37 protein-coding genes and 1 riboswitch are annotated in these 41,114 nt (G+C 71.6%); of the genes, 24 read left to right on the top strand and 13 right to left on the bottom strand.

Annotated elements, in window-relative coordinates; genetic code table 11:
• The 4 genes from AE652_RS02680 to AE652_RS02665 form a co-directional block, all read left to right on the top strand.
• On the top strand, positions 1-3,421 hold a 3,421-nt coding region (locus AE652_RS02680), incomplete at its 5' end, for a multifunctional oxoglutarate decarboxylase/oxoglutarate dehydrogenase thiamine pyrophosphate-binding subunit/dihydrolipoyllysine-residue succinyltransferase subunit (RefSeq protein WP_049649446.1).
• Positions 3,422-3,573: 152 nt separating this feature from the next.
• Entirely contained in the window at positions 3,574-3,753 is a 180-nt protein-coding gene (locus AE652_RS02675) for a DUF6104 family protein (protein ID WP_049649445.1), read from the top strand.
• 263 nt (positions 3,754-4,016) lie between these two features.
• On the top strand, positions 4,017-4,925 hold the full coding sequence (locus tag AE652_RS02670; protein WP_049649444.1) for a DUF4097 family beta strand repeat-containing protein: 909 nt from the start codon (positions 4,017-4,019) through the stop codon (positions 4,923-4,925).
• Position 4,926: 1 nt separating this feature from the next.
• Positions 4,927-5,961, top strand: a complete 1,035-nt coding sequence (locus AE652_RS02665; RefSeq protein WP_049649443.1) for a PadR family transcriptional regulator — start codon at positions 4,927-4,929, stop codon at positions 5,959-5,961.
• Between the two features lie 109 nt (positions 5,962-6,070).
• Here AE652_RS02665 and AE652_RS02660 read toward each other — a convergent pair whose 3' ends face one another.
• On the bottom strand, positions 6,071-7,033 hold the full coding sequence (locus AE652_RS02660; protein ID WP_049649442.1) for a quinone oxidoreductase: 963 nt from the start codon (positions 7,031-7,033) through the stop codon (positions 6,071-6,073).
• Positions 7,034-7,182: 149 nt separating this feature from the next.
• Positions 7,183-8,379 (bottom strand): NADP-dependent malic enzyme, encoded by a 1,197-nt coding sequence (locus tag AE652_RS02655; RefSeq protein ID WP_049649441.1) that lies wholly within the window; start codon positions 8,377-8,379, stop codon positions 7,183-7,185.
• Between the two features lie 583 nt (positions 8,380-8,962).
• Between AE652_RS02655 and AE652_RS02650 the strand changes: the two genes are divergently transcribed.
• The 5 genes from AE652_RS02650 to AE652_RS02630 all read left to right on the top strand — a co-directional run bounded on the left by AE652_RS02650 (position 8,963) and on the right by AE652_RS02630 (position 13,736).
• Positions 8,963-9,886, top strand: a complete 924-nt coding sequence (locus AE652_RS02650) for an ABC transporter substrate-binding protein (RefSeq protein WP_049649440.1) — start codon at positions 8,963-8,965, stop codon at positions 9,884-9,886.
• 419 nt (positions 9,887-10,305) lie between these two features.
• Positions 10,306-11,232 (top strand): ABC transporter substrate-binding protein, encoded by a 927-nt coding sequence (locus AE652_RS02645; protein WP_063780035.1) that lies wholly within the window; start codon positions 10,306-10,308, stop codon positions 11,230-11,232.
• A gap of 37 nt (positions 11,233-11,269) precedes the next feature.
• Complete coding sequence (locus tag AE652_RS02640) at positions 11,270-12,244, top strand: amino acid ABC transporter permease (RefSeq protein WP_049649438.1); 975 nt, start codon at positions 11,270-11,272, stop codon at positions 12,242-12,244.
• The gene (locus tag AE652_RS02635) at positions 12,241-13,041 is read left to right on the top strand and encodes an amino acid ABC transporter ATP-binding protein (RefSeq protein WP_049649437.1); all 801 of its coding nucleotides are present in this window, start codon (positions 12,241-12,243) and stop codon (positions 13,039-13,041) included. The genes AE652_RS02640 and AE652_RS02635 overlap by 4 nt, the downstream gene beginning before the upstream one ends.
• Positions 13,042-13,154: 113 nt before the next feature.
• Positions 13,155-13,736: a CGNR zinc finger domain-containing protein gene (locus AE652_RS02630; RefSeq protein WP_049649436.1), complete on the top strand. Its 582-nt coding sequence runs from the start codon at positions 13,155-13,157 to the stop codon at positions 13,734-13,736.
• Positions 13,737-13,743: 7 nt separating this feature from the next.
• Here AE652_RS02630 and sodX read toward each other — a convergent pair whose 3' ends face one another.
• Positions 13,744-14,106, bottom strand: a complete 363-nt coding sequence (gene sodX / locus AE652_RS02625) for a nickel-type superoxide dismutase maturation protease (protein WP_082345175.1) — start codon at positions 14,104-14,106, stop codon at positions 13,744-13,746.
• Between the two features lie 276 nt (positions 14,107-14,382).
• Between sodX and sodN the strand changes: the two genes are divergently transcribed.
• The 8 genes from sodN (at position 14,383) to AE652_RS02585 (ending at position 20,813) form a co-directional block, all read left to right on the top strand.
• Entirely contained in the window at positions 14,383-14,778 is a 396-nt protein-coding gene (gene sodN, locus AE652_RS02620) for a superoxide dismutase, Ni (RefSeq protein WP_049649434.1), read from the top strand.
• A gap of 81 nt (positions 14,779-14,859) precedes the next feature.
• A riboswitch (cobalamin riboswitch) is annotated at positions 14,860-14,985 on the top strand.
• A gap of 122 nt (positions 14,986-15,107) precedes the next feature.
• Positions 15,108-16,187, top strand: coding sequence for an iron ABC transporter permease (locus AE652_RS02615; RefSeq protein WP_049649433.1), 1,080 nt, complete (start codon positions 15,108-15,110; stop codon positions 16,185-16,187).
• Entirely contained in the window at positions 16,184-16,987 is an 804-nt protein-coding gene (locus AE652_RS02610) for an ABC transporter ATP-binding protein (RefSeq protein ID WP_234348192.1), read from the top strand. Before AE652_RS02615 ends, AE652_RS02610 begins: the two co-directional genes overlap by 4 nt.
• Before the next feature lie 15 nt (positions 16,988-17,002).
• Positions 17,003-17,995, top strand: coding sequence for an ABC transporter substrate-binding protein (locus tag AE652_RS02605; protein WP_049649432.1), 993 nt, complete (start codon positions 17,003-17,005; stop codon positions 17,993-17,995).
• Between the two features lie 90 nt (positions 17,996-18,085).
• On the top strand, positions 18,086-18,469 hold the full coding sequence (locus AE652_RS02600; protein WP_049649431.1) for a nuclear transport factor 2 family protein: 384 nt from the start codon (positions 18,086-18,088) through the stop codon (positions 18,467-18,469).
• A 10-nt stretch (positions 18,470-18,479) separates the two neighbouring features.
• The gene (locus tag AE652_RS02595) at positions 18,480-18,956 is read left to right on the top strand and encodes a GNAT family N-acetyltransferase (protein ID WP_049649430.1); all 477 of its coding nucleotides are present in this window, start codon (positions 18,480-18,482) and stop codon (positions 18,954-18,956) included.
• Between the two features lie 188 nt (positions 18,957-19,144).
• Positions 19,145-19,555, top strand: coding sequence for an anti-sigma regulatory factor (locus tag AE652_RS02590; RefSeq protein WP_049649429.1), 411 nt, complete (start codon positions 19,145-19,147; stop codon positions 19,553-19,555).
• 190 nt (positions 19,556-19,745) lie between these two features.
• Positions 19,746-20,813, top strand: coding sequence for an RNA polymerase sigma factor SigF (locus AE652_RS02585; RefSeq protein ID WP_074001418.1), 1,068 nt, complete (start codon positions 19,746-19,748; stop codon positions 20,811-20,813).
• A gap of 68 nt (positions 20,814-20,881) precedes the next feature.
• Here the strand turns inward: AE652_RS02585 and AE652_RS02580 are convergent, their stop codons facing one another.
• A complete protein-coding gene (locus tag AE652_RS02580; RefSeq protein ID WP_049649428.1) occupies positions 20,882-21,310 on the bottom strand; it encodes a hypothetical protein in 429 nt (142 codons plus the stop codon).
• Positions 21,311-21,360: 50 nt separating this feature from the next.
• On the opposite strand from AE652_RS02580, the gene AE652_RS02575 reads away from it, so the two are divergent.
• Together AE652_RS02575 and AE652_RS02570 are read left to right on the top strand one after the other, a co-directional pair.
• Positions 21,361-22,332: a diacylglycerol kinase family protein gene (locus AE652_RS02575; RefSeq protein ID WP_049649427.1), complete on the top strand. Its 972-nt coding sequence runs from the start codon at positions 21,361-21,363 to the stop codon at positions 22,330-22,332.
• A 369-nt stretch (positions 22,333-22,701) separates the two neighbouring features.
• The gene (locus AE652_RS02570) at positions 22,702-22,953 is read left to right on the top strand and encodes a WhiB family transcriptional regulator (protein WP_014138019.1); all 252 of its coding nucleotides are present in this window, start codon (positions 22,702-22,704) and stop codon (positions 22,951-22,953) included.
• 462 nt (positions 22,954-23,415) lie between these two features.
• On the opposite strand, the gene AE652_RS02565 is transcribed toward AE652_RS02570, so the two are convergent.
• From AE652_RS02565 to AE652_RS02535, 7 genes are all read right to left on the bottom strand, one after another.
• Positions 23,416-24,936, bottom strand: a complete 1,521-nt coding sequence (locus AE652_RS02565) for a sensor histidine kinase (RefSeq protein WP_181970676.1) — start codon at positions 24,934-24,936, stop codon at positions 23,416-23,418.
• Positions 24,937-25,336: 400 nt separating this feature from the next.
• A complete protein-coding gene (locus AE652_RS02560; RefSeq protein ID WP_049649426.1) occupies positions 25,337-26,395 on the bottom strand; it encodes an SIS domain-containing protein in 1,059 nt (352 codons plus the stop codon).
• A 238-nt stretch (positions 26,396-26,633) separates the two neighbouring features.
• Positions 26,634-27,932, bottom strand: coding sequence for an extracellular solute-binding protein (locus AE652_RS02555; protein WP_049649425.1), 1,299 nt, complete (start codon positions 27,930-27,932; stop codon positions 26,634-26,636).
• 437 nt (positions 27,933-28,369) lie between these two features.
• Positions 28,370-29,923: a glycoside hydrolase family 3 protein gene (locus tag AE652_RS02550; protein WP_049649424.1), complete on the bottom strand. Its 1,554-nt coding sequence runs from the start codon at positions 29,921-29,923 to the stop codon at positions 28,370-28,372.
• Positions 29,924-29,929: 6 nt separating this feature from the next.
• On the bottom strand, positions 29,930-30,757 hold the full coding sequence (locus AE652_RS02545; RefSeq protein ID WP_049649423.1) for a carbohydrate ABC transporter permease: 828 nt from the start codon (positions 30,755-30,757) through the stop codon (positions 29,930-29,932).
• Positions 30,754-31,782, bottom strand: a complete 1,029-nt coding sequence (locus AE652_RS02540) for a carbohydrate ABC transporter permease (RefSeq protein WP_049649422.1) — start codon at positions 31,780-31,782, stop codon at positions 30,754-30,756. Before AE652_RS02540 ends, AE652_RS02545 begins: the two co-directional genes overlap by 4 nt.
• Before the next feature lie 138 nt (positions 31,783-31,920).
• Positions 31,921-33,210 carry an extracellular solute-binding protein gene (locus AE652_RS02535; protein ID WP_049649421.1) on the bottom strand — a complete coding sequence of 430 codons (1,290 nt, stop codon included), beginning with the start codon at positions 33,208-33,210 and terminating at the stop codon, positions 31,921-31,923.
• Between the two features lie 340 nt (positions 33,211-33,550).
• On the opposite strand from AE652_RS02535, the gene AE652_RS02530 reads away from it, so the two are divergent.
• The 4 genes from AE652_RS02530 to AE652_RS02515 all read left to right on the top strand — a co-directional run bounded on the left by AE652_RS02530 (position 33,551) and on the right by AE652_RS02515 (position 37,596).
• Positions 33,551-34,342 (top strand): GntR family transcriptional regulator, encoded by a 792-nt coding sequence (locus AE652_RS02530; RefSeq protein WP_049649420.1) that lies wholly within the window; start codon positions 33,551-33,553, stop codon positions 34,340-34,342.
• 350 nt (positions 34,343-34,692) lie between these two features.
• Positions 34,693-34,956 carry a DUF3311 domain-containing protein gene (locus tag AE652_RS02525; RefSeq protein WP_049649419.1) on the top strand — a complete coding sequence of 88 codons (264 nt, stop codon included), beginning with the start codon at positions 34,693-34,695 and terminating at the stop codon, positions 34,954-34,956.
• The gene (mctP, locus tag AE652_RS02520) at positions 34,953-36,563 is read left to right on the top strand and encodes a monocarboxylate uptake permease MctP (RefSeq protein ID WP_049649418.1); all 1,611 of its coding nucleotides are present in this window, start codon (positions 34,953-34,955) and stop codon (positions 36,561-36,563) included. Before AE652_RS02525 ends, mctP begins: the two co-directional genes overlap by 4 nt.
• Positions 36,564-36,717: 154 nt before the next feature.
• Entirely contained in the window at positions 36,718-37,596 is an 879-nt protein-coding gene (locus AE652_RS02515) for a histidine phosphatase family protein (RefSeq protein ID WP_107086342.1), read from the top strand.
• 43 nt (positions 37,597-37,639) lie between these two features.
• Here the strand turns inward: AE652_RS02515 and AE652_RS02510 are convergent, their stop codons facing one another.
• Positions 37,640-38,626 (bottom strand): helix-turn-helix domain-containing protein, encoded by a 987-nt coding sequence (locus tag AE652_RS02510; protein ID WP_049649417.1) that lies wholly within the window; start codon positions 38,624-38,626, stop codon positions 37,640-37,642.
• Positions 38,627-39,036: 410 nt separating this feature from the next.
• Here AE652_RS02510 and AE652_RS02505 point away from each other — a divergent pair, with 410 nt between their 5' ends.
• Positions 39,037-39,531, top strand: coding sequence for a GNAT family N-acetyltransferase (locus AE652_RS02505; RefSeq protein ID WP_049649416.1), 495 nt, complete (start codon positions 39,037-39,039; stop codon positions 39,529-39,531).
• 19 nt (positions 39,532-39,550) lie between these two features.
• On the opposite strand, the gene AE652_RS02500 is transcribed toward AE652_RS02505, so the two are convergent.
• Positions 39,551-41,114 (bottom strand): glycosyltransferase family 39 protein (locus tag AE652_RS02500; protein WP_049649415.1); only part of this gene is annotated, 1,564 nt, incomplete at its 5' end.

The raw sequence follows: 41,114 nt of genomic DNA, 5'->3' as shown, positions 1-41,114 counted from the left end.
CGCGCCCCCGGCCCCCAAGGCCGCCGCCCCGGCGCCGGCCGAGCCCGCTGCCGCCGCCGGCCCCGAGCTGATCCAGCTCCGCGGCCCGGCCAAGGCCGTCGCCACCAACATGGACGCCTCGCTGGAGGTGCCGACCGCGACCTCGGTCCGCGCCGTGCCGGCGAAGCTGTTGATCGACAACCGCATCGTCATCAACAACCACCTGCAGCGCGCCCGCGGCGGCAAGGTCTCCTTCACCCACCTGATCGGCTACGCCCTGGTCCAGGCCATCAAGGCCGCCCCGGGCATGAACTACAGCTACAAGGTGGAGAACGGCAAGGCCTTCCTGGTCAAGCCGGAGCACGTCAACCTCGGCCTGGCCATCGACCTGGTCAAGCCGAACGGCGACCGCCAGCTGGTCGTCGCGGCCATCAAGAAGGCCGAGACGCTCGACTTCTTCGGCTTCTGGCAGGCCTACGAGGACATCGTCCGCCGGGCCCGCGCCAACAAGCTGACCATGGACGACTTCACCGGCGTCACGGTCTCGCTGACCAACCCCGGCGGCATCGGCACCGTGCACTCCGTGCCGCGCCTGATGCAGAACCAGGGCACCATCGTCGGCGTCGGCGCCATGGAGTACCCGGCCGAGTTCCAGGGCTCCGCCCCGGAGACCCTGTCCCGGCTGGGCGTCTCCAAGATCATGACGCTGACCTCGACCTACGACCACCGCGTCATCCAGGGCGCGGCGTCCGGCGAGTTCCTGCGCGAGATCCACCGCCTGCTGCTCGGCGAAAAGGGCTTCTACGACGAGATCTTCGAGTCGCTGCGGATCCCGTACGAGCCGGTCCGCTGGGCCACCGACGTCGCCACCACCCACGACGACGAGGTCAACAAGACCGCGCGCGTCATGGAGCTGATCCACTCCTACCGGGTCCGCGGCCACCTCATGGCCGACACCGACCCGCTGGAGTACAAGCAGCGCAAGCACCCCGACCTGGACGTCACCACCCACGGCCTCACCCTGTGGGACCTGGAGCGCGAGTTCGCGGTCGGCGGCTTCGGCGGCCAGAAGATGATGAAGCTCCGCGACATCCTCGGCCTGCTGCGCAACACGTACTGCCGCACCGTCGGCATCGAGTACATGCACATCCAGGACCCGAAGCAGCGCAAGTGGCTGCAGGAGCGCCTGGAGAAGCCGTACGCGAAGCCCGAGCGCGAGGAGCAGCTGCGGATCCTCCGCCGCCTGAACTCGGCCGAGGCCTTCGAGACCTTCCTGCAGACCAAGTACGTCGGCCAGAAGCGCTTCTCGCTGGAGGGCGGTGAGTCGCTGATCGCGCTGCTGGACGCGACCATCGACTCCGCCGCCGAGCACCGCCTCGACGAGGCCGTCATCGGCATGGCCCACCGCGGCCGCCTGAACGTGCTGGCCAACATCGTCGGCAAGCCGTACGGCAAGATCTTCGGCGAGTTCGAGGGCAACCTCGACCCGAAGTCGATGCACGGCTCCGGCGACGTCAAGTACCACCTGGGCTCCGAGGGCACCTTCACCGGCCTGGACGGCGAGACCATCAAGGTCTCGCTCGCCGCGAACCCCTCCCACCTGGAGACGGTCGACCCGGTCGTCGAGGGCATCGCCCGCGCCAAGCAGGACATCCTGGACCAGGGCGGCACCACCTTCCCGGTGCTGCCGATCCAGGTCCACGGCGACGCGGCCTTCGCCGGCCAGGGCGTCGTCGCGGAGACCCTGAACATGTCGCAGCTGCGCGGCTACCGCACCGGCGGCACCGTGCACGTCGTGGTGAACAACCAGGTCGGCTTCACCGCCGCCCCGGCGTCCTCGCGCTCCTCGATGTACTGCACCGACGTGGCCCGCATGATCGAGGCCCCGATCTTCCACGTGAACGGCGACGACCCGGAGGCCGTGGTCCGCGTCGCGCGGCTCGCCTTCGAGTTCCGCCAGGCGTTCCACAAGGACGTGGTGATCGACCTCATCTGCTACCGCCGCCGTGGTCACAACGAGGCCGACAACCCGTCGTTCACCCAGCCGCTGATGTACGACCTGATCGACAAGAAGCGCTCGGTGCGCAAGCTGTACACCGAGGGCCTGATCGGTCGCGGCGACATCACCATGGAAGAGGCGGAGCAGGCGCTCCAGGACTTCCAGGGCCAGCTGGAGAAGGTCTTCGCCGAGGTCCGCGACGCGGCCCAGGCGCCGGCCGACGCCACCGCCGGCAAGCCGCAGGCCGACTTCCCGGTCAGCATCCAGACCGGCATCTCCCAGGAGATGGTCAAGCGGATCGCCGCCTCGCAGGTCAACCACCCGGACTGGCTGACCGTCCACCCGCGCCTGCTGCCGCAGCTGCAGCGCCGCGCCGCCTCGGTCGAGGACAACACCATCGACTGGGCGATGGGCGAGACCCTCGCCATCGGCTCGCTGCTGATGGAGGGCCACCCGGTCCGCCTGGCCGGCCAGGACAGCCGCCGCGGCACCTTCGGCCAGCGGCACGCCGTCCTGATCGACCGCAAGACCGGCGAGGACTACACCCCGCTGCAGTACCTCACCGAGGACCAGGCCCGCTACACCGTCTACGACAGCCTGCTGTCGGAGTACGCGGCCATGGGCTTCGAGTACGGCTACTCGCTGACCCGCCCGAACGCGCTGGTCATGTGGGAGGCGCAGTTCGGCGACTTCGTCAACGGCGCGCAGACCATGGTGGACGAGTACATCGCCTCCGCCGAGCAGAAGTGGGGCCAGCACTCCGGCGTCACCCTGCTGCTGCCGCACGGCTACGAGGGCCAGGGACCGGACCACTCGTCCGCCCGTCCGGAGCGTTTCCTGCAGATGTGCGCGCAGGACAACATGACGGTCGCGATGCCGACCCTGCCGTCGAACTACTTCCACCTGCTGCGCTGGCAGGCGCACAACCCGCACCACAAGCCGCTGGTCGTCTTCACCCCGAAGTCGATGCTGCGTCTGAAGGCCGCGGCGAGTGCGGCGGAGGAGTTCCTGTCCGGCTCGTTCCGCCCGGTCATCGGCGACTCCACCGTCGACCCGGCGCAGGTCCGCAAGGTGGTCATCACCGCCGGCAAGTTCTACTACGACCTGGCGGCGGCCCGCGCCGAGCGCGGCGTCACCGACACCGCGATCGTCCGGGTCGAGCGGCTCTACCCGCTGCCGGTGGCCGAGCTCCAGGAGGAGCTGGCCCGCTACGGCGACAACGTCCAGTTCGTCTGGGCGCAGGAGGAGCCGGCCAACCAGGGTGCCTGGCCGTTCATCGCGATGAACCTGGTCGACCACCTCCAGGTCGTCATCGGCCGCACCGGCGGCGACGCCCGTCTGCGCCGCGTCGCCCGTACCGCCGCCTCGTCCCCGGCGGTCGGCTCGGCCAAGCGGCACGCCGCCGAGCAGCAGGCGCTGGTCGAGGAGGTCTTCGCGCTCTGACGAGCCGAAGCCCGACGCTCTCCACGCCCGCGGCCCCGTCCTCCCCACCGGGAGGGCGGGGCCGCGGGCGTTCGCCGGGCCACCACCGGTACGACGGCCGACCGGCCCGGACTATCCTGACCAGGTCAATCCCCACCGGACCGGAGCGAACCGTGTACTTCACCGACCGAGGCATCGAGGAGCTGGAGAACCGGCGCGGCGAGGAGGAGGTCACCCTGGGGTGGCTGGCCGAGCAGCTGCGCACCTTCGTCGACCTCAACCCGGACTTCGAGGTCCCGGTCGAGCGGCTGGCCACCTGGCTGGCGCGGCTCGACGACGAGGACGACGAGTGACCCGGTGACGGCCGTCGCGAGGCCCGGGAGGCAACCGCCTCCCGGGCCTCACGCGTGTCCGGGTGCGGAAGGGTGCTGAAGGGTGCGGAGGGATGCGGAGGGATGCGGAACCCCGGGGGCCTCGTAGGGGAGGACTCGGGGACGGGTCGGGGACGGATCGGGGTCGGGTTCGGGGGTCGGGGCGCTTGACTCTGCCAGCACGCGATATATCGTCTTTAGAAGAGAACGCGATACATCGCGATCGACAACGGGAGGCGACGGACATGAGCCAGTGGACGGTCGAGGGCACCGAGAGGATCACCTTCGACGAGCCGGTGCGCGCGCTGCACGTGCGGACCATCGAGGGCACGGTGAACGTGGTGGCGGCCGAGGGCCCGACCCGCCTGGAGGTCACCGAGCTGGCCGGCGAGCCCCTGCACGTGACCCTGGTGGACGGCGTCCTGACGGTCACCTACAAGGACATCCACAGCTGGGGCGAGTTCGGCGACCGGCTCAAGTCGGTCGGCTCGGTGAAGGACCTCTTCGGCTCCTTCAAGCGCAAGCGGATCGCCGCCGTGACGGTGACCGTCCCGACCGAGGTCGAGGTCAAGGTCGGCACCGTGTCGGCCGACACCACCGTCAGCGGCGTCAGCGGGCACGTCTCGGTGCAGAGCGCCAACGGCGACACCACCCTCGCCGGGGTCACCGGCCAGATCGAGGCCGGCACCGTCACCGGCGACGTGGACGCCCACGCGGTCGGCGGCCGGCTCAAGGTCAACACCGTCTCCGGGCAGCTCACCGTGATCGCCGGCACCGCCGACCGGGTCCAGGCCAACACCGTCACCGGCGCCGTCACCCTGGACCTCGACGTGGCCGGCGAGACCGACGTCAAGGTCAACACCGTCAGCGGCGCCGTCGTGATCCGGATCCCCTCGCTGGCCGACGCCACCGTCGAGGCCGGCTCCACCAGCGGCGACGTCTCCAGCACCTTCGAGGAGCTCCAGATGAGCAGCACCTGGGGCGCCAAGAAGATCTCCGGCCGCCTCGGCGAGGGCCGCGGCAGCCTCCACGTCACCACCGTCTCCGGCGCGGTCACCGTGCTGCGCCGCCCCGAGGCGGAGGAGGACGGCCCGGTCGTGGTCAAGGAGCTCCCGGCCGGCCCGGGCACCCCGAACCTCACCAAGGAGGCCTGAGATGACCCCTGTGTTCGGCCACGGCCGGCTCCGCCTCTACCTGCTGAAGCTGCTGGACGAGGCCCCGCGGCACGGCTACGAGGTGATCCGGCTCCTGGAGGAGCGGTTCCAGGGCCTGTACGCCCCCTCGGCCGGGACGGTCTACCCGCGGCTGGCCAAGCTGGAGCAGGAGGGCCTGGTCGCCCACAGCACCGAGGGCGGCCGCAAGGTGTACCGGCTGACCGACGCCGGGCGCGCCGAACTCGAAGCCCGGCAGGTCGAGTTGGACGAGCTGGAGGTGGAGATCCGGGACTCCGTGGCGCAGCTCGCCGGGGCGATCCGCGAGGACGTCCGGGACAGCGCCAAGGACCTGCGCGAGGAGCTGTGGAACGCCGCCCGGCAGGCGCCCGGGCCGGAGCGCACCGAGCCCGGCGACCCGTGGGCCGGGCCCTGGGGCGACAACGAGTCCTGGCAGCGCGCCAAGGAGGAGTTCGCCCAGTTCAAGCAGCAGGCCAAGGAGCAGGCCAAGCGCGCCCGGGAGCAGGAGAAGGCCGCCAAGGCCAAGGCGAAGGCCGCCGAGGCGGAGGCCCGACGGCTGCGCGAGCAGGCCAAGGCCTCGCGCACCGCGGCCCAGCAGGAGGCGCTGCGGATCAAGCGCCGGGTCGAGCAGCAGGTGCGCGAGCACGCCGCGAAGGGCGACTGGCCGACCGGGCTGGCCGAGGGCCTGTCCGAGCTGACCAAGGGCCTGGCCGGCCTGGCCGACGCGGCCCGCTGGGGCCACGGCGCGGAGGAGCCGCCCGCCGAGCCCGCCGAGCGGGTCACCGTGACCAGGATCGACCTGGACAAGGACGGCTCCGACACCCCGGCCGACCTGCCGCCGTGGGCCGCCACCGACCCGGCCGGGGACCCGGCCCGCGAGCTGGAGCGGCTGCTCGACCGCTTCCGCGACCAGGTCCGCGACGCGGCCCGGGACGGCGGGGTGAACGCGGACACGCTGGCCGAGGCCCGTACGGTGCTGGGCGCCGCGGGCGAGCGGCTGAAGCGGCTGCTCGGCTGAGCCCGGAACGGCCCCTGCGGCCCGGTGCCCCCGTCACGGGAGGCACCGGGCCGCCGCACGCCCGCGGGCAGGCGTCAGGGGGTGGGGCTCCGTCAGGAGCGGGGTGCCGTCAGGGAGTGAGGACGATCTTCCCGAAGACGTCGCCCTCGGCGAGCCGGGCGAAGCCGTCCCGGGCCTCGGCCAGCGGCAGCACCGAGTCGATCACCGGCCGGACGCCGGTGTTGGCGCAGAACGCGAGCAGCCCGGCCAGCTCCTCCTTGGTGCCCATGGTCGAGCCGACCACCCTGAGCTCCAGGAAGAAGATCCGGTTCAGCTCGACGGAGCTCGGGTTGGTGCCGGAGGTGGCCCCCGAGATGACGATGGTGCCGCCCGGGCGCAGCGACTTCACCGAGTGCGACCAGGTCGCGGCGCCGACCGTCTCCAGCACCGCGTCCACCCGCTCGGGCAGCCGGGCGCCGCTCTCGAAGGCCGCGTCGGCGCCGAGCTCCACCGCCCGGGCGCGCTTGGCCTCGTCCCGACCGGTGACCCAGACCCGCAGGCCGGCCGCCTTGCCGAGGACGATCAGCGCGGTCGCCACGCCGCCGCCCGCCCCCTGCACCAGGACGGTGTCCCCGGGCTTGACCCCGGCGTTGGTGAACAGCATCCGGTAGGCCGTCAGCCAGGCGGTGGGCAGGCAGGCGGCCTGCTCGAAGCTCAGCCCGGCGGGCTTGGGCAGCAGGTTCCAGGTGGGCACCGCGACCCGCTGGGCGAAGGTGCCCTGGTAGCGCTCGGTCAGGATGGACCGCGGCTCGTCCGGGCCGACCCCGTGGCCGCTCTGGCCGATCACCGAGTGCAGGACCACCTCGTTGCCGTGCTCGTCGACGCCGGCGGCGTCGCAGCCGAGGATCATCGGCAGCCGCTCGGCGGGCAGGCCGACCCCGCGCAGCGACCACAGGTCGTGGTGGTTGAGGCTGGCGGCCCGGACGGTGACCACGCTCCACCCGGGGCGGGCCTGCGGCTCGGGGAGGTCGCCCAGCTCCAGCCCGCTCAGCGGGTCGGCGGCGTCGGTACGTGCGGCGTAGGCAGCGAACATGCCCCGGACGATAGCCGCGACGGCCGGGGCCGGGAACCACGCGGAGGTGTGACGCGTGTCCCGGCTGCTGCTCCCCCGCTCGCCTCCGGGCGCTCGGGGGGGCGCGGGGGAGCGGCCGCCGTGGCGGGCGCGCTCCCCCGATCACCTCGTCAGATCCGGGCGACGCCCTCCGCCCGGGCGGCCTCGGCGACGGCCTTGGTGACCGCCGGCGCGACCCGCTCGTCGAACGGCGAGGGGATGACCTTCTGCGGCGTCAGCTCGTCGGCCACGACGCCGGCCAGCGCCTTGGCGGCGGCCAGCTTCATGCCCTCGGTGATCCGGGAGGCGCGGACCTGGAGGGCGCCCGCGAAGATGCCCGGGAAGGCCAGCACGTTGTTGATCTGGTTCGGGAAGTCGCTGCGGCCGGTGGCCACCACGGCGGCGTACTTGTGGGCGACCTCCGGGTGGATCTCCGGGTTGGGGTTGGCCATCGCGAAGACGAACGCGCCCTCGGCCATGGTCGCCACGACCTCCTCCGGCACGGTGCCGCCGGAGACGCCGATGAACACGTCGGCGCCGGCCATCGCGTCGGCCAGCGAGCCCTTGAGGCCGGTGCGGTTGGTCCGCCCGGCGATCTCGGCCTTGACGTCGGTGAGGTCGCCGCGGCCCTCGTACACCACGCCCTTGCGGTCGCAGACGGCCACGTCGCCGATGCCGGCCGCGACCAGCATCTTGGCGATGGCGATGCCGGCCGCGCCGGCGCCGGAGATGACGGCCCGCAGCGAGCCGATCTCACGGCCCGTCACCTTGGCGGCGTTCCACAGGGCCGCGGTGGTGACGATCGCGGTGCCGTGCTGGTCGTCGTGGAAGACCGGGATGTCCAGGGCCTCCTGGAGCCGGCGCTCGATCTCGAAGCAGCGGGGCGCGGAGATGTCCTCCAGGTTGACGCCGCCGAAGGAGGGCGCCAGCCGGACCACGGTCTCGACGATCTCGTCGACCCCGGTGCAGTCGAGCGCGATCGGCACCGCGTCCACGCCGCCGAACTGCTTGAACAGGATGGCCTTGCCCTCCATCACGGGCAGCGAGGCCTGCGGGCCGATGTCGCCGAGGCCCAGCACCGCGGTGCCGTCGGTGACCACCGCGACGGTGTTGGACTTCCAGGTGTAGTCGTTGACCAGCTCCGGCTGCTCGGCGATGGCCGTGCAGACCCGGGCGACACCGGGGGTGTAGGCGAGGGACAGGTCGTCCGCGTCGCGCACCGGGACGGTCGCCCGGATCTCCATCTTCCCGCCGCGGTGGAGCGCGAAGACCGCGTCGACCGGATCCTCGGTGTCCTGGGTGCTGCTGTGAATGATCTCCGCTGCCACGATGACCTCTTCGTCATTGATCTGGCGAGGACGCGCGGCCGACGGGCAGGGCGACCCGTCCGGAAACCGGAAACCGGGTACGCCGAAGCGGACCCGGGGTCGGGGTCGGGGCGCTGCCGTCGGGCGGCGCCCTCGGATGAGGGTTGTATGGGGTCTGTGTTGTCCGCGTTGTGCTTCCGGGCCGAGCGTAGGTCGGAGGAAGGCATCGCACCTATGCCTTTTCGTCCTCGTCACGTACGGTTCATCGCCGCGCTGTCGCGTCACAGGGGCCCGGCGTCGGAAGCGCCGGGCTCCGGCGGCGGCAACGGCATGAGCGCACGCGCACCCGCAGGAGTGAACACAGGCCGAAGGGGATTCGGTGCCCCGGATACGGAGCCGCGTGAGGACTTCCGTTCCCGGGCACCCCGAGCCTGTCGGGGCTCGTCGGCCTGGTTCGAGCGTTCGGGGGTCACCCGGTACCGAATTCTGACACACCCGCCGCCGGGCCCGGCAGGGCGGGATGGCAGGATCGCTTGTCCGCCATTTCGCGTACACCCGTGCGACACCGTGGCGGCCCCACCTCCCTCCCTCAGGAGCCGCCCTCATGCCGCACGTCCGCCACGCCCTCCGTCCGGTCCCGGCCGGCGCCGCCCTGGCCGCCGCCGGAGCCCTCCTGCTGACCGGCTGCGGCGGCGGGCAGGCCGCCCCGGGCGACCCGGTCAAGGACCTCCGCGGCAAGCTGCCGAAGGCCCAGCGGTCGGCCGGCGCGCTGCGGGTCGGCATGGACGTCAACTACGCCCCGGTGGAGTTCCGCGGCCCGGACGGCAAGCCGACCGGCCTCGACCCGGACCTCGCCGCCGCCCTGGGCCGGATCCTCGACGTGCGGGTCGAGTTCGTCGACACCCCCTTCGACAAGCTGGTGCCGAACCTCCAGGCCAAGCAGTACGACGTGGCGATGTCCGCGCTCAGCGACACCCGCCGGCGCCGGGACGCGGTGGACGAGACCGGCAAGCCGACCGGCCCGGGCGTGGACTTCGTGGACTACTTCATCGCGGGCACCTCGATCGTCGTCCCGAAGGGCAACCCCAAGGGGATCAGGGGCCTGGACGACCTGTGCGGCAAGACCGTCGCGTTCCAGCAGGGCACCACCCAGGACGAGATCGTCACCCGCCAGGTCGGCGTCTGCGCCCGGGCCGGCCGCCCGCTGACCCCGCACAAGCTGGACACCGACACCAAGGCGCTGGCCGAGGTCGCCTCCGGCGCCGCCGCGGCCGGCCTGAACGACTACCCGGTGGCCGCCTACGCGGCGAAGACCACCGACGGCGGCGCCCGCTTCGAGGTGACCGGCGGGCAGTCCACCTCCAACCCGTACGGGATCGCGGTGCGCAAGGACGACGGGCCGCTGCGGGACGTGCTGGCCGGGGCGATCGACCAGCTGATCCGCAGCGGCGAGTACGACAAGATCCTGGCCAAGTGGAACGTCGGCGCCGGCGCGGCGCAGAACGCGGTGGTCAACGGGGGCATCTGAGGCGGGGGCGGCGGGCCTCCGGGGACGGCACGGACCGATCTGCATACTTATGCGCAGAGTGACAGGGGCGCGGAATAAGTCCGAATAGCGGACAGCGCGACCCCTCGTTATCCGATTTTGATCTGGATGAGGGCCACCTGACTGTCATCAGATGGCAGGATTCCCCCCATCTCGGATCGAGCCGGCCACTGGTCGAGGCCGTCCGGTCAACGTCCACCTCGGCGGAGGGTGGCGGAAGCAGTACCTCGTACAACCCCGGACGGCTCCCCCGCGCCCGGGCAACTGCACGACCCGGCCTGCACGTACGACGACGTACGGCGACACGCACCCGTACCGAGCCGCGCGGCTCGCCGTTCCGGTGCGCCGCTCCCGCGGCGCGCTCCGCCCGACCTCTCTCCCCCAGGATGGAGATCCCCCTCATGACCACCCGTACCCAGCGCAGCCGGCTCTTCGCAGCCGGTGTGGTCGCCGCCTCGGTCTCCCTGGTGCTGACCGGTTGCAGCAGCAGCAAGAGCGAGAGCAGCGGCGCCCCCAACGCCTCCGCGACCGTCAACGAGGTCAAGGCCGACCCCAAACTGGCCGGGCTCGTCCCGGACGACGTCAAGGCCGCCGGCAAGCTCCTGGTCGGCGCCGACGCCTCGTACGCGCCGGACGAGTTCAAGGACGACAGCGGCAAGGTCATCGGCATGGACGTCGACCTGGCCAACGCCATCGCGGCCAAGCTCGGGCTGAAGGCCGAGGTCCAGGACTCCGGCTTCACCGCGATCATCCCCGGCATCCAGTCGAACAAGTTCCAGCTCGGCATGTCGTCCTTCACGGACAACAAGGAGCGCGAGCAGATCGTCGACATGGTCACCTACTTCAACTCCGGCAGCGCCGTCGCGGTGAAGAAGGGCAACCCGGAGAAGATCGACCCGAAGGACCTCTGCGGCAAGAAGGTCGCCGTCCAGACCGGCACCACCCAGGCCGACGAGATCAAGGACACCCGCGACCCGGACTGCGCCAAGGCCGGCAAGCCGGGCGTCCAGAACGGCGGCGACAAGTTCGACCTCCAGACGGACGTCACCAACGCCGTGGTCTCCGGGCGCGACCAGGCGATGATGGCCGACTCCCAGGTCGTCGACTACGCGATCAAGCAGTCCGGCGGCCAGCTGGAGAAGGTCGGCGAGACCTACGGCGTGGCCCCCTACGGCGTCGCGCTGGCCAAGGGCTCCAAGCTCACCCCGGCCGTCCAGGGGGCCGTCCAGTCGCTGATCGACGACGGCACCTACAAGCAGATCCTCGCCAAGTGGGGGGTCGAGTCCGGCGCCATCACCACCTCGACCGTCAACGGCGCCGTCAGCTGACCCTCGTCCGCTCCATCTTCTCCCCCGAGGCCACACCGTGAACTCTTTGGACAAGGGGACGGCGGAGCAGGGCCGGCCCGAGACCATCAAGGCCGTCCCCGTCCGCCACCCCGGACGCTGGGCCGGCGCCGTCGTCATCGCCGTACTCGCGGCGATGCTGGTGAGCGCCCTCTTCACCAACCCCGCTTTCAAGTGGGACATCGTCGGTCAGTACCTGTTCCACGACAGCATCATGCACGGCCTGCTGGTGACGCTGGAACTTACCGTGCTCGCCATGCTCATGGGTGTGGTCGGCGGCATCGTCCTCGCGGTGATGCGCCTGTCCCCGAACCCGCTGCTGGCCGGCGTCGCGTGGGTCTACATCTGGATCTTCCGCGGCACCCCGGTGCTGGTGCAGCTGGTGTTCTGGAACTTCCTCGGCCTGATCTGGGCCAAGCTGTCGATCGGCGTCCCGTGGGGGCCGGAGTTCTGGTCCGAGCAGACCAACGTGCTGATCCCGACCTTCGTCGCCGCGCTGCTGGGCCTCGGCCTCAACGAGGCCGCCTACATGGCGGAGATCGTCCGCGGCGGCATCCAGTCGGTGGACGAGGGCCAGACCGAGGCCGCGCACGCGCTCGGCATGAGCCGGTTCCAGACCATGCGCCGGATCGTCCTGCCGCAGGCCATGCGGGTGATCATCCCGCCGACCGGCAACGAGACCATCTCGATGCTGAAGACCACCTCGCTGGTCTCCGTGATCTCCCTGGAGGAGATCTTCCGGGCCGGCCAGGTCATCTACTCCCGGAACTACCAGAACATCCCGCTGCTGATCGTGGTCAGCCTCTGGTACCTGTTCTTCACCTCGGTGCTGACCATCGGCCAGTACTACATCGAGCGCCACTACGCCCGAGGTTCCAACCGCACCCTCCCGCCCACCCCGCTGCAGCGGCTGCGGAGGCTGTTCGCCGGGAAGCCCGCCCCCAGGACGACCGCCGACGTCGTCCCGGGGCTCGAGGGAGGTGGTCACGTATGACCGATCCGACCAAGTCCCCCGCCGGCGGCGCGTCCGGCGAGCCGATGGTCCGCGCCGAGAACGTGCACAAGTCGTACGGCCTGGTCGAGGTGCTCAAGGGCATCGACCTGGAGGTCAGGCAGGGCGAGGTGTTCTGCCTGATCGGCCCGTCCGGCTCCGGCAAGTCGACCTTCCTGCGGTGCATCAACCACCTGGAGAAGATCAACGGCGGCCGCCTCTGGGTGGACGGCGAGCTGGTCGGCTACCGGCAGAAGGGCGACCGGCTGCACGAGCTCAGGGACCGCGAGGTCGCCCTCAAGCGGCGCGACATCGGCATGGTCTTCCAGCGCTTCAACCTGTTCCCGCACATGACCGCCGTCGAGAACGTCATGGAGGCGCCGGTCCAGGTCAAGGGCGAGAGCCGGGCCGACGCCCGCGAGCGCGGGATGGCCCTGCTGGAGCGGGTCGGCCTCGCCGACAAGGCGAAGAACTACCCCTCGCAGCTCTCCGGCGGCCAGCAGCAGCGCGTGGCGATCGCCCGCGCGCTGGCCATGAAGCCCAAGCTGATGCTCTTCGACGAGCCGACCTCCGCGCTCGACCCGGAGCTGGTCGGCGACGTCCTCGACGTCATGCGCGGCCTCGCCGAGGAGGGCATGACCATGGTGGTCGTCACCCACGAGATGGGCTTCGCCCGCGAGGTCGGCGACGCGCTGGTGTTCATGGACGGCGGGGTGGTGGTCGAGTCCGGCAACCCCCGCGAGGTGCTCACCGACCCGCAGCACGAGCGCACCAGGGCCTTCCTCTCCAAGGTGCTCTGAGCCCGTACGCCCGGCGCCCGGCAGGTCACTCCTGCCGGGCGCCGTCGTTTTGCCCGCCCGGGTAATAGGCTGGAGGCAGTCAGCCCGTTACCGACCCCCCTGGAAGGACCCCTGTGGAGCTCGCCGCCTACGCCGATCTCGCCGTCCGGCTGGTGAACACCGAGGAGCCCGAGCGCGGCACCGACTCGCTGACCTCCGTGGAGGCGGTGCGCGGTCTCTTCTCCGACTCCTCGCGGGCCCGCTCGCTCGCCGACGAGTCCGACGTGCCCCGGCTGCGGGCGGTGCGGACCCGGCTGCGCGGGGTCTTCGAGGCCGCCGCCGGCGGGGACGAGATCCGCGGCGTCGACCTGCTGAACAGCCTGCTGATGGAGTACCCGGTCAGCCCGCTGATCTCCGGGCACGACTACCTGGACGACGCCGGGCGGCCGCGCTGGCACCTGCACCTGGCCGACAACTCCCCCACCGCCACCGCCCACTTCAGCGCGGTCGCCTGCATGGGCCTGGCCGTCCACCTCACCGAGCTGGGCGCCGACCGGCTCGGCATCTGCCAGGCCGCGCCCTGCCGCAACGCCTACCTGGACACCTCGACCAACCGCTCCCGCCGCTACTGCTCGGACCGCTGCGCGACCCGCGCCAACGTGGCCGCCTACCGGGCCCGCAAGCGCCTGGAGGCGGAGGCGGCGGCCCGGGCGTAGCGGCCCGCTAGACCTCCTCGACCCAGGCGCCGAGCCGGCGGGCCAGGCCCGGCACCCGGGCCAGCCGCGGGGTGAGCAGCAGCCGCTCCAGCCGGCGCCCCGGCGCCAGCCAGACCGGGCTCGGGCGCAGCCGCAGCAGCACCCGGCCGAGCACCAGCTCGTCCGGGACGGCGCCGTAGCTGCGGCTGTCGCTGTCCACCGGGCGGTTGTCGGAGAGCAGCCACCAGCCCGTGGCCCGGCGCTCGGCGGCCCGCTTCACCACCAGCAGGTCCTGCTGGAAGGGGTGCCGGAAGACCACCACCGCGCCGGGCCGGATCGGCGCGCCGTAGCGGACCAGCAGCCGGTCGCCCTCGCGCAGGGTCGGGACCATCGACGGCCCCGCCACGTCGACCAGCCCGAACGGCAGCGCGCCGCCCGGGCCGCGCTCCCCCGCCCCGGCGCCCTCCGCTCGCGTGCTCCGCGCCACGACTCCTCCTCCCGCCCCCGCTCGCGCCCCCAGTCTGCCGTACGGACCGCCGTCCGTCCGATGTCCGGATTGCGCCGGTTCCCGGTCCGTCTTTCGCCCTAGGCCCACCGCCCGATCGCGAAACCGGGAGGGCGGAAGGGTAATCTCGGGCGCGGGAAGACGATCTAAGGAAGGACTCCCATGTTCTCTCGTCTGTTTGCACCGCGCGCCACCGTCCACGCCCACTGCGACCTGCCCTGCGGCGTCTACGACCCCGCGCAGGCCAAGCTGGAGGCCGAGTCGGTCAAGGCCACCCAGGAGAAGTACCAGGCCAACGAGGACCCGCACTTCCGCGCCCGCGCCGTCATCATCAAGGAGCAGCGCGCCGAGGCCGTCAAGCACCACATCTCGGTGCTGTGGAGCGACTACTTCAAGGCCCCGCACTTCGAGAAGTACCCGCAGCTGCACCAGCTGATCAACGACACCCTGAAGGCCGCCTCGGCCGCCAAGGCGTCCACGGACCCGGCCACCGGCCAGGCCCTGCTCGACCTGATCGCCCAGGTCGACAAAATCTTCTGGGAGACCAAGCAGGCCTGAGCCTGACGCGTCGCCACCCGACCGCCCCCGTCCGCACCGCCGGACGGGGGCGGTCGTGCGTTCACGTCCGACCCGGCCCGGTAAGGGTTGCCTGCCCTGAGTGGCTGTTATGCTGCCAGGGCGTCCGAGGGGGAAGTCCGGTGCGAATCCGGCGCTGACCCGCAACGGTGAGCACGGCCCGTACCCGCCCGTACGGCCGCGCCAGCCCGATCGCCCTCGGCCGCCGACCTCCCGACAACTCGCCGCGGACTGCGAGGGGAACGGCGCCCCGGCACGCCCCCGGCCCGCGCCCGCCCCGGCGCGCTCCCGGCCCGAGGCAAGGCGCACCCGTGAACCGCGCACCCGTCAACCGTGCAGTCGGCCCGCCCGCTCGCCGAATACCCGTCGTCCCGCTCGCCGCCGGACTCGCCGCCGCCCTGCTGCTCTCCCTGGTCTGCGGGGTCGCCCTCGGCTCCTCCGGGCTCGGCCTGCCCCGGGTGCTGCGGCTCCTGGGCGCCGGGCTGACGGGCGGCCGGCTGGAGGCGGACGAGGCGGCCGCGTACGCGATCGTCTGGGAGATCCGGCTGCCGCGCACCGTGCTGGCCGCCGTGGTCGGCGCCGGGCTGGCCGCCTGCGGGGTCGCCGTCCAGGCCCTGGTGCGCAACGCGCTGGCGGACCCCTTCGTGCTCGGCATCTCCTCCGGCGCGGCCGTCGGCGCCAACGCCGTGATGCTGTTCGGCGCCTTCGCCTCGCTCGGGGTGTGGGCGATCTCCGCCTCCGCCTTCGGCTCCGCGCTGGCCGCCATGACCCTGGTCTACGTCGCGGCCCGCACCGCGTACGGGCTCACCCCGCTGCGGCTGGTGCTCACCGGCACCGCGCTGTCCTACGGCTTCTCCGCCGCCACCACCCTGATGGTCTTCGCCGCCGACCGCGGCGAGGCCGCCCGGGACGTCATGATGTGGCTGCTCGGCAGCCTCGGCGGCGCCACCTGGGGCAAGGTGCCGATCGCCGCCGTCACCGTGCTGGCCGGGCTCGCCTACCTGGCCTGCACCGCCGGGCGGCTGGACGCGCTCGCGATGGGCGACGAGACCTCCGCCTCGCTCGGCGTGGACCCGGACCGGCTGCGCCGCGAGCTGTTCGTGGTGACCGCCGCCGTCACCGGCACCGTGGTCGCGGTCAGCGGGGCGATCGGCTTCGTCGGGCTGCTGATGCCGCACCTGGCGCGGATGCTGGTCGGCGCCGGGCACCGCCGGGTGCTGGTGGTCGCGCCGCTCGCCGGGGCGCTGCTGCTGGTCTGGGTGGACATCGCCTCGCGCACCCTGCTGGCGCCCGCCGAACTGCCCGTCGGGGTGTTCACCGCGGTGCTCGGCGTGCCCGCCTTCCTGGTGATGATGCGCCGCCGCGGCCAGGCCTTCGGAGGTGCCCGGTGACCGCGACGACCGACCCGACCCCGGTGCACGCCCAGGACCTCGCCGTCGACGGCGTCTCGGTGGAGCTGGCCGGCACCCGGCTGGTCCACGAGGTGAGCCTGGCGGCCGCCGCCGGGCAGGTGGTCGGGCTGATCGGCCCCAACGGCAGCGGCAAGTCGACCCTGCTGCGCTGCGTCTACCGGGTGCTGAAGCCGGCCGGCGGCGTGGTCCGGCTGGCCGGCGACGACCTGCACGCCCTCACCGCCCGCGAGAGCGCCCGCCGGGTGGCCGCGCTGACCCAGGAGCACTCCGCCGAGTTCGACTTCACCGTCGCCGAGGTGGTCGCCATGGGCCGGCTGCCGCACCGCCGCGGCTTCGGCGCCCAAGTCGACGGGGACGAGCGGCGCTGCGCCGAGGCGCTGCGCAAGGTCCGGGCCGGGCACCTCGCCGAGCGGGGCTTCCTGAGCCTGTCCGGGGGCGAGAAGCAGCGGGTGCTGTTCGCCCGCGCGCTGGTCCAGGAGCCGCGCCTGCTGGTGCTCGACGAACCCACCAACCACCTCGACATCGCGCACCAGTTGGAGGTGCTGGCGCTCGCCCGCGAGGCCGGTCCGACGGTGCTCACCGCGCTGCACGACCTCAACCTGGCGGCGGGCCACTGCGACCTGCTGTACGTCCTGCGGGACGGCCGGATCGTCGCCTCCGGGCCGCCCGACGAGGTGCTCCGACCCGCCCTGCTGGCCGAGGTGTTCGGCGTCCGGGGCACCCCGGTGCGCCACCCGGAGACCGGCGCCCTCCAGCTGCTGTTCGACCGCCTCCCCTGACCCCAAGGAACTCCCGTGCGCACCAAGGCCGTTGCCGCCACCGCCCTGCTCGCCCTCGGACTCGTCGGCTGCGGCGCCGAGATCGCCCCGAAGGAGGCCGCCACCGCCTCCGCCCACTACCCCGTGACGGTGGACAACTGCGGGGAGAAGCTCACCTTCGCGCAGAAGCCCGCCCGGGTGGTGACCAACGACGTCAACATCACCGAACTGATGCTCTCGCTCGGCCTCGCCGACCGGATGGCCGGCTACGTGATGCCCGACGACAAGGGGAAGATCGACCAGGTCGCCTGGAAGGACGGCTACCAGCAGACCACCTGGCTCTCCAAGAAGATCCTCACCAAGGAGATCGCGCTGGACGCCAAGGCCGACCTGGTCTTCGCCGGCTGGCACTACGGCTTCGACGAGGGCAGCGGCGTCACCCCGCAGGCCTTCAAGGCGCTCGGCGTCGACTCGTACGTGCTCAGCGAGTCCTGCCGCAGCGGCAAGGGCACCGAGCGCGGCGTGATGGACCCGCTGGAGGCGCTCTACACCGACCTGGCCAACCTCGGCGAGATCTTCGACGTCAAGGACCGCTCCGACAAGCTGATCGCGGACTTCAAGGCGCGGATCGCCGCCGTCCCGCCGGCCGAGCGCCGCCCGTCCGTCTTCCTGTACGACAGCGGGCAGGACAAGCCGTACACCGCCGGGAAGTTCGCCGCCGCCAACGAGATCATCGCCAAGGCGGGCGGGACCAACATCATGGGCGACCTCGCCGACAGCTGGGTCACGGCCGGCTGGGAGAGCGTGGTGCAGCGCGACCCCGAGGTGATCGTGATCAACGACTACGCGACGCCGAAGGCCGAGGAGAAGCGGAAGTTCCTGATGTCCTTCCCGCCGCTGGCCGACGTCGCCGCGGTCAGGAACGGCCGGATCTTCGTCATGGACTACGTCGACCTGGTGGAGAGCCCGCGCAACCCGGCCGCGATCAGCGCGCTGGCCGCCTACCTGCGCACCGTGCCGGCCCCCTGACCGGCCCGGATCCCGCTCCTCCGGGTCCGGGCGGCCGCGGGCGTACGCTCAAGGTACGAGCCGACGGAACCCGACCGGAGGAGCGAGATCATGACCACCACGACGGCCCCCGCCGCCTTCGACACCCGCGCACTGCGCGAGGGCATCGAACGCCGCGACGCCGAGGCCCTCCTGGCGCTCTACGCGGAGGACGCCGAACTGCGCATGGTCGACCGCAAGACCCAGCCCAGCCACCCCCTGGTGATGCACGGGCGGGAGGAGATCGGCGCCATGCTGGACGACGTCTACGGCCGCGAGATGACCCACACACTGGAACAGGTGGTCGTCCAGGGCGACCACGTCGCCTTCCTGGAGTCCTGCCGGTACCCGGACGGCGTCCGGGTGCTGATGTCCTCGATGGCCGGTCTGCGGGACGGCCGGATCATCGACCAGACCTCCCTCCAGGCCTGGGACGAGACCGGTCCCGAGCAGTAGGCTCACGGACATGATCCGCACCGCCGTCGCCACCGACGTCCCCGTCGTCCACGCCATGATCCGCGAACTCGCGGAGTACGAGAAGGCCCTGCACGAGGCGAAGGCCACCGAGGAGCAGCTGCACGAGGCCCTGTTCGGCGAGAACCCGGCCCTGTTCGGGCTGATCGCCGAGGACGACGCCACCGGTGAACCGGTCGGCTTCGCGGTCTGGTTCCGCAACTTCTCGACCTGGCGCGGCACCCACGGGATCTACCTGGAGGACCTGTACGTCCGCCCGGAGGCGCGCGGCGGCGGCCACGGCAAGGCGCTGCTGCTGGAACTCGCCCGGATCGCCGTCGAGCGCGGCTACTCCCGGGTCGAGTGGTCGGTCCTGGACTGGAACCAGCCCTCGATCGACTTCTACAAGTCGATCGGCGCGGTGCCGATGGACGAGTGGACGGTGTACCGGCTCTCCGACGGGGCGCTGGCCGCCGCCGGGCAGCGCTGAACGGCTCCCGGGAGTCCGGGGAAAGGGTCTGCCACCCTGCGTCGCAATGCCTTACCATGAGTAACTCCCGAACCGGGGTGCGGAAGGCAGAGCGATGGCGGATCCGCGGCGCCGGGCCCCCTTCGGGGGTAGCAAGCGGTAACAAGCGGGGTACCAAGAAAGCACAGCGCGCCACCCAGGAGGCAAGGGTGTCCCAGATCGACGGCGATCTCGGCGTTCAGGACTTCGTGGAGGTCCGGCTGCCCGCAGCCGGGGCCTACCTCTCCGTCCTGCGAACAGCGACGGCCGGGTTGGCGGCCCGGTTGGACTTCACGCTCGACGAGATCGAGGACCTGCGGATCGCGGTCGACGAGGCCTGCGCCATCCTGCTCCAGCAGGCGGTGCCCGGCTCCGTACTGTCCTGCGAGTTCCGGCTGGTCGGCGACTCGTTGAAGGTCACCGTCTCCGCCCCGACCACCGACGGCAAGGCTCCCGAACGGGACACCTTCGCCTGGACGGTGCTCTCCGCCCTGGCCGGCGAGGTCGACTCCTCGGTCGCCGAGGACAGGACCGTGACGATCAGCCTGCACAAGAAGCGCGGCGGGTCCCCCTCCCACTAGTCGGGCGCCGGACCGCACCGCACGACCGAGCAGCACCGAGCAGCACCGAGCAGCACCCGCGCAAGGGCCGTCCGCCGCTCCCCCGCTCAGGGGACCGACGGACGGCTCCCGGTACCGCCACCCACGCGGTACGACCAACGAGACGATTCCGGGGCCACCGGCCCCGGTGCTCCCGGAACGGAACGGGGGAATGGCCGTGAGTGATCTGGACCGTACCGGCCTCGCGACGGCGGGACCTGCCGTACCGACCCAGGCGAGCGTTCCCGGCCTCGCCGCCAACGACGAAGCGCACCCGAAGGACGCCCAGCGGATGAGCCACCCCACCGAGCCGACGTCCGAGCCGACGCCTGCCTCCGCGCCCCCGCCGGACCCGGTGGACGAGACGGCCCCGGCCGTCGGGACGGAACCGGCGGTCGAGGCCGACCCCGCGGTCGAGGCCGAGCCGACGGCCGAGGTCGAGCCGCACGTCGCCCTGCCCGCCCAGGGCTCGCACCGCACCGGCGCCCCGGACCGGGAGGCCGCCCGCGCGCTGTTCGTCCGGCTGTCCGCACTGCCCGAGGGCTCCCCGGAGCGGGTCGAGCTGCGCAACCAGCTGGTGCGGATGCACATCCCGCTGGTCGAGCACCTGGCCCGGCGCTTCCGCAACCGGGGCGAGCCGCTGGACGACCTGACCCAGGTCGCCACCATCGGCCTGATCAAGTCGGTGGACCGCTTCGACCACGAGCGCGGGGTCGAGTTCTCCACCTACGCGACGCCGACCATCGTCGGCGAGATCAAGCGGCACTTCCGCGACAAGGGCTGGGCGGTGCGCGTCCCGCGCCGCCTCCAGGAGCTGCGGCTGTCGCTCACCACGGCGACCAGCGAGCTCTCCCAGCGGCACGGCCGCTCCCCCACGGTGCACGAGCTGGCCGAGCACCTGGGGATCTCCGAGGAGGACGTCCTGGAGGGCCTGGAGTCCGCCAACGCGTACTCCACGCTGTCCCTGGACGTGCCGGACAGCGACGACGAGTCGCCGGCCGTCGCGGACACCCTGGGCGCGACCGACGAGGCGCTGGAGGGCGTCGAGTACCGCGAGTCGCTCAAGCCGCTGCTGGCCCAACTGCCGCCCCGGGAGCAGAAGATCCTGGTGCTGCGGTTCTTCCGGAACATGACCCAGTCGCAGATCGCCGCCGAGGTGGGGATCTCCCAGATGCACGTGTCCCGGCTGCTCGCCCGGACGTTGGCCCAGCTGCGGGAGAAGCTCCTGGTGGAGGAGTAGGACTGACGCTCCTTCAGTTCCCCCGGCTTGAGGCTCCCCGGCTTCAGGCTCCCGGCGGCCCTGTACCCCTAGTCCTCGGACGGGGCGTACAGGGCCGCCGTCGACTTCGGGTTCAGCAGGCAGCCGATGCCCACCAGGCCGAGCGCCCCGACCAGCACGCCGACCGCGATCATCGCGCCGCCGCTCTCGGCCATGTAGTAGCCGACCGGCAGGCAGATCGAGTTGGTCAGCACCGCCGGACTGCGGCCCCAGCGGCGCTCCTTGAGCAGGGCGCGGGCGGCCAGCACCGGCAGCACCCCGAGCAGCACGATGACCGCTCCGCCGAACTCGTTCAGAGCCAGCTGCTTGGACTGGCCGGACAGCGCGGCCACCATGTCCCAGACGCCGACGACGGCCAGCGCGGCGCCCGCCAGGGCCGTGATGGCGGCGCCCAGGGTCAGGGAGGCCGGGCGGCCGGATCCGGCCGAGGGTACGGGTGCGGAGGTTTCTGCGGTCACTCCAGCAGGGTAGCCGCCGGTTGCTCCGTACCGACCCGTAGGCTTTCCCCATGCGCGCTCTCCTGGTCGTGAACCACAAGGCCACCACCACCAGTGGCCGGACCAGGGACGTCCTGATCCACGCCCTGCGCAGCGATCTCAAGCTGGAGGTCGCCGAGACCCGCTACCGGGGCCACGCGCGCGACCTGGCCCGCGAGGCGGCGGAGGACGGCACGGTCGACCTGGTGGTGGCGCTGGGCGGGGACGGCACCGTCAACGAGGTGGTGAACGGGCTGCTGGCGCACGGCCCGGGCGAGAAGGTCCCGCGACTGGCCGTGGTGCCGGGCGGTTCGACCAATGTGTTCGCCCGCGCGCTGGGCCTGCCCAACGACCCGGTGGAGGCCACCGGCGCCCTGCTGGACGCGCTGGAGCACGGCCGGGAGCGGCCGATCGGGCTGGGCAAGGCGATGACCGAGGGGCTGCCGGACCGCTGGTTCACCTTCACCGCCGGCCTCGGCTTCGACGCCGGGGTGGTCGGGCGGGTCGAGGAGCAGCGCCGGGCCGGGCGCAAGTCCACCCACGCCCTGTACGTCGGCCAGGCCCTGCGGCACTACTTCACCCAGCGTGAGCAGCGCCGTTCCGGCCCCGTCTCCCTGGAGCTGCCGGGCCACGAGCGGGTTCCGGGCCTGGTGCTGTCGATAGTCAGCAACACCTCTCCCTGGACGTTCCTCGGCAACCGTCCGGTCTACCCCTCACCGCTCGCCTCCTTCGACACGGACCTGGACGTCTTCGGCATCACCCGGATGACGGCGTTCGGCACCGCTCGAACGGTCCGTCAGATCCTGCGGTCGTACACGACTTCGACCGACGGCGCCCCTCCCAGCGGCCCCTCCGGGAAGCACGTCGTCTCCTATCACGACGTCAGACACTTCACCTTGGTTTCGGAGGAACCGGCCCCGTTCCAGGTCGACGGGGACCATCTTGGAGACAGGAGTCGCGTCAGTTTCACAGGCGTACGGCGGGCACTGCGTGTGATTGTGTGACTGGAAGGGGGGTTCCTCCTTCTTCTCGAACGCACAAGCCCCCTTCACTCCATAGAAGTACTGGCTGTGAGCTAGGCGACACCGAAGAATCCAAAATTCCTCCCCGAAGGGGGTTGTATCCGAGCCCGAGGTTTGCGAACCTCTACATGGCGATCGGGACACATCGCAGCGACGGCAACTCCGGAACCACAGGAGCGCCGACCGCGGAGTGTCCCTCGAATCGCCGAATCCCCCCCAGCACAGACCACCCGGGCCCGACGGGCCTTTGGTCTCTTTTGCTGTTGCGGGATTCGTGAAAGCGTTCACATTCACAAGCCATTCGATTATGCCGATCGGGCCACCCCCCGCGGCAGGAGGAGTTGGACGACCATGGACTGGCGCCACCGCGCTGTCTGCCGCGAAGAGGACCCCGAGCTGTTCTTCCCGATCGGGAACACCGGTCCTGCTCTGCTGCAGATCGAGGAAGCCAAGGCCGTGTGCCGCCGCTGTCCGGTGATGGAGCAGTGCCTCCAGTGGGCGCTCGAGACCGGTCAGGACGCCGGCGTCTGGGGCGGCATGAGCGAGGACGAGCGCCGCGCGATGAAGCGCCGTGCAGCCCGCAACCGCGCCCGCACCGCCTGATCACCCGGCGATCACACGCCGTAGTACCAGCAGTGACCGCAGTACCGATCGACACATGATCAAAGGCTTCCCTGCACCTCCTGGTGAAGCCTTCCGCACCAAGGACCTCGCCCAGCCAGGTCCCGCGACACCGGACCCGCCCAAGCACTTGATACTGTTCACTTAGAGCAATATCGTGGAGCTGTGGCGCTCACCGTGTGCAACGCACCGGCGAGGTGTCGCACCACCCAGAGCCCCCGCTCCGGCCGACTCCCCCCGACGGCCGGAACGGGTTGAGAGGCCCTGTCGACCCACCCCCCCCGGTCGACAGGGCCTCGTTTCTGTTTCCGCACCCCGTTCCGCACCCCGGCGTGTGGGTGCGCGCACCCGGCGCTTCCGCCGGACGCACGCCCCCTCCACGCACCTGTGCGCATCCCCGCGCAACGGTTTCCTCGCGCAACGGTTTCCCCGCGGACGGGGATCTCAGCGGACGGGGATCTCCAGGATCACCTTCGTACCGCCGTTCGGGCCGGCCACCATGTCGAAGGTGCCGCCCAGTTCGCCGGTGGCCAGCGTCCGGACGATCTGCAGCCCGAGGTTGCCCGCCGTCTTCGGGTCGAAGCCCTCCGGCATGCCGCGGCCGTCGTCCTGCACCGTGATCAGCAGGTACTCCTCCGGCCGGGCGCCGCCGTTCCAGGTGTCCGACCAGCCCTTGCCGGTCGCCGGGGCCCGCCCGCGCAGCGCGCTGACCTCCAGGTTCCCGGAGGCGGTCGGACCGAACGCGTGCTCCAGGGCGTTCTGGAGCAGTTCGGTCAGCACCATCGACAGCGGGGTGGCCACCTCGGCGGAGAGGATCCCGAAGCTGCCGGTGCGGCGGGTCGCCACCCGGCCGTCCTGGGTCAGCTCCATCGCCATCGCCAGCACCCGGTCGGCGATCTCGTCGAAGGCCACCTGCTCGTCCAGCGCCTGGGAGAGCGTCTCGTGCACGATCGCGATCGAGCCGACCCGGCGCACCGCCTCGTCCAGCGCGGCCCGGGCGGACTCCGACTCCATCCGGCGGGACTGCAGCCGCAGCAGGGCCGCGACGGTCTGCAGGTTGTTCTTCACCCGGTGGTGGATCTCCCGGATGGTGGCGTCCTTGGTCATCAACTCGCGGTCGCGGCGGCGCAGCTCGGTCACGTCCCGGCAGAGCACCAGCGAACCGGTCAGGGTGCCCTTGGGCTTGAGCGGGATCGCCCGCAGGGTCACCACTCCCCCCTGCGCCTCCACCTCGGTCTGCCGGGGCGCCCAGCCGCTCGCCAGCTTCACCAGCGCCTCGTGGACGGCCGAGCGGGACGGCGGGGCGAGGTCGGCGGTGGCCCGGCCGAGGTGGCTGCCGACCAGGTCGGTGGTGAGGCCGAGGCGGTGGTACGCGGAGAGGGCGTTGGGGCTGGCGTAGGTGACCACGCCGTCCGCGTCCAGCCGGATCAGGCCGTCGCCGACCCGGGGGGCCGCGTCCATGTCGGCCTGCTCGACGCCGGGGAAGGGGAAGGAGCCGGCCGCGATCATCTGGGCCAGGTCGGAGGCGCTCTGGAGGTAGGTGAGCTCCAGCCGGCTGGGGGTGCGGACGGTCAGCAGGTTGGTGTTGCGGGCGATCACGCCCAGCACCTTGCCCTCGCGCCGGACCGGGATCGACTCGACCCGGACCGGGACCTCCTCGCGCCACTCCGGGTCGCCCTCGCGCACGATCCGGCCCTCGTCGAAGGCGGCGTCCAGCAGCGGGCGGCGGCCGCGCGGGACGAGGTGGCCGACCATGTCGTCCTGGTAGGAGGTGGGCCCGGTGTTGGGCCGCATCTGCGCCACCGAGACGTAGCGGATGCCGTCCCAGGTGGGGATCCACAGCACCAGGTCGGCGAAGGAGAGGTCGGAGAGCAGTTGCCACTCCGAGACCAGGTGGTGGAGCCATTCCACATCGGCCCCGGTGAGGGTGGTGTGGCGGCGGACGAGTTCGTTCAGCGAGGGCACATGGCGAGGGTAGCGCCGCCGGTCCGGGCCGGGCGCGCCAGGCCTCCCGCCGGGTCCGGACACCCCCTGAGTTGTTTAGACCAATTTTCCGGGAGGCCTGGACAACCGAGATTGGTCTAGTCCACAATGGAAGGGCACCAAGGAGAGGTCCCCGCGCAACTGCCCTGACCGCGCGCGGCCCCTCCTCGGTCGGACGCCGCAGATCGAGGACCCCGCACAGTTCTCGATCCCATCTGGCGCCCGACGACAGCTCCGGGCTGCGGTGCCGCATGGGTTGAGGGTCCCGTGTCGGCGCCGTGGCCCGTAGTGTTTTCCACCCCCGGGACCATGTCTCCGCCGCTCAACGAGCCGGCCCCGGTCCACAACCCGTGGACCGGGGCCGGCTCGCGCGCGGGACGGGCTACCGCGTCTCGGTGACCTTGGCCAGGGCGCGCGGGGCGTCCGGGTCCTGGCCGCGGGCGATGGTGACCTCGTAGGCCAGCAGCTGCAGCGGCAGGATCTCCAGGATCGGCTGCACCTCCTCGGGCACGCCGGCCGGCAGCGCGAAGCCGGCCGAGGCGGCGTCCACCTGCGCCTGCTGGCCGACCACCACCAGGTCCGCGCCGCGCCCGCGCAGCCGGTCCAGCACCGGCTGGAGGGCCTCGCCACCCTTGCCGTCCGGGACGATCGCGATCACCGGCGAGACGTTGTCCACCATCGCCAGCGGGCCGTGCAGCAGGTCGGCGCCGGAGAACGGGGTGGCCGGGATGTAGGTGGTCTCCATCAGCTTGAGCGCCGCCTCGCGGGCGGTCGGGTAGCCGTAGCCGCGCGAGGTGATCACCAGGCGCTGGGCGAAGCGGTAGCGCTCCGCCAACGCCTTCACCTCGGCCCGGCGGGACAGCACCCCGGCGGCCAGGCCCGGCAGCTCCTTGGCGGCCGCGCCGTCGCCCCCGCGCAGGCCCTCGACCAGCAGGTAGAGCGCCAGCAGCTCGGCGGTGTACGTCTTGGTGGCCGGCAGCGCCTTCTCCGGGCCGGCCAGCACGTCGATGTGGAACTCGGAGACCTCGGCGAGCGGCGAGGCGGCGTTGTTGGTCACCGCGAGCGTGACGGCCCCGGCCTCGCGGGCGGCCTTGGTGGAGGCCACCAGGTCGGGCGAGCCGCCGGACTGGCTGACGGTGACGACCAGCACGTCGGTGAGGTCCGGCTTGGCGCCGTACGCGGTGGTGGTGGACATCGAGGTCAGGCCGGCCGGCTTGCCGAGCAGGATCTCGATCAGGTACTTGGCGTACAGCGCGGCGTTGTCGGACGTGCCGCGCGCGGTGAGCAGGACGAAGCGCGGGCGGCGGGCGGCGATCTGTGCGGCGACCTCGCGGATCTTCGGGGCACCCTCGTCGAGGATGCGCTGGAGGACGGCCGGCTGCTCGGCCATCTCCGCCGCCATGATCCGGCCGGGGACGGGAACGGTCTGCGGGTCGGACATCTGGGTCTGCCTCCGGTGAGACGGTTCGACCCCGCTCGGGCGGCTGCCCGGCGGGGACCTCCAGGCGGCGAGTCCGCACACTCGCTGCGGTCCTTCGTCCCACGATCCTACGGGCGCGCCCGCCGCCGGGCACCTCCGTCCGCACACCCGCGCGCCCCGCGCGCACGCCCACCCGCGCACCCCTCCGGACGCCCTTCCGACGACGGGACGGGCGTCCGGAGACGGGCGCGACGGGAGGTCAGGACGCCTTGTTGATCAGCTGGTCGATCGCGGCGTCGGCCTCCTTGGTGGCCTGGTCCACCGACTTGCCCTTGAGGATCGAGGTCAGCATGTCCGGGATGATCTTCTGCTTCTCGACCGCGCCCCAGCCGGGGGCCAGCGGGGTGAACCAGGCGTCCGGGACGGCGTTGGCCGCGGCGGCGGTGCTCGGCTTGCTCTTCAGCGGGTTCAGCTGGGTCAGGTTGTTCGGCAGGATGTCCTTGTCGGCCAGCGCCTGCTCGGACTTGGTGCTGGTGAACATCCGGATCCAGTCGGTGGCCAGCGCCACCTGCTGGGACTTGGCGGTGACGGCGAGGTCGGAGCCGCCGATGAAGGTCGGCAGCGGCTTGCCGTCCGGGCCGGGCATGGTGGCCACCTTGACGGCGTCCTTGAGGCTCGGGTCGCCGGTGACCGGCGCGGTGACGCTGGCCGCCTCGTAGCCGTTGCCGTAGAAGGACGCGGCGTGCCCGCGGGCCATCGACTCGAACTGGTTCTGCTCGTTCACCGCCAGGTCGCCCTTGTTGTACTTGCGCACCAGGTCGACGAAGTGGCTGATGCCCTGCTGGGACTTGGGGTCGTGCAGGGTGCCGTGCCAGTTGCCGGAGCCGTCGAACTTGGCGATGCCGCCGCCGTACGCGGCCACGTAGCTCATCGCGGCGTACCAGTACGGGCCGGGCAGGTAGAGCGGGGAGAAGGTCTTGTCGGCCTTGTTCCGGTCCGCGACCTTGTCCAGCGCGGCCAGCAGCTCCGCCTCGGTCTTCGGGAAGTCGGCGCTGCCGGTGGCCTGCTGGAAGGCGGTGGAGTTGTAGATGGCGACCCGGGAGCCGGCGTAGTAGGGCACGCACCAGAGCTTGTCCTGGTACGTACAGGTGTTGGCGAGCGCCTTGATCCAGCTGTCGGAGTTGTCGAAGGTGCCGCGGTCCACCGGGGCCAGCGCGCCGGAGAGCACGTACTTCATGGTCTCGGTGTTGCCCAGCTCGACCACGTCGGGGGCGCTGCCGTCGGCGATGGCCTTGTCGAGCTTGGCCAGCTTGTCGGCCCAACCCTGGTAGGCGAGCTTGAGGGTGACGTTCGGGTACTTCGCCGCGAACTCGTCGTTGACCCGCTGGACCAGGTCCGGCCAGTTCTTCTGGGCGTCGTCCATCAGCCAGACGGTGACGGTGCCACCGGCGGCCTTCGGGTCCGCGGAACCGGCCGCGCCGGCGTCGCCCGAGGGCTTCGCCGTCGAGGAACAGGCCGTCAGACCGACCGCCAGTGCCAGGGTCCCGAGCGTCGACATGAGCTGACGCTTCTTCACGCCATCCTCCGAGGGGTGTAGAGCCGTTGTGCCCGCCGGCAGCGTGATTGGCGCCCGTGGCGGAGAGTCCGGACAGGGGGCGGCGAAGAGCTTGGGGGAGGGCCGATACCACATCCGGCGAGGTTGAATCTCGAACCGGATGACTGGACTCTGGCCTAGACCATAGGTGGTGTCAACGACCAAAAGCCTTCGTCGGGGCGGCCGTTGCAGAGCCGTTGTACCGCGTGGCCGCCAGTCGTCGTTCCGTCACCCTAAGTAGGTCTTAAGGTGGATTTAAGGCCTGCTTGAGGGAACACGGTCACTCGGTGGTCCCCCGGGTCGACGGCGGGGAAACAGAACGGGCCCGCCATGCGACATGCGCATGACGGGCCCGTTCGCCGACGCCACCGGACAGCGCCGGTGACGTCGCGTCGATCGTGTCAGCCGACCGCTCCCGGCTGCCCGGTGAGGACCTCCACGGCCGCCAGTCCGCAGACCCGGGCGGCGCCGTGGGTGGCGATGTACAGCGCGCCGACCGGCTCCGACTGGGGCAGGCCCATCTCGACCACGGCGGCGTCCGGCCGGGCCGCCACCAGGCGGCGCAGCGCGGCGGACATCCACGCGTGCCGGTGCGCGTCCCGGACCACCAGCACCAGGCGGCGGCCCTCGGCGCCGGCCAGCAGCTCGCCGACCAGGGCGTCCAGCAGCTCCGGCGCGGCCTCGGCCGCCGACACCGCGCGGGTGCGGGTGCCGGGGAAGCGGTCCGCCAGCATGCCGGCCACACCCCACGGGGTGACGTCGCCGACCGCGATGTTCGGCTCGTCCGAGAACGAGGCCACGTACGGGCGCTCGCTCACCGGCGGCACCACCTGGCCCGGCGCCCGGACCACCTTGAGCGCCCGGCGCGCGGCCCGCAGGCCGACCGCCAGGTCCGGCTCGACCCGCTCGCCCTGGGCCGCGATCCGGCCCCAGCTGCCCAGCGCCCGGACCCGCTCGGCGGCGTCCGCCAGCCGCTCCTCGGCGAGCAGGCCGGAGCGCACGCCCGCCACGATGGCGTCGCGCAGCATCAGCACGGTCTCCTCGTCGGCCAGCCCGCCGCCGACGCAGATCGCGTCCGCGCCGGCCGCCAGGGCCAGCACGGTGCCCTCGCCCATCCCGAAGGTGTCGGCGATGGCGCCCATCTCGATCGCGTCGCTGACGATCAGGCCCTGGTAGCCGAGGCCGCCGTCGGCCGGGGCCGCGCGCAGCAGGTCGCGCAGCACGGTCGGGCTCAGGGTGGCCGGCAGCTTCGGGTCCAGCGCCGGGATCATGATGTGGGCGGTCATCACGGCCTTGGTGCCGGCCGCGATCGCCGCCTGGAACGGGATCAGGTCGCGGGCCCGCAGCACGTCCAGGTCGACGTCGATGACCGGCAGGCCGTGGTGCGAGTCCACCGCGGTGTCGCCGTGGCCGGGGAAGTGCTTGGAGCAGGCGGCCACGCCGGCCGACTGCAGGCCCTCCACCCAGGCGGCGGTGTGCCGGGCGCACAGCTCGGGGTCGGCGCCGAAGGAGCGGACGCCGATGACCGGGTTGCGCGGGTTGGAGTTGACGTCCGCGGTGGGCGCCCAGTTGTAGTTGACGCCGGCCGCGGCCAGCGCCCGGCCCAGCTCGCGGGCGACGTCCCGGGTCAGCGCCGGGTCGTCGATCGCGCCGAGCGCGAGGTTGCCCGGCCAGGACGAGCCGGAGCCCGCCTCCAGCCGGGTGACGTCGCCGCTCTCCTCGTCGATGGCGATCAGGAGGTCGGGGTTCTCGGCGCGCAGCGCCCGGGTGAGCGCGGACAGCTGGTCGAGGTCGACCACGTTGCGGTCGAACAGCGCGACCGAGCCGAGGCCCGCGGCGAGGTGGCGGCGCAGCCACTCCGGCGGCTCGGTGCCGACGAAGCCGGGCTGGAGGACGGTCAGGGCGTCGCGGTGCAGCTGGTCGCTGTCCGGCACGGTGGGAACGAGGATGCTCACGTGGACTCAGCCCTTCACGGCGCCGTCGGTCAGACCGCCGACCGCCTTGCGCTGGAGGAAGACGAACAGGATCAGCACGGGGATGGCGAACATCGTGGACGCGGCCATGGTGGCGCCCCAGTCGTTGCCGAAGGCGGTCTTGAAGGACGACAGCCACAGCGGCAGCGTCTTGCCCTGGTCCTTGTTGAGGATCAGGACGAGCGGGAACTCGTTCCACGCCGTGATGAAACCGAACAGCGAGGTCGACATCAGGCCCGGGGCCAGCAGCGGGAAGATCACCTTCACGAAGGCCTGGGAGCGGGTGCAGCCGTCCACCATGGCCGACTCCTCCAGCTCCTTCGGCACCGCGGCGATGAAGCTGCGCAGCGTCCAGATGGTGAAGGGCAGGACCATCATCATGTAGAAGAGGGTCAGCGGCACCAGGCTGTTCAGCATGTCGTTGTCGCGGGAGATGATGTAGACCGCGATGGTCATGACCTCCCAGGGCGCCATCTGGGCCATCATGATGACCAGCACGAAGGCCTTGCGGCCGCGGAACCTCATCCGGGCGATGGCGAAGGACGCCAGGGTGGCGATCACCAGTGACCCGAGCACCGCGCCGACGGTGACGACGACGCTGTTGAGGACGTACGTCCAGAAGTTCGGCGCGTTGACCGCGGTGGTGAAGTGCTCGAAGGTCGCGTCGAGCGGGATGAACACCGGCGTCGGGCTGATGATGTCGCTGTTCTGCTTGAACGCGGTCGCGAACATCCAGTAGACGGGGAACACGAAGAAGACGGCGAGGACGGCCGCGATCACGTTCAGCCAGGTACGTCCGAAGAGAGAGCGCCTCACAGCTCGTCCTCCTGCTTGATCATGATGCGGAAGTAGTACGCCATCAGCACGCCCAGCATCAGGATGGTGAGCACCGCGATCGCGGAGCCGACGCCGTAGTGCTGGCCGGCCGAGCCCTCCAGGAAGGCGTGCACCGGCAGGGTCCGGGTCAGCTTCTCCGGTCCACCGGCGTTGACCGCGTAGACCTGGGTGAACGCCTTGAACACCCAGATGACCTCGAGGAAGGTCGTGGCCAGGAAGAACGGCTTCAGGTTGGGGAAGATCACCGCGGTGAAGATCTTGCGCGCGCCGGCGCCGTCCATCCGGGCCGCCTCGTAGAGCTCCTTCGGGATGGTGGTCAGGCCGGCGTACATGTTGAACGCCACGAACGGGATCGACATCCAGACGATCAGCAGGATGATCACGAAGAACGTCGAGTACTGGTTGCTGAGCCAGTTGTAGCCGTGCATCGACTGCCAGCCGAGCTGCTCCAGGATCCAGTTGACGACGCCCCACTGGGAGTCGAACAGCCAGGTGTAGACGGTGGTCGCGGCGACCACCGGCATGGCCCAGGCCAGCAGCAGCGCGACCTGGAGCACCAGCCGCATCTTCTTGCCGAGCTGGTTCAGCAGCAGACCGATCAGGGTGCCGCCGACCATGATCAGCACCACGTTGACCAGGGTGAAGACGATGGTCCGGCCGGTGACCGACCAGAACTCCGGGTCGGTCAGCTGCTCCTTGTAGTTGTCGAAACCCGTCCACTCGGTCAGGTGCAGGACCAGCTGGCGCCTGTTGAGGTTCTGGAACGACAGCAGGACCGTCTTGAGCAGCGGCCAGCCCAGCAGGGCCAGGGTCGCCACGGTGGCCGGCAGCAGCAGCAGGTACGGCGCGAGGCGTGAGCCCAGGCTGGGGCCGCCCGCGGATCTGGCGCCCTTCGGCGCGGTGCCCTTCGAGCCGCCGCCCGAGGCGCTCGTCTCTTGACCGGCCACAGCGGCCTTCCCTGGGTCCGGGGACTGTGTCTGCACCCGCTCCGAATGCACAGCCATCGTTCTCACTTCCTCACAACCTGGCCACGACGGACAGGCGCCGCCCACCGGCCCCCCGCCGGGGGCCGGTGAACGACGCTGCTGGGACCCGCCTCCGGACTCCCGCCTGCGGGAGGGCCGAGGACGGGTCCCGGGTGCTTACTGCTTCTGGTTGAGCTTCTTGGCGATCTCGTCGTCGTACTTCTTGGCCGTGGAGGCGAAGTCGCCGCCCTGGAGGACAGCGGTCAGGAACTCCTTGACCGGGTTCGGGTTGTCCTCGACGCTGGACCAGTTCGGGGTGTTCGGGGTGATCGCGCCGACGGTGGCGCCCTGCTGGGCGGCCTTGGCGAAGTCGCCCTGGATGTTGGCGTTCAGCGCGGGCTTGTTCGTGGTGATGCCGGCGGCGGCGAACAGACCCTCGTTCTTGTCGTTGAGGGCGATCTTCAGGTAGTCCTTGGCCATGTCGGTGTTCTTGCTCTGCGAGGCGATCGCGAGGTTCGAACCACCGAGGAACACGCCGGTGGGCTTGTCGGCGGTCTTGCCGGGGAGCGCGAAGTAGCCGATCTTGTCCTTCGGCATGGCCTTCTCGTCCGGCAGCTCCCAGCCGAGGCCGATCATGGCGCCGACGTTGCCCTGGGCGAAGACGTCCTTCTGCTGCGGGGTGGCCTCGTCCTTGTCCTTCGGACCGGTGGCCGAGTAGCCCTGGAGCTTCTTGTAGGTCTCGAAGGCCTTCTGGCTCTCGGGCGAGCCCAGGCCGCCGACCCACTTGTCGCCGTCCTTCTTGGCGATCTTGCCACCCTCGCTGGTGAGCAGACCGAAGTAGACGTACCACTCCTGGCCGGGCATGTAGATCGGGTCGACGACGCCCTCGGTGGTCTTCAGCTTCTCCAGGTCGCTGTAGAACTCCTCCAGGGTCTTCGGCGTGTCGGTCAGGCCGGCCTTGGTCCACAGGTCCTTGTTGTAGGCGACCACGCGGTTGGTGACGTACCACGGGGCGGCGTACTGCTTGCCGTCCAGGACGGCGGACTCGTTCTGGTTGGCGGGCCAGGCGTCGCCGCCCAGGGCGGCCTTCTCCTTGGTGAGGTCGAGCAGACCGCCCGAGGAGGCGTAGCCGGCGGTCTGGGTGTTGCCGACCTCCAGGACGTCGACCGAGCCCTCCGACAGCGCGGCGGTGATCTTGGCGCCGATGCCGCCCCACTCCTGGGTCGCGTACTCGACCTTCGAGCCCGGGTAGGTGGTCTCGAACTCGGTCTTGACCGCGTCGGTCCAGCCCTTCGGGGCGGAGCCGGTCATGGTCCAGACCTTGAGCGTCTTGCCCTTGTACTTGTCCGCCGCGGAGGCGGAGGACGACCCCGAGTCGCCCTCGCTCTTCTTGCCGTCCGAGCCGCAAGCCGCCAGGCCGACGACCATTGCTGCGACGCCGACCGCCGCGATGAGCTGACGCTTCATTACGCCATCCTCCTGAGGGATGCCTGGGTTACCCCCGTCGGGCGGCAGCGGCAGACCCACACAAAGCGGGGGGAAAGGTGCCGCGGACCCCTTCGAACGGGTGGGGGGATTCATAGCTACCGGCCTAGTGGTGTAGACCAGCTGCCTGGAGCTTGGCCTAGACCAATGGGCCTGTCAACGGCTGTTCGACCGATCTCGACCACCCGTTATCAAGCCGACACCGCACATCGTTCATCGCGTGATGAGGTATTCGTTCCGTAGCCATACATGCAACGATGTGAGCCGTTAACGATGTGGCGGGGTCGCCGTAGGCCTCGCGAGAAGCGGGAGAACAGGTCCGATGAGCAGCGACGGGGGATCCACCGCCCAGGTCAACGACCCCGAGGTGAACAGCCTCCCGACGCAGGCCGGCACCGACCCGACCGCGCGCGTCCCCAAGTACTACGGCCTGAAGCGGCACCTGCTGCAGCTCACCGAGACCCAGCCCGCCGGCACCCCGGTGCCGCCCGAGCGGGCGCTCGCCGCCCAGTTCGACACCTCCCGCACCACCGTGCGCCAGGCCCTCCAGGAGCTGGTCGTCGAGGGCCGGCTGGAGCGCATCCAGGGCAAGGGCACCTTCGTCGCCAAGCCCAAGGTCGCCCAGGCCCTCCAGCTGACCTCCTACACCGAGGACATGCGGGCCCAGGGCCTGGAGCCCGCCTCCCGGCTGATCGAGATCGGCTACATCACCGCCGACGACCGGCTCGCCCCGCTGCTCGACATCAAGCCCGGCGGCCGGGTGCTGCGGATCGAGCGCCTGCGGCTCGCCAACGGCGACCCGATGGCCATCGAGGTCGCCCACCTCTCCGCCAAGCGCTTCCCGGCCCTGCGCCGCAACCTGGCCAAGCACACCTCCCTCTACGCGGCGCTGCGCGAGGTGTACGGGGTCACCGTGGCCGAGGCCGAGGAGACCATCGAGACCACCCTGGCCAACCCGCGCGAGGCCGGCCTGCTCGGCTCCGACCTCGGCCTGCCGATGCTCCAGCTCTCCCGGCACTCCTTCGACAACGACGGGGCCCCGGTCGAGTGGGTGCGCTCCATCTACCGCGGCGACCGCTACAAGTTCATCACCCGACTGAAGCGTCCGGAGTAGCCGCACTCCCCCACCGCATCCCGGGCACCGGCGCGCGCGACCCACGCGCCGGTGCCCTTCGCGTTCCGCGGCGGCTTCTCCCGCGGCCCCCGGCGGTGGTGGCTTTTGCGCCCCCCGGCGGCGGACTCCGGCCGGTTGCGTCCGGCTGGTGGGAAGTTCGGTCAATCCCGGTGACATGGATCACCCCATGCTCTAGATTGCGCAGCCGTACTGGCCTGACTGCCGATCACCGATGGTGCTGCTCGGCGGGCCCGTGCGGCGCTCGGCGCCGAGGGGCTGCGGCGCCGACGGGGAACCCCTCCGGAGCGGAGCCGAAGATGCCCTCTGATCCTCCCAGCGTCGAAGATGTCATGCCCGAGCCAGCCGGGAGGCCCGTCCCGGCCGTGACGCCCGAGCGGGTGCTGGCCGGCCTCGCCCTGCTCGTGCCGATCGTCGCGACGCTCTGGGTGTCCTCGTACGACAAGAGCGACCCGGCGGTGGCCGGGGTGCCGTTCTTCTACTGGTACCAGCTGCTCTGGGTGCCGGTGTCGGCCGTGTTCACGGTCGCCGCCTACCTGCTGATCACCCGGGACGAGAAGGCCCGCAAGGCGGCCCGGAAGGGCGGTGCGCGATGAAGGACGTCAACGTGCCGGCCCTCGTGGTCTTCGTGCTGTTCTTCGCCCTCGTCACCGTGATGGGCTTCCTCGCCTCGCGCTGGCGCCGCGCGGACAACGCCGCGCACCTGGACGAGTGGGGCCTGGGCGGCCGCAGCTTCGGGACCTGGGTGACCTGGTTCCTGCTCGGCGGCGACCTCTACACCGCGTACACCTTCGTCGCCGTCCCGGCCGCGGTGTACGCGACCGGCGCGGCGGGCTTCTTCGCGGTGCCGTACACGATCATCGCCTACCCGCTGGTCTTCCTCTTCCTGCCCCGGCTCTGGTCGGTCTCCCGGGTGCACGGCTACGTGACCCCGGCCGACTTCGTGCGCGGCCGGTACGGCTCGCGACCGCTGTCGCTGGTGGTCGCGCTCACCGGCATCCTGGCCACCATGCCGTACATCGCCCTGCAACTCGTCGGCATCCAGGCCGTGCTGGACGTGCTGGGGGTCGGCGGCGGGGAGAACGCCAACTGGTTCGTCAAGGACCTGCCGCTGTTCATCGCCTTCGGCGTGCTGGCCGCCTACACCTACTCCTCCGGCCTGCGGGCCCCGGCGCTGATCGCCTTCGTCAAGGACGCCCTGGTCTATATCGTGATCATCGTCGCGGTGATCTACATCCCGATCCGGCTCGGCGGCTACGGGCACATCTTCGACTCGGCCGCGCAGCACTTCAAGGAGGTCAAGGGCGGCTCGCTGACCATCCCCGAGAACAAGCAGTGGACGTACGCCACGCTCGCCCTCGGCTCGGCGATGGCGCTGTTCATGTACCCCCACTCGGTGACCGGCGTGCTGGCCTCCAAGTCCCGCAAGACCGTGCGCCGCAACATGGCGATCATGCCCGCCTACTCGCTGATGCTGGGCCTGCTGGCACTGCTCGGCTTCATGGCGCTCGCGGCGGGCGTCGGCAAGGGCGTCAAGGGCTACAACGCCCAGCTGTCGGTGCCCCAGCTGTTCGCGGACATGTTCCCGGACTGGTTCACCGGCGTGGCCTTCGCCGCGATCGGCATCGGCGCGCTGGTGCCGGCCGCCATCATGTCCATCGCGGCGGCCAACCTGTTCACCCGCAACGTCTACAAGGAGTGGCTCAAGCCCGCCGCCACCCCCGCCGACGAGACCCGGATCGCCAAGCTGGTCTCGCTGCTGGTGAAGGTCGGCGCGCTGGTCTTCGTGCTCGGCATGGACAAGCAGGCCGCGATCAACCTCCAGCTGCTGGGCGGCCTGTGGATCCTGCAGACCTTCGTGGCGATCGTCGGCGGCCTGTTCACCCGCTGGTTCCACCACTGGGCGCTGTTCGCCGGCTGGGCGGCCGGCATGGTGTACGGCACCTGGAAGGCGTACGGGATCGCCAGCCCGGCCACCAAGCACTTCGGCGGCAACGCGGCCGAGATCCCCGGCATCGGCGAGATCGGCTACATCGGCGTCACCGCCTTCGCCCTCAACCTGGTCGTCGCGGTGGCGCTCACCCTGGTGCTGCGGGCGGTCAAGGCGCCGGACGGCCCGGACGAGACCAGGCCGTCCGACTACAGCGCCGAAGCCGGCGACGACGAGCTGAAGAACGCGCCGGAGCCTGTAGCGGCGCACTGATTCGCGCGGTACGCGCCCTGTGATCGCGCCGCCTTCTCCGTGAACACTGGAGAAGGCGGCGCGATCATATGTATGAACAGGCGTGCACGCCGGGCACCACCAGACCGGACCGGCATCCGGCCGGGACCTGATCGACCACGGGGAGCTCGCGGCCATGGCAGAACTCGGCACCACCCTCAACGGCCAGCACCAGTCCACGCAGGGCCAGCACCACCACGTCACCGCGCAGGGCCAGCACGGCACCACCCAGGGTCAGCACACCGCCGGCCACGGGCCGCACACCACCGGCCAGGGCCAGCACGGCACCGCCCACCGCCCGTCGGCGGCCGGCCGGCTGCCGTCCGTGCTGATCGCCACCCGGCACGGGGAGTCCACCGCCAACGTCGAGTTCCAGCTGGCCGAGGCCGCCGGAGCGCTCAGCGTCCCGATCAGCTGCCGCGACGCCGACATCCCGCTGTCGCTGCAGGGCCGCCGGCAGGCCCAGGCGCTCGGCCACTGGTGGGCCGGCCTGCCCAGCGCCGACCGCCCGCGCAGCGTCTGGTGCTCGCCGTACGTGCGCACCGCCGAGACCGCCCGGATCGCGCTCGCCCAGGCCGCCGGGCTCGGCTCCGTCCCGGTCACCCTCGCCGTCCGGTACGACGAGCGGCTGCGCGACCGCGAACTCGGCGTCCTGGAGATGCTGCCGAAGGCCGCGATCGAGGCCAAGCACCCGGAGGAGGCGGCCCGGCGGCGCAAGATGGGCGAGCTGTACTACCGCCCGCCGGGCGGCGAGTCCTGGGCCGACGTCGCCCTGCGGGTGCGCAGCCTGCTGCGGGACCTCTGCGAGGAGGAGGCCGGACGGCCCGTCCTGCTGGTCGCGCACGACTGCACGGTGCTGATGCTCCGCTACGCGCTGGACCGGCTCACCGAGGACCAGCTCACCGCGCTCGGGCCGGTGCACAACTGCTCCACCAGCCTCTGGCGGGCCCAGGACGGGCGGCTGCGGCCGGACGGCTGGAACGGCGTCGGGCACCTGACGGCCGGGACGGACTGACGGTTGGTCCGGACCGACCGACTGGCGGGAACCGGCGGCTTCCTCAGCCCGCCTTCGGTTCCGGTTCCGGGGCCGGGTCCGGGTCCGGGTCGGCGAAGCAACGCCGGTAGGCCAGCGGCGTGGTGCCCAGCCGGCGGCCGAAGTGGTGCCGCAGCGCGGCCGCGTTGCCGAAGCCGCAGCGGGCGGCGATCGCGTCCACCGGCTCGGTGGTGTACTCCAGCAGCCGCTGGGCGAGCAGCACCCGCTGCCCGACCAGCCAGCGGTGCGGGGTGGTGCCGGTCTCCTGCTGGAAGCGGCGGGCGAAGGTGCGCGGCGACATGTGCGCCCGGGCGGCCAGCTGCTCGACGGTGGCCTCCTCGGCCAGGTGGTGGCGCATCCAGTCCAGCAGCGGGGCCAGCGAGTCGCCGGCGGCCTCCGGCAGCGGCCGGTTCACGAACTGGGCCTGCCCGCCCTCCCGGTGCGGTGCCACCACCATCCGGCGGGCGATCTCCCGGGCCACCTCGGCGCCCTGCACCTTGCGCACCAGGTGCAGACAGGCGTCGATGCCGGCCGCCGTCCCGGCCGAGGTGATCACCGGGTCGTCGTCCACGTACAGCACGTCCGGCTCGACCGTGGTCAGCGGGAAGCGCTCGGCCAGCTCCTCGCCGTGCCGCCAGTGCGTGGCGGCACGACGGCCGTCCAGCAGCCCGGCGGCGCCCAGCACGAAGGCGCCGCTGCAGATGGACAGCACCCGGCCGCCGCCCTCGACCACCCCGCGCAGCGCCGCCAGCAGCGGCTCCGGGTAGCCGGGGCGGATGCTCGCCGCGGTGACCACGGCGAGGTCCGCACCGGCGAGGCGCTCGGGACCGTACGGGACGTCCACCGCGAATCCGGAGTGGGTGGCGTGCGGCCCCGGCCGGGCCCCGGCGATCGCGAAGTCGTAGCCCGGCAGCCCGTCGGCGGTGCGGTCCAGGCCGAACACCTCGCAGGCCACACCCAGTTCGAAGGGGTGGACCTCCTCCAGCACCACCGCGACCACGTTCTTCAGCATGCCCACCAGGATGCCCCCGGCGCCCGCCCCGGCGGAAGGAAGGGGACGGCGGGAGGATGGCAGGATTTCGAGGCGATCGGTCGTTCCTGCCACTCGTGGCCGCGGCGCCGCCCGGCCACAGTGGTGCCCATGGACAGCGACACCCTCATCGGCTCACTCGCGATGACCGCGGCCGTCGGCGGTTTCGGCCTGCTCGGCCTGCTGATCGGCCGCGAGACCTCCCACGGCCCGGCGGCCGGCCGCGACAACTACCACCGCCCGGGCGGCTACCCGGCCGACCCGGCCCGCCCCGACCGGCTGCACGGCACCGCCGACCCGTCCTCGACCCCGGCCCCGTCGAGCGCTTCGACCCCTCCGACCCGTTCGACCCCGGAGGACCGTCCCGACCAGGGCTCCGGCACACTGGCCGCATGGACTTCCTCATCCGCCAGGCCCTCCCGGAGGACCTCGCCGACGCCGGCCGGATCACCGTCGAGGCCTTCGTCGGCGACGGCTTCACCAACCCCACGAGCAGCTACGTCGACCTGCTGCGCGACGCCGAGCGACGGGCCCGCGAGGCCGAACTCCTGGTCGCCGTCGACACGGCCGGAGCCGGGGTCCTCGGCTGCGTGACCTACGCGGTCGGCGGCACCGAGTGGGCGGACATCGCCACCCCGCGGGAGGGCGAGATACGGATGCTCGCCACCGCCGCCGCCTCCCGCGGCCGCGGCGTCGGCGAGGCCCTGGTCCGCGCCACCGTCACCCGCAGCCGCGAACTCGGCCTGGCCGGCATGGCCTTCTCCACCCGCCCGGAGATGACCACCGCCCACCGCGTCTACGAGCGCATCGGCTTCCGGCGCACCCCCGAACGCGACTGGGCCCCGTACCCGGGGATGGACCTGATGGTCTACACCATGGCCTTCTGACGACCGGCCCGGGCGCCCGTCACGGCTTCTTGTCGTACCCGGGCGCCACGTAGACGGTGTACCGGCCGTGCTTCCCGCTCGTCACCACGGTGACCACCCGGTACCCGGAGGCCTTCAGGGTGGGCTGGATCGCCTTGTCGATGGCCCCGGTCTGGGTGAAGTCCAGGACCACGACCTTCCACTCGTGGGCCTGGATGCCGGCCTGGATCGCGGGCACCCCGTTCTGCATCTCGCCGGTGGCCGGGTCCCGTCGGAAGACGGCCACCAGGTCGTGCCACTGCTGCCAGGTGGTCTGCTTGCGCAGGTAGTACGCGGGGACGTTGTAGTTCTCGACCAGGTACCGGTCGTCGCCCTTGACGATGTACGGCTCCAGGGCGGCGACGAACTCCTTCGAGTTCGACCACTCGCCGTACATCTCCCGGCCCTGGGCCGCGCCCACCCAGGCGAGCGGGCCGACCACCAGGGCGGCCGCCGCCACCCCGGCCACCAGGTGCAGACGGCCCTTCAGCCACAGCGCCGTACGGGCCAGCACCAGGCCCACCACGATGCAGGAGAACCAGGCGCCGAAGTCGACGTGCTTCTGCAGCGACAGCCAGGTGTGGATGCGGATCTGGTTCACCGGCGCCATCAGCCCGGCCAGCAGCAGCAACAGCGCCAGCCAGAACTCGGGCCAGGCCGCGCCGCCGCGCCGCCGCGCCCGCACCAGCTGCACCAGCACCCCGGCCAGCGCGACCACCAGCAGCGGACCCACCCAGCGGGCGGCCTCCGAGGCCACGTAGGAGTACGAGTCGTGGCCCGGGGCGCGCTTGAGCGTGGTGTGGTTGAAGCCGTTGACGTACTTCTCGCCGGCCGCCAGCGCCGCCGCGCCGACCGCCACCACGAAGGTGAGCAGCACCAGCAGCCCGCGCCGCCAGGCCTCCCAGCTGCGCAGCGACCCGCGCGGCCCGGCCAGCACCGCGATGCCGCACACCACCGGCACCCACAGCAGCGCGGCGTACTTGGTGGCGCCGGCCAGGGCCAGCAGCAGCCCGGAGGCGACCAGGCTCGGGTACCCGCCGCCCGTGGTCAGCCGCACCGCGAAGTACCCGGCCCAGGCGAGGACCGCCAGCGCCATCGCGTCGTAGGTGGCCAGGCCGCCGAGGAACTGGGTGGGGCCGAGCGCGACGAAGGCCGCCGCCGCGCAGAACGCCGCGAGCGAGCCGTGCAGCCGACGGGTGGCCAGGTGGACGGCCGTGGTGGCGGAGAGCATGAACGCCAGGCTCAGCAGCCGGGCGCCGTTCAGCCCGCCGACGAAGTCCGCGACGGCCACCACCACCGGGTAGATCAGCGGGGATCCGGAGAAGAAGGTCTCGTACGTCGACACCGGGGTGCCGTGCCGCAGGTGCGCGATCTCCTGGTAGCCCGCGTAGATGTAGGTGCCCTCGTCGATGAAGGCGGTGTTGCTGAGGATCAGGTGGTACGAGAGCGCCGCCTGGACCAGCAGCACGGCCAGCAGCGGCAGCCAGTCCGCCCGCAGCACCGGCCGGGCCGGGTGCGGCACCCGGGGCGGCCCGGGCCTGCGGCGGCGCCGGTCGGCCGGGGAG

The organism is Kitasatospora sp. MY 5-36, assembly GCF_001182915.1.
GTDB lineage: Bacteria > Actinomycetota > Actinomycetes > Streptomycetales > Streptomycetaceae > Kitasatospora.
The sequence above is the reverse complement of the archived record's forward strand: the minus strand, read 5'-3'. Positions and strand labels throughout refer to the sequence as shown.

Excerpts from the sequence above, each read along its gene's own strand:
- AE652_RS02645 (WP_063780035.1), top strand. The coding sequence starts at position 10,306 with ATGACCACCCGTACCCAGCGCAGCCGGCTCTTCGCAGCCGGTGTGGTC.
- AE652_RS02575 (WP_049649427.1), top strand. The coding sequence starts at position 21,361 with ATGCGCGCTCTCCTGGTCGTGAACCACAAGGCCACCACCACCAGTGGC.
- AE652_RS02660 (WP_049649442.1), bottom strand. The coding sequence starts at position 7,033 with ATGTTCGCTGCCTACGCCGCACGTACCGACGCCGCCGACCCGCTGAGC.
- sodX (WP_082345175.1), bottom strand. The coding sequence starts at position 14,106 with ATGGTCCCGACCCTGCGCGAGGGCGACCGGCTGCTGGTCCGCTACGGC.
- sodN (WP_049649434.1), top strand. The coding sequence starts at position 14,383 with ATGTTCTCTCGTCTGTTTGCACCGCGCGCCACCGTCCACGCCCACTGC.
- AE652_RS02530 (WP_049649420.1), top strand. The coding sequence starts at position 33,551 with ATGAGCAGCGACGGGGGATCCACCGCCCAGGTCAACGACCCCGAGGTG.
- AE652_RS02555 (WP_049649425.1), bottom strand. The coding sequence starts at position 27,932 with ATGTCGACGCTCGGGACCCTGGCACTGGCGGTCGGTCTGACGGCCTGT.
- AE652_RS02650 (WP_049649440.1), top strand. The coding sequence starts at position 8,963 with ATGCCGCACGTCCGCCACGCCCTCCGTCCGGTCCCGGCCGGCGCCGCC.
- AE652_RS02600 (WP_049649431.1), top strand. The coding sequence starts at position 18,086 with ATGACCACCACGACGGCCCCCGCCGCCTTCGACACCCGCGCACTGCGC.
- AE652_RS02570 (WP_014138019.1), top strand. The coding sequence starts at position 22,702 with ATGGACTGGCGCCACCGCGCTGTCTGCCGCGAAGAGGACCCCGAGCTG.
- AE652_RS02525 (WP_049649419.1), top strand. The coding sequence starts at position 34,693 with ATGCCCGAGCCAGCCGGGAGGCCCGTCCCGGCCGTGACGCCCGAGCGG.
- AE652_RS02505 (WP_049649416.1), top strand. The coding sequence starts at position 39,037 with ATGGACTTCCTCATCCGCCAGGCCCTCCCGGAGGACCTCGCCGACGCC.
- AE652_RS02535 (WP_049649421.1), bottom strand. The coding sequence starts at position 33,210 with ATGAAGCGTCAGCTCATCGCGGCGGTCGGCGTCGCAGCAATGGTCGTC.
- mctP (WP_049649418.1), top strand. The coding sequence starts at position 34,953 with ATGAAGGACGTCAACGTGCCGGCCCTCGTGGTCTTCGTGCTGTTCTTC.
- AE652_RS02515 (WP_107086342.1), top strand. The coding sequence starts at position 36,718 with ATGGCAGAACTCGGCACCACCCTCAACGGCCAGCACCAGTCCACGCAG.
- AE652_RS02510 (WP_049649417.1), bottom strand. The coding sequence starts at position 38,626 with ATGCTGAAGAACGTGGTCGCGGTGGTGCTGGAGGAGGTCCACCCCTTC.
- AE652_RS02540 (WP_049649422.1), bottom strand. The coding sequence starts at position 31,782 with ATGGCTGTGCATTCGGAGCGGGTGCAGACACAGTCCCCGGACCCAGGG.
- AE652_RS02560 (WP_049649426.1), bottom strand. The coding sequence starts at position 26,395 with ATGTCCGACCCGCAGACCGTTCCCGTCCCCGGCCGGATCATGGCGGCG.
- AE652_RS02635 (WP_049649437.1), top strand. The coding sequence starts at position 12,241 with ATGACCGATCCGACCAAGTCCCCCGCCGGCGGCGCGTCCGGCGAGCCG.
- AE652_RS02665 (WP_049649443.1), top strand. The coding sequence starts at position 4,927 with ATGACCCCTGTGTTCGGCCACGGCCGGCTCCGCCTCTACCTGCTGAAG.
- AE652_RS02585 (WP_074001418.1), top strand. The coding sequence starts at position 19,746 with ATGGCCGTGAGTGATCTGGACCGTACCGGCCTCGCGACGGCGGGACCT.
- AE652_RS02595 (WP_049649430.1), top strand. The coding sequence starts at position 18,480 with ATGATCCGCACCGCCGTCGCCACCGACGTCCCCGTCGTCCACGCCATG.
- AE652_RS02670 (WP_049649444.1), top strand. The coding sequence starts at position 4,017 with ATGAGCCAGTGGACGGTCGAGGGCACCGAGAGGATCACCTTCGACGAG.